The following is a 56,642-nucleotide window of genomic DNA, read 5'->3' as shown; positions in this document are numbered from 1 at the left end:
CATGGCGGGCAGTGACAGTCGGCCGGTGTTCAGGGTGGTCAGCGCGATCTTCAGGCCCGCACCCTCCGGGCCGATGCGGTTGGCGGCCGGGACCCGGACCCGGTGGAAGCGGGTGACGCCGTTCTCGAGGCCGCGCAGGCCCATGAAGGCGTTGCGGTTCTCGACGGTGACGCCCTCGGACGCCGCCTCGACGACGAACGCCGTGATACCGCCCTTGTGACCCTCGGACCTCGGCACGCGCGCCATGACGACGAGCAGGTCGGCGACCACGCCGTTGGTGGTCCACAGCTTCACCCCGTCGAGGACGTACTCGTCCCCCTCCGGTACGGCCGTCGTGGCCAGGCGGGCCGGGTCGGAGCCGACGTCCGGCTCGGTGAGCAGGAACGCCGAGATGTCGGTGCGGGCGCAGCGCGGCAGGAACGTGTCCTTCTGCTCCTGGGTGCCGAACAATTTCAGCGGCTGCGGTACGCCGATCGACTGATGCGCGGAGAGCAGCGCGCCGATCGCGGGGCTCGCGGTGCCCACCAGGGCGAGTGCCTTGTTGTAGTACACCTGGGTGAGGCCGAGACCGCCGTACTTCGTGTCGATCTTCATGCCGAGGGCGCCCAGTTCCTTGAGACCGTTGATCGTCTCGTCGGGGATCCGCGCCTCGCGCTCGATACGGGCGGCGTCTATCTGGGTCTCGCAGAAGTCGCGCAGCTTGGCGAGGAACTCCTCGCCGCGCTGGACGTGCTCCTCGGCGGGCAGCGGGTGGGGGTGGATCAGGTCCAGCCGGAGACGGCCGAGGAAGAGTTCCTTGGCGAAGCTGGGCTTGCGCCAGGCCTGCTCGCGCGCGGCCTCCGCGACCTGGCGGGCCTCACGCTCGGTGACGGTGGGCTTGGGAGTGGGGGCTGTTGGTGCGGACATGAGGCTCACCTCGCCGCGAATCGGGGCTTATGGGTCGTACGTCGACAGGAAGCCGCAGGGCGGCCAAGGAGGCCGTACGGCGATCTTGCGGGCGTACGTTACTGACCGGTGCTACTCGATCGTTGGTACCCCAATCCGGGAGCCCCCACCAGTCCTCGCGCAGCCGTACGCCCGGGAATATGCCTCAGCGAACGTCCGCCGCATGCGGCTCGATGTCAAGTCGACGGGCGTCTTCGGCACTCTCCGGCACGGGAAGGGCCCGGCGCCGGAAGGCATCGGCGCCGGGCCCTCTCCCTCCACCTTATCTGGAAATGATTGTCATTCGCCAGAGTTCCCCGCGGGGTCGGCGGCGGCCTGGTTGAGGGCCTTTCCCGGCCAACTCGGCGCGTGCCTGCCGTCCCGCGCAAACCACACGCACGCACCAGGTTCCGGGGCCGTCCGACAGCGGAATCTGCTCCGGCATCGGACCAGCGGTCACCGACCTCGCCTCGAGCCTGCCCGACGAGCAGAAGACGCCGGCCGTGGCACTTTCTTCCCAGATCCCGGAAGGAACGGGAGGCTCGGCATCCCACACCTCAACGGTGAGGGCGGCGACATGGGTGTGCTCCGCACTGGCGAAGTCCGGCCGCCCAGGACGCGCGGCAAGAAAGACACCTGCTCGAAACCCTCGGGAAACCGCAGCGGCACCTGACGGTCGTCCCAGTCCTGCAACGCGAATCCCCAGTGATCGACTTCCACCGGATACTCCTGACGGCCAACCAGCTCGGCCACGTCTCCTCCTCCGAGCTGTTGTCGCTGCTCAGCGCCCCTGGCAACGGAAACGGCCGGAGCCCCCGCACAGCGGGCTCCGGCCGTCGGCGTGCGGGGTGGCTCAGAGAGCCAGGCCCGTCAGGATCAGCACACGCTCGTAGGTGTAGTCGTCCATCGCGTACTTCACGCCCTCACGTCCGACACCGGACTGCTTGACGCCGCCGTACGGCATCTGGTCGGCGCGGTAGGAGGGCACGTCGCCGATGACGACACCGCCGACCTCGAGGGCCCGGTGGGCGCGGAAGGCGACCTGGAGGTCGTGTGTGAACACGCCCGCCTGGAGGCCGTACTTGGAGGCGTTGACGGCGGCGAACGCCTCGGCCTCGCCGTCCACCTTCTGCACGGTGAGGACGGGGCCGAAGACCTCCTCGCAGGAGAGGGTCACCTCGGCCGGTACGTCGGTCAGGACGGTCGGCGCGTAGGAGGCGCCGTCCCGCTTGCCGCCGGTCAGGAGCGTGGCCCCCGCGGTCACGGCCTCGTCGACCCAGGACTCCACGCGCTTGGCCGCGTCCTCGCTGACGAGCGGGCCGACGTCGGTGGCGTCGTCGGAGGGGTCGCCGGTGACCTGGGCCTCGACGGCGGCGACGATCCGCGGCAGCAGCCGGTCGTAGACCGAGGCGTCGGCGATCACGCGCTGCACGGAGATGCAGGACTGGCCACCCTGGTAGTTGGAGAAGGTGGCGATGCGGGTGGCGGCCCAGTCCAGGTCCGCGTCGCCGGCGTAGTCGCCGAGGACGACGGCCGCGCCGTTGCCGCCCAGTTCCAGGGTGAGGTGCTTGCGCGGCACCGAGTCCATGATCGCGTAGCCGACCTTGTCGGAGCCGGTGAAGGAGATGACCGGCAGACGCTCGTCCTGGACCAGGGCGGGCATACGGTCGTTGGTGACCGGGAGGATCGACCAGGAACCGGCGGGCAGCTCGGTCTCGGCGAGGAGGTCGCCGATGATCAGGCCGGACAGCGGGGTCGCGGGGGCCGGCTTGAGGATGATCGGGGCGCCGGCGGCGATCGCGGGGGCGACCTTGTGGGCGCACAGGTTCAGCGGGAAGTTGAACGGCGCGATACCGAGGACGACGCCCTTGGGGAAGCGGCGGGTCAGGGCGAGGCGGCCCTGGCCGCCCGCGTCGGTGTCCAGGCGCTGGCCCTCGCCGCCGTTGAAGCGGCGGGCCTCCTCGGCCGCGAAGCGGAAGACGGAGACGGCACGGCCGACCTCGCCACGGGCCCACTTGATGGGCTTGCCGTTCTCGGCGGAGATCAGCTGCGCGATCTCCTCGGTACGCTCGGCCAGCCGCTTGGAGACATGGTCGAGGGCGGCGGCGCGCACATGGGCCGGGGTGGCGGCGAACTCGTCCCGCACGGCGTACGCGGCGGCCACGGCCTCCTCGACCTGGGCCTCGGTCGGCACGCTGACCTTGGCGACCAGCCGGCCATCCCACGGGGAGGCGACGTCGAAGGTGGTCTCACCGGTGGCCTGGCGGCCGGCGAGCCAGAAGGCGTGGGTGGAGGTCATGGTCGAGTCCCGGCCCTTCGGAGATGGGTTGTGCTTGACGTTCGGGGTCCACGGTAGGGCCGGGGCGGCGAAGGGTCGCTTGTCCGGCAAGGAGCAGTGCGAGGGCGGGGTTCTACGGGATGTACAGCGGGAGGCGTCCGGGGTGGAGTCGGAGGAGCGCGCCGGTCGGGGTGCCCCTCCGCCGTCACTCCCCCGCCGTGGCCGTCGCCTTGAGCGCCAGCCACAGCTCCATCCGTACGTCCGGGTCGTCGAGCGAGCGTCCCAGGATCTCCTCGACGCGTCGCATCCGGTAGCGCAGTGTGTGGCGGTGCACGCCGAGGTCGGCCGCCGCCGCGTCCCACTGGCCGTGCCGTGACAGCCAGGCCCGCAGCGAGGCCACCAGATCCCCCCGGCCGGTCGCGTCATGCTCGCGCAGCGCCCGAAGCAGGCCGTCCGCGAAGGCGCGTACCGCGTCGTCCTGGAGCAGCGGCAGCACCGAGCCGGCCGCCAGCTCGTCGTGCTCGACCAGCGACCGGCCGCGCCGCCGGGCCACCGACAGGGCCTGTTCGGCCTGCTTGTACGCGGCCGCCGCGGCGATCGGACCGGCGGGCGCCGAGACCCCCACCACCAACTCGTCCTCGTCGGCGGCCGGCTGATCCCGCGTCGCGGCCCGGGCCGCCTGCACCGCCAGCGCGTACTCCTGGCAGGCCGCGACGGCCGCGCCGCCGTCCCCGGCGAGCACGACCAGTCGCTCCCCGTCGGGCACGACCAGCACGGACTCCCCGGAGCGCGCGGCGGCGGACTCCACGGTCTCCGCGAGCCCGTCCAGCGGGTCGCCGTCCGTCTCGGCCGCGGCGAGCGCCGCCGCGGTCGGTGGCGCGGGCGCCACGCGCGCGTGGCCGTCGGCGTGCGCCCGGGCCGCGGAGGCGGAGGCCGACTCGGCGAGGATCAGCCGGAACGGCGCGTCCAGCAGATCGCCGTACAGATCCCCGGCCACCGCCCGCGCATGGTCGGGCTCACCGGCGAGCAGCATGCGCAGCACGGCCGTGCCGATGCGCTGCTCGGCGGCGTGCAGGGACCGGGAGCGCTCGGTGGTCAGGGTCAGCAGGGCGATGGCGGAGTGGACCGCGTACCGCTCGGCGGTGCCCAGCGCGGCGGCCGTCCCCACGGCGAGCGCGGCCCGCGGGCGGCGTCCGGTGCCCAGGGAGTGCAGCTCGACCCGGTCCTCGCCGTTCGGCCCGCCGACCACGGAACTCGCGGGCGCGGGCCGCTCCCTCAGCCGTTCCACATCGGCGGTCAGCCGGGCGGCGCGCCGCCCGGCCCACTCGGGCGCGGCCGCGACGACGGCGCCGGAGGCGTCGTAGAGCGCGGCCCAGCCGTCGACCTGCTGGGCGAGCGCGGCGAGCAGCCCCTCGGGGCCGTCGCTGAGGGCCTGTCTGGTCAGCTCCCGCTGGGCGGCGAACCCCGCCGTCACGGCCCGGTACTGCTCGGCGGCGATGGCGGCGGAGACGGCCTTGCTGATGGCGAGGAAGGGCGTGCGCCGGGGCACCTCGAGGAGCGGCAGCCCCTCCTCGCGCGCCGCGTCCACGAGCGCCTTGGGGATCTCGTCGTAGTTGACGCCGACGGCGAACCCGAGGCCGACGACCCCGGCGCCCACCAGCCGCTTCACATAGCGCCGCATGGCCTCCGGGTCCTCGGCGTCCAGCTTCAGCGCCGTGATCAGCAGCAGCTCCCCGCCCTCCATATAGGGCACGGGGTCGGCGAGCTCGCTGACGTGGGCCCAGCGGACGGGGACGTCGAGACGGTCCTCACCCGCGCGCACGGTCAGCTTGAGCGCGGAGTGGTGGACGAGCGAGGCGAGCGTGGGGGGCATGGGGCCTTCGGTCTGCACGGACGGGAGTCCTCACGGGATCCGTGACGGAGTCCTTCACGGAATCCGCGAGGGGCACGGACGAGGTGAGCATGGTGATGCTTTGGCCGCCACGTATGAACGACCTCTGTCGATTCTGCCTCACCGTACGGTCCGGCCGTGCCCGTATATCCGGTCCTCCTGCCCGGGAGTTCCGGACACCCCGCGCAAAGGCCTCAGCCGCGCAGGTTCACCAGGAGCGGCGGGGCGTGCTCACCGTTCACGTTCGTCAGGGACAGCACCGCGTGCCCCGGCGGCACCGCGTGCGCCAGCTCCGACGCGGACCAGCGCTCGCGCTCCACCTGGCGGACGGTCACGGCGCGCGCGGTCGGCGCCCGGCCGGTGATCACGCGGCGCAGCATGTGCAGGGCCTTGCCCGCGGGGGTCTCCGCGATGATCTGCCGGTCGGTGACGTCCCGGGCCTCGATCCACTCCTTGCCCCACACCTCGGCGAAGTCCTGCCCGTCCCAGGGGGTGAGCCCGGACAGCGCCATCCGGCACCCGGTGGCGCCGAGCAGCGGCCCGCGCAGCGGCCGGGGCACATCGTCCAGAGTGCGCAGGGTGAGCACGGTGCCGGCGTTCGCGGAGCGCAGCCGCTGGATGCCCCGGACGGCCTCCGGGGTCACCACACCGGTCGCGTCGTCGAGCACCAGGCACGCGAACAGCGACCGGTCCTCGCGCACCGCGACGCTGGCCGTGAACTGGGCGAGCACCAGCCGCGCGAGGATCCGCGAGGCGTCGGCGTGGCCGCGCTCGGGCAGGTCGATACGGACCCGGACCGGGTGGTCCAGGGCGCGCAGCGAGAAGGGGCGGGACTGTCCGGAGGTGTCGAAGAACGAGGCGAAGGCAGGCCGGTCGAGCAGCGCGACCCGGTCGGCGAGGACGGCGCCCACATCGCCGGGGTGGCGCGCCTGGCGCTCGCGCGCGTCCAGCTCCCTCAGCAGCGAGTCCTGTCCGGATTCCGTCAGCGCCTTGCGCAGCGCCGCGAGCGGGCCGGGCGTGCCGTCGAGGAGCTGCCGCAGTTCGGGCACCGACGGGAAGCGGCCGTGGACGGCCAGATAGGGCCCTAGGAGCTGGGCGAGCACGGTGGCCGAGCGGCGGCTGTCCCCGCCGGGGTGGGGGTCGGCGAGATCCCCCACCAGGGCCTCGGCCAGCACGGCCGCCGCCTCGTCGGGGTCGGTGGTCCCGCCGTACAGGTCCAGGTCGTACACCGATTCGGGATGGCCGACGCGTACGACGACGTCGTAGGTGTCCGCCGGGCCGAGTCCGGCGCCCGCCGCGCCGACGACGACCACGGCGGCCCGTCCGGCGAGCGCGTGCAGGCACAGCGACTCGGCGAGCGGCCACACCACCGAGCCGGTCTTGCCGGAACCGGCGGGCCCGACGGCGACCAGGGAGGTGCCCAGCAGATCGGGGCCGAGGGCGAGTCCGGTGCCGCGGTAGCCGTAGGGGTTGCGCGGGTCGTCGACCGTGGTGCCGAGCCGTACCTGGCCGGTCATCAGGTCGTGCCGGGCCAGCCGGACGGGCAGGTCGCGCACCCCGGACGGGTGCGGACAGGCGGCGGCGCCGTCCTCGAGGACCGTGCCGGTGAAGGTGGCCAGGCTGTGCCGGCCGTTCAGCACGCCCTGCCAGGCGCGGGTGATCCGGGCGTGGTCGACGTCCCGCATCAGCCCGGCGCGCGCCTCGGCGGCGAGCCGGTCGGCGGCGTCATGGGCGCCCGCGGCGCGGAGCTGGTTCCACTGGGCGGGGTCGTCCTCGGGGGCGGGCGGGGGCGGCTCGTGCTCGCGGCGCCTCAGGTGGGGCGCCAGGAAGCGGCGCCACACCTCGCCCCAACGGCCCAGCCGGCCCACCGCCAGCATGATCCCGACCACGATGAGAAGGTCGTAGCCGTCCCAGAGGATCAGGTTGAAGACATCGCCGTGGTTGCCGCTCTGGCGCCAGGAGTCCGGAGTCAGCAGATACAGGGGCAGGATCCACCAGTCGCCGAGGTAGCCGTTGGACAGCAGCGACCACAGCAGCCAGCCGACCAGGAACGCGATCAGCGCGCCGCTCAGCAACTGCCGGGCCGGGATCTGCTCGGGCTCCTCATCCGGGCGGGGCCGGTGGCCGAAGCGCCAGACGCCCGGCGCGGCCTGGGGCCGTGGGGCCCGCACCCAGGCGAGGAAGGCGGTACCGTCGGGCAGAGGGGGCACCCCCGGCGCCTCGGTGGGCCTGGGAGGCACCCCGGAGCGTCCCGGGTGTTCCGGCGGCCCCGCCGGACGCGGCACGGGAGTGGCCCGTGTGCCCCGCGCGTCCTGCGTCCCCTCGCTGTCCATCGCCGTTGCCCCCTGACCAGCCGCTCCGTCCACCATCAGCGAGTCAATCTAACGCGCTTCGCGGGGAGTTCACCGCATACGGCGCCGGGCCTGCGGTGATGCGTCACGCTCCGCCGTCTCCCCCGCTATGTCCACGGCGGACAAGCAGCGGCGCACAAGGCGCCCACATGGAGCATGCCCACCCTCCGCAACCGCCTCTAGCCTGCGAGAAAAGAAGGCAAGCGTCCGAAAAACACCCCCGCCGGAGCCCACCTCCACCGGAACACCGGTGCACCGGAACCTCCGGTTCGGTTCGCACGATCATCAGGGAGCCCCCATGAGCGCACTTCCGCAGGAGCGCCGCGTCGTCACCGCCATCCCCGGCCCGAAGTCGCAGGAGCTGCAGGCCCGCCGTACCGCCGTGGTCGCGCAGGGCGTGGGCTCCGTGCTGCCGGTCTTCACCACGCGCGCCGGTGGCGGGATCATCGAGGACGTCGACGGCAACCGCCTGATCGACTTCGGCTCCGGCATCGCCGTGACCTCGGTCGGCGCCTCCGCCGAGGCCGTCGTCCGCCGCGCCTCGGCGCAGCTCCAGGACTTCACCCACACCTGTTTCATGGTCACGCCGTACGAGGGCTATGTGGCCGTCGCCGAGGCGCTGGCCGAGCTCACGCCGGGTGACCACGCCAAGAAGTCCGCGCTGTTCAACTCGGGCGCCGAGGCCGTCGAGAACGCCGTCAAGATCGCCCGCGCCTACACCAAGCGCCAGGCGGTCGTCGTCTTCGACCACGGCTACCACGGCCGGACGAACCTGACGATGGCGCTCACCGCCAAGAACATGCCGTACAAGCACGGCTTCGGTCCGTTCGCGCCCGAGGTCTACCGCATGCCGATGGCGTACGCCTACCGCTGGCCGACCGGTCCGGAGAACTGCGGCCCGGAGGCCGCCGCCCAGGCCATCGACCAGATCACCAAGCAGGTCGGCGCCGACAACGTGGCCGCGATCATCATCGAGCCGGTGCTCGGCGAGGGCGGCTTCATCGAGCCGGCGAAGGGCTTCCTGCCCGCGCTGCGCCAGTTCGCCACCGACAACGGCATCGTCTTCGTCGCCGACGAGATCCAGTCCGGCTTCTGCCGCACCGGCCAGTGGTTCGCGTGCGAGGACGAGGGCATCGTCCCGGACCTGATCACCACCGCCAAGGGCATCGCCGGCGGTCTGCCGCTGGCCGCCGTGACCGGCCGCGCCGAGATCATGGACGCCGCGCACGCGGGCGGCCTGGGCGGCACCTACGGCGGCAACCCGGTCGCCTGCGCGGGTGCGCTCGGTGCCATCGAGACGATGAAGGAGTTCGACCTCAACGCCCGGGCGAGGGAGATCGAGGAGACCATGAAGGCCCGCCTCACGGCGATGGCCGAGAAGTTCGACGTGATCGGCGACGTCCGCGGCCGCGGCGCGATGATCGCGATCGAGCTGGTCAAGGACCGCGCCACCAAGGAGCCGAACCCGCAGGCGGCCGCCGCGCTCGCCAAGGCCTGCCACCAGGAGGGCCTGCTGGTCCTGACCTGTGGCACCTACGGCAATGTGCTGCGCTTCCTGCCCCCGCTGGTGATCGGCCAGGACCTGCTGAACGAGGGCCTCGACATCATCGAGCAGGCCTTCGCGCGCATCTGAGCCAACCGGCACGCCTCCGCCGGGCGCGGCGAAAACCGCGGCCCGGCCACCGGCTGAGCACCCCATGCGCCTCATGCGCCCCGTCCGCCCCGCCCCCCGTTCCCCCGTCAGGATTCCGGGCCGGGGCGGCGGCGGTCAGAGCGTGTGAAGAAGGTGTGGGAGGTGGATGGCAAGACGCGGTTCCGGCTGTCGGAGCGGTTTTTCCTGCCGTAGGTTTCTCGGCAGATGAGAGATACACCCGTCCACAGGGGACTGTGGTCGGCACCGGGCCGGGCCTCCCCAGCTTCGACCTGGTCGTGCCCTCGCGCACACACCCGGGGCCTCCAGCTCCGGATCTCCTCACCGATCGGACGGCCGCACGCCCCAGACCCCCCGGGGCGGGCGGCACCCCGATCCGGCCGGCCGCCTCGGAACCACCCCCCTGTTCCGGGGCGGCCGACTTGCGTTTCTCGCTGAGAACCCCAGGTGTGTCCAGCGCAGGCCGCCCCTGCGAAGCTGTCCCGGTGCCCCCCTCCCCAGCGCGGTACCCCAGGCCCGCGCCTCCCCCGCCCCGCAGCCGGCCGCCCGTTCCGCTGTGGCCGGCCCTCGTCCTGGCCGCCGCGGGGCTGCTCTTCCTCCTGATCACCTGGCAGGTCGTCGCCCATGGGCCGCTCGCGCGGGCGGACCAGCGGATCGACCGGGACGTCGTCCGCCCGGACCAGGTGTCGGGGCTGCTCGCGGACCTGGGGAACATCGCGGTCACCGTCCCCGTCCTCGTCCTGGCCCTCTGCTGGGCGGCCTGGCGCGCCCGGCGGGCGGGGGCGTGCCGATGGTGGCTCCCACCCGTCGCGGCGGCCGGGCTGACGGCGGCCCTGCCCGCGCTGATCGTGCCGCTGAAGGAGCTGATCGCCCGGCCGGGCCCACCCGTCATGGGCCCGTCGACGGGCTTCTATCCCTCGGGGCACACCGCCACCGCGGCGATCGCCTACGGCGCGGCGGCGCTGGTGCTGTGGCCGTGGCTGACCACCGTGCGCGCCCGTCGCGGACTGCTCGCCCTCTGCGCGGCCCTCAACCTGGCCGTGGCTTTCGGCCTGGTCCGCCACGGCTACCACTGGCCCCTTGATGTGGTGGGCAGTTGGTGTCTGTGCGCGGTGCTGCTGTGCGCGCTGCGGCTCGTCCTCGGCCCTCTGCTCGGCCGAGGCGGCCGTCCTCGGTCCCGGCCGGCATAGCCGGCCGGGAGATCAACCGGTTGTCCAGACCTCCGGCGGGCGCGGCCGCCCGCCGGGGACGGTTCAGCTGTCGAAGCCCAGCCCGAGGCGGTCCATCGCCCTCAGCCAGAGGTTGCGCCGTCCGCCGTGGGCGTCGGCCCGGGCCAGCGACCACTTGGTGAGCGCGATGCCCGTCCAGGCGAAGGGCTCGGGCGGGAAGGGCAGCGGCTTCTTGCGGACCATCTCCAGCTCCGTCCGTTCCGTGCGCTCCCCCGCCAGGAGATCCAGCATCACGTCCGCGCCGAAGCGGGTGGCGCCCACACCGAGCCCCGTGTATCCGGCCGCGTACGCGACCTTGCCCTGGTAGGCCGTCCCGAAGAACGCCGAGAAGCGCGAGCAGGTGTCGATGGCGCCGCCCCACGCGTGGGTGAAGCGGACGCCCTCCAGCTGCGGGAAGCAGGTGAAGAAGTGCCCCGCGAGCTTGGCGTACGTCTCCGGGCGGTCGTCGTACTCGGCACGCACCCGCTTGCCGTACGGGTAGATCGCGTCGTAACCGCCCCACAGGATGCGGTTGTCGGCCGAGAGCCGGAAGTAGTGGAACTGGTTCGCCGAGTCCCCGAGTCCCTGGCGGTTCCTCCAGCCGATCGACGCCAGTTGCCCGTCGGTGAGCGGCTCGGTCATCAGCGCGTAGTCGTAGACCGGGATGGTGTACGAGCGCACCCGTCGCACCAGGCTGGGGAAGACGTTGGTGCCGAGCGCGACCCGGCGCGCGCGGACCTGTCCGTACGGGGTGCGTACGGCCATGCCGGCGCCGTACGGCCGCAGGGTGAGCGCGGGCGTGTGCTCGTGGATCCGGACGCCCAGGCGGAGGCAGGCGCGCTTGAGGCCCCAGGCCAGCTTGGCCGGATGGACCATGGCCACGCCCCGGCGGTCGTACAGCCCGGCGAGGAAGGTCGGCGAGTCGACCTGCTCCCGTACCGCCTCCGCGTCCAGGAACTCGGTGCCCTCGGCGAGGCCCTGGCGCCGCATCTCGTCGTACCGGTCCCGCAGCTCCCACGCCTGGTACGTCTCGGTCGCCACGTCGATCTCGCCGGTGCGCTCGAAGTCGCAGTCGAGGTCGTGGCGGGCGACGGCCTTCTCGATCTCGTCCAGGTTGCGGGCGCCCAGTTCCTCGAGCTTGTGGATGTCGTTCGGCCAGCGGGCCAGGCCGTTGGCGAGGCCGTGGGTGAGGGAGGCGGCGCAGAAGCCGCCGTTGCGGCCCGAGGCGGCCCAGCCCGCCTCGCGGCCCTCCACCAGCACCACGTCCCGCTGCGGGTCGCGCTCCTTGGCGATGAGCGCGGTCCACAGTCCGCTGTAGCCGCCGCCGACGACCAGCAGGTCGCAGGTCTCGGTGCCGGTGAGGGCGGGCTCGGGGTGGGGCTTGCCCGGGTCTTCCAGCCAGTACGGGACCGGCTGTGCTTCGGAAAGAGATTTCGTCCAACGGGTCATGGCGCTTGGGGCCATGATTTCAACTCCCTACCAGTGCATTACACGGAGCGGTTTACGCCTTCTGGCGGTTTCGGCGATTACTCAGGGCCATGGAGGCCAGGACCAACAGGACGGCGACGATGAACATGGCCGTACCGATGACATTGATCTGAACGGGCGTTCCGCGCTGTGCCGATCCCCAGACGAACATGGGGAAGGTGACGGTCGAACCCGCGTTGAAATTGGTGATGATGAAATCGTCGAAGGAGAGCGCGAAGGCGAGCAGCGCGCCCGCGGCGATTCCGGGGGACGCGATGGGTAGGGTGACGCGCAGGAAGGTCTGCACGGGCCCGGCGTAGAGATCCTGGGCCGCCTGCTCCAGGCGCGGGTCCATCGACATCACACGCGCCTTGACCGCGGTGACGACGAAGCTGAGACAGAACATGATGTGCGCGATGAGGATCGTCCAGAAGCCGAGCTGCGCGCCCATGTTGAGAAAGAGGGTGAGCAGCGAGGCCGCCATGACGACCTCGGGCATCGCCATCGGCAGGAAGATCAGCGAGTTGACGGCGCCACGGGCGCGGAAGCGGTAGCGCACCAGCGCGAAGGCGATCATCGTGCCGAGGACGGTTGCGCCGAGCGTCGCCCACACCGCGATCTGGAGGCTGACCGACAGCGAGCCGCACATGTCGGCGACACCGCACGGGTTCTTCCAGGCGTCCGTGGAGAACTGCTGCCACTCGTAGTTGAAGCGCCCCTTCGGTTTGTTGAAGGAGAACACCGTGACGATGACGTTCGGCAGCAGAAGATATCCGAGCGTCAGCAGCCCCGCGAGAACGACGAGATTGTGCCTGAGCCAGCGTACGAAGGCCATTTAAACCAGATCCTCCGTCCCGGACCTGCGAATGTAGACCGTGACCATGATGAGGATCGCGGCCATGAGGATGAAGGAGAGCGCCGCGGCCGTCGGATAGTCGAGGATCCGCAGGAACTGCGTCTGGATGACGTTTCCGACCATGCGGGTGTCCGTCGAGCCGAGCAGATCGGCGTTGACGTAGTCACCGGACGCCGGGATGAAGGTCAGCAGCGTGCCGGAGACCACACCCGGCATCGACAGCGGGAAGGTGACCTTCCGGAAGGTCGTCAAGGGCTTGGCGTACAGGTCGCCCGCCGCCTCGTGGAGGCGTCCGTCGATGCGCTCCAGCGAGGTGTACAGCGGCAGGATCATGAACGGCAGGAAGTTGTACGTCAGACCGCACACCACCGCCAGCGGAGTGGCGAGGACGCGGTCGCCGGCGGTCCAGCCGAGCCAGTTGGTGACGCCCAGGACATGCAGCGTCCCGAGGGCACCGACGACCGGGCCGTTGTCCGCGAGGATCGTCTTCCAGGCCAGGGTGCGGATCAGGAAGCTGGTGAAGAACGGGGCGATCACCAGGATCATGATCAGGTTGCGCCAGCGGCCCGCGCGGAAGGCGATGAGGTACGCCAGTGGGTAACCGAGCAGCAGACACAGCAGCGTCGCGGCGGCCGCGTAGAGGACCGAGCGGACGAACTGCGGCCAGTACTGGCTCAGCGCGTCCCAGTAGGTCGCGAAGTGCCAGGTGACCTTGTAGCCCTGCTCCAGCGAACCCGTCTGCACCGACGTGGACGCCTGGTAGATCATCGGCAGCGCGAAGAAGACGACCAGCCAGAGGATGCCGGGCAGCAGCAGCCAGTACGGCGTGAGACGGCCCCGCTTGCGCGGGGGCTTGGTCTCGGGGGCGGTGGGCGCGAGGGGTGGGGGCGCCTCGGTGACAGCGGTCATCAGGCGGCCACTCCCTCTTCCGGCTCTACGGTCTCCACGCCGGCGTCGATGTCCTGCGCCGCGTCCAGGCCGAAGGTGTGCGCCGGGTCCCAGTGCAGGACGACGTCGGCGCCGGGCACCAGGCGCCGGTCGCGGTCGATGTTCTGGGCGTAGACCTCGAACTCCGGGCAGACGGGGCTGTCGATGACGTACTGGGTGGAGACACCGATGAAGCTGGAGTCGGCGATCTTGCCCGTGATGCGGTTGCGGCCGTCGGGTATCTCCCCCGCGTCGTCGGCGTGAGTGAGGGAGATCTTCTCCGGGCGGACACCGACCAGCACCTTGCCGCCCGTCCTCGTCGGCGCGGAACATCGGGCCTCGGGCAGCGAGAGTTTGCCGCCGCCCGCCTTGAGGATGATCTCGTCGCCGCTCTTGGCATCCACCTCGGCCTCGATCAGGTTGGAGGTGCCGAGGAAGTTGGCGACGAAGGTGGTCTGGGGGTTCTCGTAGAGGTCGGTGGGCGAGCCGAGCTGCTCGACGCGGCCCGCGTTCATCACGGCGATCGTGTCGGCCATGGTCATGGCCTCCTCCTGATCGTGCGTGACATGGATGAAGGTGATGCCGACCTCGGTCTGGATGCGCTTGAGCTCCAGCTGCATCTGCCGGCGCAGCTTCAGGTCCAGGGCGCCGAGGGGCTCGTCGAGAAGGAGCACCTTGGGGTGGTTGATCAGCGCCCGGGCCACGGCGACGCGCTGCTGCTGGCCGCCGGAGAGCTGGTGCGGCTTCTTGCGCGCCTGCTCGCCGAGTTGCACCAGGTCGAGCATCTCCTCGACCTGCTTCTTCACCGACTTGATGCCGCGTCGGCGCAGACCGAAGGCGACGTTCTCGAAGATGTCGAGGTGCGGGAAGAGGGCGTAGGACTGGAAGACCGTGTTCACCGGCCGCTTGTACGGCGGCAGGTGCGTCACGTCCTGGTCGCCGAGGCGCACGGCGCCCGTGGTGGGCTCCTCCAGGCCGGCGATCATGCGCAGGGTGGTGGTCTTGCCGCAGCCGGAGGCGCCGAGCAGGGCGAAGAAGGAGCCCTGCGGCACGGTCAGGTCCAGCGGGTGAACGGCGGTGAAGGCGCCGTAGGTCTTGGAGATCCCAAAGAGGCGGACGTCGCCGCTGTTGTCTGGTGTCGTCATCGTCGTCACGCCCCTGTGAGCTTCGAGAACTTCTGCTGGTAGGCCGTCTCTTCCTTCTGCGTCAGGGCGCGGAAGGCATGGGACTTCGCCTGCATGGCCTTGTCGGGAAGGATCAGCGGATTGCTCGCCGCCGCCTTGTCGATCTTCGAAAGATAGGGCTGCACTCCCGCGACGGGGCTCACGTAGTTGACGTACGCGGCGAGCTCGGCGGCCGGCTCGGGCTCGTAGAAGAAGTCGATGAGCCGCTCGGCATTCGTCTTGTGACGCGCCTTGTTGGGGATCAGCATGTTGTCGGTAGACGTCATGTAGCCGCTGTCGGGGATGACATAGCCGACGTCGGGGTTGTCCGCCTGGAGCTGGACAATGTCGCCGCCCCACGCCACGCAGGCGGCGAAGTCGCCCTTGGTGAGGTCCGAGGTGTAGTCGTTGCCGGTGAAGCGGCGGATCTGGCCCTTGTCGACGGCCTTCTGGAGGCGGTCGATCACCGCGTCGTAGTCGTCGTCGGTGAACTTGGCCGGGTCCTTGCCCATGTCGAGCATGGTCATGCCGATGCTGTCGCGCATCTCGGTGAGGAAGCCGACGCGGCCCTTGAGCTTGGGGTTGTCGAGCAGGTCGGAGACCGACTTCACCTCGACGCCGTCGAGCGCCTTCTTGTTGTACGCGATGACGGTCGAGATGCCCTGCCAGGGGTAGGAGTACGCCCGGCCCGGGTCCCAGTCCGGGGCGCGGAACTGGTCCGACAGGTTGGCGAAGGCATGCGGCAGGTTGGACGGGTCCAGTTTCTGGACGTATCCGAGCCGGATCATCCGGGCGGCCAGCCAGTCGGTGAGGACGATCAGGTCGCGGCCGGTGTCCTGGCCGGCGGCGAGCTCCGGCTGGATCTTGCCGAAGAACTCGTCGTTGTCGTTGATGTCCTCGGTGTACTTGACCTGGATGCCGGTCCCCCTGGCGAACGCGTCGAGGGTGGGGTGCCGCTTGGTCTTGTCGTCCACGTCGATGTACTCGGGCCAGTTGGAGAAGTTGACGACCTTCTCCTTGGCCGAGTGGTCGTCGGCGGACGTGCCTCCCGGGTTCTTGTCGGCCGCGGGGATCCCGCAGGCGCTCAGCGCCCCGAGTCCGCCGACCGCGAGCGCGCCGCCCGCGGTGGCGCGCAGCAGCGAACGGCGGGTAAGGGAGGCCCCGCCGTTGCGGAAGCTGCGCCGCATGGCGGCCACTTGGGCCGGGGAGAGGCGGTCGGGCTCGTACTGCTCCATGCGCGTGGTGCCCTTTCGGGAAGGTGGGCCGTGGTCGGCGGCCGGGTCTGGTCTATCGGTCCCCGAAGATGGTGCGGTGCCAGTCCTTGCGGGCCACCGCCGTGTTGTCGAACATTACGTGCTTGATCTGCGTGTATTCCTCGAACGAATACGAGGACATGTCCTTGCCGAAGCCGGACGCCTTATATCCGCCGTGCGGCATCTCACTGATGATCGGAATGTGGTCGTTGACCCACACGCAGCCCGCCCTGATCTCGCGGGTGGCGCGGTTCGCCCGGTAGACGTCCCGGCTCCAGGCGGAGGCGGCGAGGCCGTAGGGAGTGTCGTTGGCGAGCCGGATGCCGTCGTCGTCGGAGTCGAAGGGCAGGACCACCAGGACCGGTCCGAAGATCTCGGACCGGACGACCTCGCTGTCCTGCGCGGCGTCGGCGATCAGGGTGGGCCGGAAGTAGGCACCCTTGGCGAGGTCGCCCCCGGGTGCCTCGCCGCCGGTGACCACGCGCGCGTAGGACCGCGCCCGGTCCACGAAGGCGGCCACCCGGTCGCGCTGGACGTGCGAGATCAGCGGGCCAAGGTCGGTCCCCGGCGCGAAGGGGTCGCCGAGCCGGACGCTCTCCATGAGGGCGGCCGTGCGGGAGACGAACTCCTCGTAGAGGGGCCGTTGCACATACGCGCGCGTGGCGGCCGTGCAGTCCTGCCCGGTGTTGATGAGCGCGCCCGCGACGGCGCCGTGGACGGCGGCCTCCAGGTCGGCGTCGTCGAAGACGACGAAGGGGGCCTTGCCGCCCAGTTCCAGGTGGAGCCGCTTGACGGTGGCGGTGGCGATCTCGGCCACCCGCCGGCCGACGGCGGTGGAGCCGGTGAACGAGGTCATGGCGACGTCCGGGTGGCCGACGAGATGCTCGCCCGCCTCCCTGCCGGCCCCGGTGACGATGTTGATCACACCGTCCGGGATGCCCGCCTCGGTGGCTGCCCGGGCGAACAGCAGCGAGGTCAGCGGGGTGAGCTCGGCGGGCTTCAGCACGATGGTGTTGCCCGCGGCGATCGCCGGCAGGATCTTCCAGGCGGCCATCTGGAGGGGGTAGTTCCAGGGCGCGATGGAGCCGACGACCCCGATGGCCTCCCGGCGTACGTAGGAGGTGTGGTCGCCGGAGTACTCGCCGGCCGACTGCCCCTGGAGATGCCGGGCGGCACCGGCGAAGAAGGCGGTGTTGTCGATCGTGCCCGGTACGTCGAACTCCCGGGTCAGCTTCAGGGGTTTGCCGCACTGGAGGGACTCGAGGCGGGCGAAGTCCTCGGCCTGGTCCGCGAGGACGGAGGCGAAGCGGTGCAGCGCGTCGGAGCGCTCGCCCGGGGTCGCGCCGGCCCACTCGGGGAAAGCGGCGCGGGCGGCGGCCACCGCGCGGTCGACGTCCTCGGCGCCGGCCAGCTCGTAGGTGTACACCTCGTCGCCCGTGGACGGGTCGACCACCGCGTGCGTGCGACCCGATGTGCCTCTGGCCGGCCGGCCCGCGATGTACTGCGCACCGGCCGCGAAACGTGTCCCTATGTCGTCCCGCGTCCTTCGGCGGGCGTCGGCACCGTCGGCGTTGCCCGGGTTGTGCATAGCGCTCTCCTCCGCCGCCGGCCCGCGTCCGCGCGGGGGCTGGCGTAGCTCCGGCTCGATTTGAGTGCCGATCCTGACAGAGCAAGTGGACTCCAACAAGTGATTCCGTTGTTGCCTTTTGGTTACGCGACGGAATCTGTCGACCAGGTGTCGAGTGCTCCCGAAAAAGGAGGGACGGAGTGTCAGTGGTGCCTGCCAGACTCGGGTGGCATGGAGAAGATCGATTCTCGGGAAGCCCTGGTCAGGGCGGTCCACGCGGGGGCGAGGGTCAGGTATCTGTATTTCTGGGGACACCGGCCGGGCAGGGACGGACAGATCGGGGCCGGCTGTCTGAGCCAGTGGTGGCCGTCGCCGTTCACCGTGGACGCAGTGGAGTACGCGACGGCGGAGCACTGGATGATGGCGTCCAAGGCACGCCTCTTCGGCGACGCGGACGCGGAGCGCAGGGCCCTCGACGCGCCGAACCCGGCGCTCGCCAAGCGGGCGGGCCGGCTGGTGCGCGGCTTCGACGAGGCGATATGGCAGCGGGAGCGGTTCGCGATCGTGGTCGAGGGCAGCGTCCACAAGTTCGCAGCGCACGCCGATCTGCGGACGTTACTGCTGGGCACGGGCGAGCGGGTGCTGGTCGAGGCGAGCCCGGTGGACCGTGTGTGGGGCATCGGTCTCGCCGCGGACGACGAGGCGGCGGCGACTCCGGAGCGCTGGCGGGGGCCGAATCTGCTGGGGTTCGCACTGATGGAGGCGCGGGAGCGGCTGCGGGCGCAGGCGTGATCGGGGGAACCGTGGATCTCGGGTACAGCCGTGGATGAGGAAGGGGCCGCCCCCGCGGGACGGCCCCTGCTACGCCCAGGCCCGGTTCAGAAGGTGCCGGCGCTGCCCAGGAAGCTCGCGAAGAGCGCGAAGCCCAGCAACGGGAGCACCACGGTCGCCACGATTCCGCAGACCAGCCCGGCGGTCGCCGCGCCCTTGTTGGTGGCCTCGCCCCGGTTGGCCTTCCCCCGGCCGATGGCGCCGAAGATGATCGCGAGGATGCCGAGGATGACGCCGAGGAACCACAGGAAGAAGGTCAGGCTGCACACCAGGCCGATGATGCCCAGCACCAGCCCCGTGGTGCCCATGCCGTTGCTCGGCTGGGCGGGCATGGCGTAGCCGGGCGCCATGGGGGGCGCGGCCGGGTAGGACGGGCCCGCCTGCGGGTATCCGTATCCGGGGCCGGACTGCGGGCCCGCCTGCGGGTATCCGTACCCCGGACCGGACTGCGGGCCGGGCTGCGGGTATCCGTAGCCGGGCGTCGGCTGCGGCGGTTGCTGTGGCGGTCCGAAGCCGCCGCCCCCCGGGCTGGCGTTGGACATGACTGGTCTCCCCTCCATTGATGCTCACAGCATCGTAGTGGCCCCTGTTCGCCGCGTTGGGCATCCGGCGAACGGAGGGGCAACCCGGGCCCGGCGGGGAATCAGCCGTGGAACTGCGCCGGTGCCGAGACCCTGAGGGCGTCCCCGGCGTAGGGGTCGTCGGAGGTCGGGCGATGGTTGATCGCCATCGTGATCCCGATGACCATCAGCACGATCACGGCCACCCCGAGGACGACCCCGACGATGCCGAGGATGAAGCCCGCGAGGGCCTGGCCGCGGTTGTCGGCCTCCCCCGCCTCCGCACGCTTGCGGCCCTTGATCCCGAAGATCACCGCGAGGATGCCGAGGACCAGGGAGACCACGCCGTACAGGCAGAAGAGGCACACCGAGAGGATGCCCAGGACCATGGCGGCGACCCCGAGCCCGTTGCGCGGAGGCGCGGGCACCCCGGGCCAGCCGTAGCCGGCGTAGCCCGGGGGCACGGGGTAGCCGTAGCCGGCCGGGGTGGCGTACGCGGAGGCGGCGGGGTCGGCCGGCGCGACCGGCGGCGGAGGCACGGGGAAGCCTCCGTCGCCCACACCCGGGGCACCGCCCGCCGCTCCGGAACCGGGCGGGGCGAACCCGCCCGCCGGCGGCATGCCGCCCATCGTCCGCTGGTCGTGGAAGGAGGACGCGGGCGCGTCCATCGGAGGCCGGCCCACCGGAGGCTCACCGGTCCGCGGCGGCACGGCGGGGGGCTTGTCCATCGACACCTTCCGCTCCGGCGGTGCCCACGGATCGTCCGCTCCCGCTGCGGCGTCCTGTCCCGGATGTGCTTCGCCGGCCATGGCCAACCCCCCTGGTTCCTCGGACCGTCATGCTACGGCCCGGCCTCCTCCGGTGCTCCGGGCACCCCCGCACCACCGCCGGCGCAGGGCCGCGCGCGGACGGCCGTGACGCCAGGCCGGACCGTATGCCTAGGATCGTCCCCGAGTCATCGATCAGCCGATCACCCGCGTCCCGCCCCCACCCGGCGCCGGGGCGCCGTTCCCGGGGAGGAACCTTGACCGACCACCGCGACACCGGTGCCGTGCGCGACCTGCACGCCTTCATCGCCGGACTGCCCAAGGCCGAACTGCACGTGCACCATGTCGGCTCCGCCTCCCCCCGTATCGTCGCGGAACTGGCCGCGCGCCACCCCGACTCCAAGGTGCCCACCGACCCCGAGGCCCTGGCCGACTACTTCACCTTCACGGACTTCGCGCACTTCATCGAGGTGTACCTGTCCGTCGTCGACCTCATCCGGACCCCCGAGGACGTGCGCCTGCTGACCTACGAGGTCGCTCGCGACATGGCCCGGCAGCAGGTCCGCTACGCCGAGCTGACCATCACCCCCTTCTCCTCCACCCGGCGCGGCATCGACGAGCGCGCGTTCATGGACGCGATCGAGGACGCCCGCAAGGCGGCCGAGGCCGAGTTCGGGACCGTGCTGCGCTGGTGCTTCGACATCCCCGGTGAGGCGGGCCTGGAGTCCGCCGAGGAGACGGCCCGGCTGGCCACGGACGACCGGCTGCGGCCTGAGGGGCTCATCTCGTTCGGGCTCGGCGGACCCGAGATCGGCGTGCCCCGGCCGCAGTTCAAGCCGTACTTCGACCAGGCCATCGCGGCCGGCCTACGGTCGGTGCCGCACGCGGGCGAGACGACCGGCCCGCAGACGGTCTGGGACGCCCTCGTCGAGCTGCGCGCCGAGCGCATCGGGCACGGCACCAGCTCCGCCCAGGACCCCAAGCTGCTCGCGCACCTCGCCGAGCACCGCATCGCGCTGGAGGTCTGCCCGACCTCCAACATCGCCACGCGCGCCGTCAGCACGCTCGACGAGCACCCCCTCAGGGAGTTCGTGCAGGCCGGTGTGCTCGTGACGATCAACTCGGACGACCCGCCGATGTTCGGCACGGACCTCAACAACGAGTACGCGGTCGCCGCACGGCTGCTGGACCTCGACGAGCGGGGTCTCGCCGATCTCGCCAGGAACGCGGTGGAGGCCTCCTTCCTCGACGACGCCGGCAAGAAGAAGCTGACGGCCGAGATCGACACCTACACCACGGCCTGGCTCGCGCCCTGATCACACCGACACAATGAGCCCCATGCGCACCGTGACTGCCGTGGCCCATCGCGGCGACCCCTACCGCCACCGCGAGAACACGATCGGCTCGCTGCGTTCCGCGCTCCGACGGGGCGCGGACGCGGTCGAGATCGACGTACGGCTCACCCGGGACGGCGTTCCCGTCCTGCTGCACGACGCGACCCTGAAGCGGCTGTGGGAGCGGGACCGGCCGCTCGCCGCGCTCTCCGCCGCCGAGGTGCAGGGGCTCACGGCGGGCGGAGTGCCGACCCTGGCGGAGGCCCTGGCCGCGACCGACGGAAGCCGGGTCATGATCGACCTGCCGGGTGCGCCCTCGGCCCGCGCCGTGCGCCGGATCGTGGACGTGGTCCGGGAGTGCGGCGCCGGGGAGCGGGTGTACTACTGCGCGGGGGCGCAGACCATGCTGGCGGTCCGGGCCGCCGACTCCGCGGCGGAGATCGCCCTGACCTGGACGACCCTGGCGCCGCCGCGGCCCGCCGTGCTGGACGCGGTGCGCCCGCGCTGGCTCAACTACCGCTTCTCGCTGGTGAGTGCGGAGCTGGCGGCCCGGGTGCACCGGGGCGGCCATCTGCTGTCCGTGTGGACCCCCGACACCCGCCGCTCGATGAGGCGCCTGCTCGGCCTGGGCGTGGACTCGATCACGACGAACCGCCTCGACGCCCTGCACGCGGTGCGCGGCCACCGAGGCCCGGGGGCCGGGCAGACGGACATGACCGCGCGCCAGGTGTTCACTCGCTGACGGCCACGGCGGAAGGGGCCCACGCGGCCGGCGCCGTCAGCCCCTCCAGCCTTTTGATCTTCTTCCGCACCACATAAAGCGGTATCACGCCGAAGGCCCCGAACGACATGTCGATCACCGACCACCAGAAGGGGATTCCGCGGATCGGTCCGCAGATCAGGGCGAGCGGGACGATGCCCACGCAGGCGATCATCCCGAACTCGACGACCCAGACGTTGCGGACGGGGTCGCGGTAGGGCCCGTAGAAGGCGACCGCGATCACGAGGTGGGCGAACGCCAGCCAGTCCGTGCCGTACAGCACGAAGGGGTACCGGGCGTCGGTGGCGTCGATCCCCTGGCGTACCCGCTCGATCCAGTCCATGAGGACGGGGAGGTGCCGGGGCACCGACAGGGACGTGAGCAGATCCTCGGTCCAGCGCAGTTCGTGCACCAGGGGGAAGGCCGTGGCACCGCTGAGCACGAGGCAGACGACGAAGAAGACCAACCAGGCGCGAATGCCCTTCACAAGGGCGGCTCTGTCGCTCATGCCGGAAGCGTACCCGTGAGTTGAACACGTTCAAAAGAGGGGCCGGGATCGGGGCCCCCTCCCCTGGCCGACTCCGCATCCGTTGCCGTGGCGGCCGTTGTCAGGGCGGCGCACTCCACCGCCCTCGCCCGAGGAGCCTCGTACGGAGCCGGCGGCAGGTATCGGGACGTCTCGTGGTCCTAGACGCCGTTCGTGTGCCGCCGGGGCGCGGGGACGGCCGACTCGGCGGCGCGCGCCGCCAGTTGGCCGACCAGGGTCCGGACGACCGTGACGGCGTCCGGATCGTCGACGTAGTAGACCTGGCGCCGGCCCTCGCGACGCGAGCCCACCAGACCCGCGAGCTTCAGCTTGGACAGATGCCGGCTGACCGCGGGCAGGGCTCCGCCCACCCGTTCCGCGAGGCGGGTGACATCGCTCTCGCCCTGGGCCAGGGCCCAGAGCAGATGCAGTCGTGACGCCGAGGCGAGCAGCCCGAAGGCGCGGGCCGCCTCCGCCAGGACCTCGGCGGACGGATCCTCGAAGCCACCGAGGTTCTCCGGCACTGTCCGCTCCCGTCCCGCCCTGATCACTGTCGACGCACGCGCGGTGCCCCAGTGTAGGGGCCCGGTCCGCGGCTCGTACCGTTCCGGACGGCCCGGCCGGCCGGAACGCGGGCTATGGCCGGGTGCCGCGCCCGGGCACGGGGAGGCCGCTGGTGGCGCTCGCCGACGGCTCGACCCGGGCCGAGGTCGGTGTCGCCGACGGCCTGCGAGTGGGCACAGCCGAACTGCTCGGGGCGCTGGTCGCGTCGGCCTGTGGCCTCCGGGTGGGCTTGGGGCTCGCGGGCTCGGGCGGCCTCGACTGCGAGGGGGACGCCGACGGGGCGGCGGACGCCGACGGGGCGGGCAGCGTACGACCGCTCGCGGGCGGTGGCGCGAGCGGGACCACGGGGGACGCGGGTGCCTCGGGTGTCGTCAGATGGAGCCCCAGCGCGACGAGGACGGCGGCGGCGCAGGTGACACCGGCCCCGGCCGCCGCGCGCAGCATCCGGCGGCGGACCGCGGCCCGGCGGATCGCCTGGTACCGGCCGGGGGGCGGGCCGAGGTGTTCGGAGGGCGGCCGGAGGATCACCGCGAGGGGGTCGTCGGGTTCGAACTCCGGGCCGTCGTCAAGGCGTGTGGTCAAGGCTTCTCCTCAGATGGACGCGGAGCAGTTCCCGGGCCGCGTGGAGATCGGCCTTGACGGTTCCCTCCTTGCGCCCGGTCAGCACGGACACCTCCCGGATCGGCATGTCAGCGTAGTAGTGCAGCAGGATCGGGACGCGCAGTCGTTCCGGCAGCGACTGCACGAGCAGGCGCACCGACGGGTCGGCCTGCTCGGTGTGAGGGCGGACGGCGACTTCCGAGGTGACCCGGTGCACGGCTCTGCGCTCGCGCTCCAGCTTGCGCCAGTGGTCCCGGACGAGGTTGGCCGCGGTGACGTAGAGGAAGCCGCGGGGCTCCTCCACTGACGTCCAGCGGGCCCAGAGCCGGGTGAACGCCTCCGAGGCGATCTCGTGCGCCGTCTCGTCGTCGTCGACGAGACGGCGGCACCAGCCGGCAAGGCGCGGGTAGAGGGCGGCGAACAGCTCGGACGCCGCCCTCTCACGGGACCGTTTCAACGCTCTCCAGGGTCGTCAGGGCACTCGTGGGGAAGGACCCCGGGCCGCCGGGGTACGTTCCGCCGGCCCGGGATCCATGACGTCGGGTCAGGGGTGGGGGGACGCCGGGGCGGCGCTCAGCGCGGCGAAGACGATCACGTTGTCGAGATAGCCGTCGCCGGTACGGGGGCCGCCGCAGGTGATGAGCCGCAGCTCCGGGCGGTCCACGTTCCCGTAGACCTCGTCGACAGGGAAGTCCGCCTTGGCGACCGTGCGCACGGCGCGGACGGCGAACACCGCCGTCGTGCCGTTCTCCAGGCGCGTCTCGATCCGGTCGCCCCGGCGCAGCCGCGCGAGGTGGCGGAAGACCCCGTCCCCGTAGGCGCCGACCGTGACATGGCCCAGGATGACCGACGGGCCGGCCTGGCCCGGTGTCGGCGAGTACCGGTACCAGCCCGCCCGGTCGTGGGCCGTCACCGGTGGCACCTGCACCGTGCCGTCCGCCGCCAGCCCCAGCCGGACGACCGGGGTGTCGACCCCGACGGCCGGGATCCGCAGCCGCACCGGGGCCGAACGCGCGGGCATCCGCGCCGACTTGACGGAGGCCGGCGAGGGCGGTGGCGCGCCGCCGGAGCCCGGGGCCGTGGACCGGTGCGCCTGGGGGCCGCCGCAGCCCACGAGAAGCGTGACCATCACCGCGGCGGCGAAGGCGCGCCTGAAGAGGGGGCTCATGCCCCGTTCGCCCGCCGGCGACGTACGACGAGGACCGCCGCGCCGCCCGCGGCCAGCACCGCGGCGGCGCCCCCGCCGATGAGCCCGCCCTCGGCCCCGGAGTTCGAGGACGAGGCCGTCACACCGGTGTTGGGCGCGCCCTTCGGCACGACGGAGACCTGACCCCGGGCCGACGGACGGGTGGGTGCGGCGCTCGGAGTCGCGGAGGCCCTGGTCGGCACGGGGCTCGGAGTCGCGGAGGCCCTGGTCGGCACCGCGGTGGGCGGGGCGCTGGGAGCCGGGGCGACGGTGGCGGTGGGGCGGCCCGTGGGTGCGGCGCTGGGGCTCGCCCCGTGGGCGGACGCGGGCACGGTGCCCGCCAGCACGGCGGTGCACGCGAGTGCGATGCCGCAAAGGACGGTTCGGCGCATGAAGTCGCTCTCTTTCGTCGGCCCGCTCGTTCCCGGCGGGCTGGCGTACGGATCGAGCGGAGAGACGAGGCAGCACGGAGGCGGGTTGTAAAGAGAAGGCAAAGCCGAGTGATCGGTGCCACCCAGTCGGTCTTGGACGGCCGAGGCGCCGCGGCGATGGAATCGCAGCATGACGGACGAACTGATTCCCGACCCCGCCGTGCAGGTCCTCCGCGTCGTCCTGGTACAGGCCCGCGCACCCCACTGCCGGTGCCCGCCGGCACCGAACGCCGCGGGCGGCGACGTCGGCTGGGGCGGGGCGTGCGGGCCCGTACCGCTACCGGCCGGTCAGCCGACGGACAGGGAGAAGGGCCCGGCCAGCACCGAGTAGCCGTCGTTGGCGAGGTAGTAGACGTCGTACGTGCCCGCTCCGTTGAGCTTGCCGGTGGAGAAGGTCAGCGCACCGCTGGCGTTGGGGGCGTAGGACCAGGTCAGCGAGGATTGCCGGCCGGGGGTCACCCCCGCCGGGTAGATGCCGATCCAGTTCTTCGCATTCACCTGCGCTGCGGACGGCACCGCGTACCGGAAGGTGACGTTGCCGCCGCTCGCGGCCGCGTTCAGGGTGCCGGTGAGCGTCGGCCTCGTGGCGGTGGACGGCGCGAAGGCAGCGTTCAGCGGCGTCGCGTAGGTGTCGTTGGCGGTCAGACCGGGCAGGCCGAGGGCCGCCTCGATGGTGCGGCCGATGCCGTAATGGTCGTAGTGGTCCGGGCTGCTGGTCCCGGCGGGGACGGTGCCTTGCGAGCCGACGGCCACGGTGGCCAGGTGGTTGTACCCCTCGCTGTCGCTCTCGTCCCAGGTCAGGAGGAGCAGCGAGCGCTGCTGGGTCCAGGCGGGAGAGGCCAGCACGGGGGCGAGGGTCTGCTTCAGCCAGCCGTCCTGAGTCTTCAGGCTGGTGGCGTTGCCGTTGCCGGAGGCCTCGCCGTCGTAGTAGTCGTCGGCGGCGATCCAGGAGAAGTTCGGGGTGGTCGCGGCCGACTTCAGGTCGGCGGTCAGCTGCGAGGTGTCGAACAGGTGGGCGGCGCAGCGGGACGGGTTGCCGCTGATGTCGGTGTAGTTGATGAACGGCGCGTCGTCGGGCTCGTAGTAACGGTCGTAGGCGGTGCTGGTGTTGCAGGGCGTGCCCATGCCCTGCTCGTAGGCCTTCCAGCTCTTGCCGGCCGCCTCCAGGGTGTCACCCAGGTTGCGCTGGGGGGAGTTGATGTCGGGCCAGTAGGTGGCGCCCTTGGCGTAGGTGTCGCCGCCGGCGATGGCGAGGTAGTTCTCGTCGCTCGGGTGGTAGACGCCGTGCGCGTCGGTCAGCGTCGCGCCCTGGGCCATCAGGCTGTGGATGTAGGGCGTGTCGGCCGGGTCGTTCATGATCTCGGAGTAGTCGGTGTTCTCCATCATGACCGTGAACACATGGTCGTAACCGGGCACCTTCGACACGGGCGGAGTGACCGGAGCGGGCGGCGCGACCGGGGTGTTCAGGGTGAGCGAGAGGTTGTCCAGGTAGCCGGTCTCGTTGGACGTCGACAGGAACTGCACCTCGACCTGGACGGACCGGGTCCCGGCGGGGACCGCGCCGGTGGCGCTGCGCGAGAGGAACTTGGTGGCCAGGCCCCGGTCGCTCGCGGAGACGGCCGGCAGTGTGGCGGTCGCGCCGAGCGGCCGGCCGTTCGCGTCGTGGAAGTGCAGACCGACCGCGACATAGCCGCTGTAGACGGTCCAGCCGCCGAGCCAGCCGGAGAGATTGTAGCTCACTCCCCCGCCGTCGATCGCCGCGGCCGCAGAGGAGACGTCGACGGTCTGCGTCATCGCGCCGTCGCCGAGGTTGCCGGGTCCGAAGAAGGCCCTGCCGGGTGTCTTGCCGTCACCGGGCAGCCCGAAGGAACCGACGGAGGAGCACATGACGTCCGGTCCGCCGGCCTCGGTGGTCCAGCCGGGCACGGTGGTGGCCGCGCCCCAGTCGCCGGTGCAGTAGCCGCCGGACTCGGCGTCCCCGTTGACGATCAGGTTGCCGCTGCCCCCCGCCGCCTGGGCGGGGGCGGGAGCGGCGACGATCAGTGCACCGAGGAGGGTGAGGAGCCCGCCGAGGGATCTCCATCGCTGTCTCATGTGTGTACCTCGTCCCGTAGATGAGGGTGCCGTAGGGGTGATGGTGTTTCGGTCTGACCAGGCGTTCACGAACGGGATATGGGTATCGGTCGCCCCTGTCGACCGGACGAACCACAGTGAAACTTGTTTAGACAAGTTGACGCCGGGACGAGGGTGGCCGGGGCGAGTGGGGACGGTGGCGGCGACAGTGACGTCGACGTCGCCGTAGTCCGCGTGTGCCCCCGTATCCGGCTCGGAGCCTTCCCGGGCGGACCGGGCCGGTGGAGTCGTCCGGCCCAGCGCCTTGATCCGATCGGGAGCGGTGTCAGTCCGAGCCGTAGTACAGCCGGAGGAACTCCTCCATCGCCGCGTCGACGCCGACGCGGTCACCGGTGGCGAGCAGGTCGAGCAACAGACCACGGACGGTGGCGAGTCCCAGCCTGGCACGGCTCCGGGCCGCGGCGGGGCTTGCCCCCGCGGCCGTCTCGGCGGCCACGAGCGGCTCCAGCCAGTCCGTCACCAGCCCTTCGAGGACCGAAACCGCCTCAGGGCGGCCCCGCAGCGCGTGCCCGCAGATCTCGAAGAAGAGCCGTTCCTGGCCCGCTAGTTGCGGGTCCGTCAGCTGCTGCCACAGCAACCGCGCGACATCGGTGGGCGCGAGACCGGGCTCCAGGCGGAGCCGGGACAGCAGATCGCGCTGGCGCCGCTCCGACGTCCGAACGATCTCGACGAGCAACTGTTCCTTGGAGCCGAAGTAGTGGATCAGCATGCGGTGGCTGACGCCGATCGCGGCGCCCAGGCGGCGCAGGCTCAGGTCCGTGATGCCGTGCGCCGCGACGTGGTCGACGGCAGCGTCCACCAGTTGTGCGCGCCTGTCCCCGTCCCTGCCGTGGGCGGCCTCGCCCTTGGTGTGCGAGTCGTCCGTATTCACCACAACGGGAGTGTACCCAGGGGCACATGAGCCATGTACCGTGTGGTACATGAAGTCTGTCACCGTGTCGATCGAGGTACCGCAGGCGCCCGAGCAGGTCTACGACTTCCTGGATGTCATGGCTCACCACGAGCGATTCACCAACCACTATCTGAGCGACTGGCGCTACGACGGTCCCGGCCGCGGCATCGGTTCGCGCGCCACTGTCACCGCCGCGCTGGGCGGCGTGAAGAGCGATGTCACCATCGACGTCGTCGAGGCCGATGCGCCGCGGCGCATCGTCGAACGCAACATCAGCGCGGGCGGCCGACGCCTGGCCCACGGCACCTACACCATCACAGCGCTGTCAACCGGTGGGAGCCGCATCTCGTTCACCTACGCCTGGACGCGCGCCCCTCTCGCCGAACGACTGTTTGCGCCCGCCGTCCGGGCCGCGATGCGGCGTGCCAACCGCACGGTCATGCAGCGCCTGGCCTTCGAGTTGGCTCGCCATGTGTCCGCCGCCGGCTCCTGACGGCGCTGGAACTCGGCCGCCGGACGGCGCACGGTCGCCGTGCTGCCGCCGGGCGGGCCGCCCGGCGCGCTCGTCGCCCTCGGCCTTCTGTCCCCGATGAGCGCCGAAGACGGAGCGGGACCGCCCTCACAGCCCCACGATCTTGTTCCAGCGCTTGGCGAACTCCACCCGCTCCGTCGAGGTGATCTCCCGGGCGATCGCCAGGCGGCGGCGCATCGTCGCGTCCGGGAAGATCAGCGGGTTCGCGGCGAGGGCGGCGGTGTCCTTGTCCTTCGACGCGGCCAGGACCTCCCGGGCGGCGGGGACCGGGCAGACGTAGTTCACCCAGGCGGCGAGCGACGCGGCGACCTCCGGCTGGTAGTAGTAGTCGACCAGCCGCTCTGCGTTCGCCTTGTGGCGGGCCCGATCGGGGATCATCAGGGAGTCCGACCACAGTTCGGCGCCCTCCTCGGGGACGACGAACCGGATGTCCGGGTTGTCCGCCTGGAGCTGGATCACATCGCCCGAGTACGCCTGGCAGGCCAGCACATCGCCGCTGACCAGGTCCTTGGTGTAGTCGTTCCCGGTGAACCGGCGGATCCGGCCGCCGCGGACATGCCGCTCGACCTGGTCGCAGACCCGGTGGAAGTCGTCGGCGGTCCACCGGGTGATGTCCACCCCGTTGCCCTGCATCAGCAGCGCGAACGCCTCGTCCAGACCGGAGAGCAGGGTGACCCGGCCCTTGAGGTCGGATGCCCACAGGTCCCGTACATGCCGGATCTCGACGCCGCGTCGAGCGCCCTGGTGGGAACCCGGCACCCTGTCGATCGGCAGGCGGTGACCGACGGGTGCCGCCGGGCCCACGGGAAGGCCCCGCACGGGACAACTCCCGTGCGGGGCCTCGCACCTGCGGCATCGGCGCCCGCGCCCGCGCTTCGGGCGCTCGCGTGCGGCTACGCGTCCTTGCGCGTGCCCCGCACGACTCCTCGCGCCCGCCCAGGCGCCCTTACGCGTCCAGCGACGTCATCACGTGCTTGATGCGGGTGTAGTCGTCGAAGCCGTAGGCCGACAGGTCCTTGCCGTAGCCGGACTTCTTGAAGCCACCGTGCGGCATCTCCGCGACCAGCGGGATGTGCGTGTTGATCCACACGCAGCCGAAGTCGAGCGCCTTGGACAGCCGCATCGCGCGCGCGTGGTCCTTCGTCCACACCGAGGACGCGAGGGCGTAGTCGACCCCGTTGGCCCACTCCACGGCCTGCGCCTCGTCCGTGAAGGACTGGACGGTGATGACCGGGCCGAAAACCTCGTTCTGGATGATCTCGTCGTCCTGCTTGAGGCCCGAGACGACGGTCGGCGCGTAGAAGTAGCCCGTGTCGCCGACCTGGTGGCCGCCGGTCTCGACCTTGGCGTGCGCGGGGAGGCGCTCGATGAAGCCGGAGACCTGCTTGAGCTGGTTCGGGTTGTTGAGGGGCCCGTAGAGCACCTCCTCGTCGTCCGGCCGGCCCGTCTTCGTCTCGGCGGCGGCCTTGGCGAGCGCGGCCACGAACTCGTCGTGGATGGACTCGTGGACGAGGACGCGGGTGGCGGCCGTGCAGTCCTGGCCGGCGTTGAAGAAGCCCGCCACCGAGATGTCCTCGACCGCCTTGGCGATGTCGGTGTCCTCGAAGACGACGACCGGTGCCTTGCCGCCCAGCTCCAGGTGGACGCGCTTGACGTCCTTGGCCGCGGACTCGGCGACCGACATGCCGGCGCGCACGGAGCCGGTGATGGAGGCCATCGCCGGGGTCGGGTGCTCGACCATCATGCGGCCGGTGTCGCGGTCGCCGCAGATGACGTTGAAGACGCCCTTGGGCAGGATCGAGCCGATGACGTCGGCGATCAGGACCGTGGACGCCGGGGTGGTGTCCGACGGCTTCAGCACGACCGTGTTGCCCGCCGCGATGGCCGGGGCGAACTTCCACACGGCCATCATCATCGGGTAGTTCCACGGCGCGACCTGCGCGCAGACGCCGACCGGCTCACGGCGGATGATCGAGGTCATCCCCTCCATGTACTCGCCGGCCGAGCGGCCCTCGAGCATCCGGGCCGCGCCCGCGAAGAAGCGGATCTGATCGACCATCGGCGGGATCTCCTCCGACCGGGTCAGCCCGATCGGCTTGCCGGTGTTCTCGACCTCGGCCGCGATCAGTTCCTCGGCGCGCTCCTCGAAGGCGTCAGCGATCTTGAGGAGTGCCTTCTGTCGCTCGGCGGGCGTGGTGTCGCGCCAGGCCGGGAAGGCCGCGGCGGCGGCCGCCATCGCGGCGTCGACGTCCGCCTGCCCGGACAGCGGGGCGGTCGCGTACGCCTCGCCGGTCGAGGGGTTGACCACCTCGGTGGTCCGTCCGTCGGCGGCGTCGCGGAATCCGCCGTCGATGTAGTTGCGCAGACGACGCAGCTCGGTGCTCACTGCGGGCCCTCCAAGGTTCGGGTGTCCAATCGCTGAGACGTCCACCCTAATCCGTGACCCCACGTTTTCAACAGCCCCGATCGTGCCAGCGCTGCGAAATCCGCAGGCTTCCATTACAGAAACAACGAATTTCATTGATTGAGCCTTGCGAAACTGTCGAGACGTCGTGCAGAGTGAGGTCGTGGCCAGTCGAAGCGCAGACCAGAGGGACTCCCGCGAGTCCAGGAACGGCACCCCCCAGCTGGACGCCGTCTCCCTCGCCATCATCGAGCAGCTCCAGGAGGACGGCCGCCGGCCGTACGCCGCGATCGGCAAGGCCGTCGGCCTGTCGGAGGCGGCCGTGCGCCAGCGCGTCCAGAAGCTGCTCGACCAGGGCGTGATGCAGATCGTCGCCGTCACCGACCCACTCACCGTGGGCTTCCGCCGGCAGGCGATGGTCGGGATCCACGTCGAGGGCGATGTCGAGTCCATCGCCGACGCGCTGGCCGCCATGCCCGAATGCGAGTACGTGGTGATGACCGCAGGCTCGTTCGACCTGATGGTGGAGATCGTCTGCGAGGACGACGACCACCTGCTGGACGTCATCAACAAACGCATCCGGGCCCTCCCCGGCGTGCGCTCCACCGAGAGCTTCGTCTACCTCAAGCTCAAGAAGCAGACCTACATGTGGGGAACCCGATAGCCGTGAGTACCAAGGACCTCAGCAAGACCGCGTACGACCACCTGTGGATGCACTTCACCCGCATGTCCTCGTACGAGAACGCGCCCGTGCCGACCATCGTGCGGGGCGAGGGCACCTACATCTACGACGACAAGGGCAAGCGCTACCTCGACGGTCTCGCCGGTCTGTTCGTGGTCCAGGCGGGCCACGGCCGCACCGAGCTGGCCGAGACGGCGTTCAAGCAGGCGCAGGAGCTGGCCTTCTTCCCGGTGTGGTCCTACGCCCACCCGAAGGCCGTGGAGCTGGCGGAGCGCCTGGCGCACCACGCGCCCGGCGACCTGAACAAGGTCTTCTTCACCACGGGCGGCGGTGAGGCGGTGGAGACGGCCTGGAAGCTGGCCAAGCAGTACTTCAAGCTGGTCGGCAAGCCCACCAAGTACAAGGTCATCTCGCGTGCGGTCGCCTACCACGGCACCCCGCAGGGCGCCCTGTCCATCACCGGCCTGCCGGGCCTGAAGGCCCCCTTCGAGCCGCTGGTGCCGGGGGCGCACAAGGTGCCGAACACCAACATCTACCGCGCCCCGCTCCACGGCGACGACCCGGAGGCCTTCGGCCGCTGGGCCGCCGACCAGATCGAGCAGCAGATCCTCTTCGAGGGCCCGGAGACGGTGGCCGCGGTCTTCCTGGAGCCGGTGCAGAACGCCGGCGGCTGCTTCCCGCCGCCGCCCGGCTACTTCCAGCGGGTCCGCGAGATCTGCGACCAGTACGACGTGCTGCTCGTGTCGGACGAGGTCATCTGCGCCTTCGGCCGCCTGGGCACGATGTTCGCGTGCGACAAGTTCGACTACGTCCCGGACATGATCACCTGCGCCAAGGGCATGACCTCCGGGTACTCCCCGATCGGCGCCTGCATCGTCTCCGACCGCCTGGCCGAGCCCTTCTACAAGGGTGACAACACCTTCCTGCACGGCTACACCTTCGGCGGTCACCCGGTGTCGGCCGCGGTGGGCCTCGCCAACCTCGACCTGTTCGAGCGCGAGAACCTCAACCAGCACGTGCTCGACAACGAGGGCGCGTTCCTGTCCACGCTGCAGAAGCTGCACGACCTGCCGATCGTCGGCGACGTCCGCGGCAACGGCTTCTTCTACGGCATCGAGCTGGTCAAGGACAAGAACACCAAGGAGTCCTTCAACGACGAGGAGACCGAGCGCGTCCTGTACGGCTTCCTCTCCAAGGCTCTGTTCGACAACGGCCTGTACTGCCGTGCCGACGACCGCGGCGACCCGGTCGTCCAGCTCGCCCCGCCGCTGATCTCCAACCAGGAGACGTTCGACGAGATCGAGCAGATCCTGCGCGCGACGCTGACGGAGGCATGGACCAAGCTCTGAGCCCCCCGAGGTTCCGATCGCCCAGCCGGATGATTCATCCTTCTGGATGATCAACCAACGGCCCCGTGCCGCCCGTTCGAGTGAGAAACGGCGGTGCGGGGCCGTTGCTGTTCCTGGCTCCCGGTGCCGTCTGCCTAGCGTGCGAAGTGACCGATCGGTCCCGCCTTCGTTCCCCCGAACGGGTTCCCCGGAGGGGGATCGGCACGGGAAAACGGATCTGAACCGAGGTGTACGCGATGGTGGCCCCGCCGGACAACGACGTGCTCTGGGCACACGCCCTGCACTTCCAGCACAATGGCTCGCCCGCGCTCTGCGGTGTCTCCGTGGGGGTGCGGGAGGGCGAGATCCTGGCCGTCACCGGCCCACGCGGGAGCGGCAAGACGACCCTCCTGCAGTGCCTGGCGGGGCTGCTGCCCGCCCAGCGGGGCGAGGTCTGGTTCAACAGCACGCCGGTGCACACCATGGGCTCGTTCAGCCGTGAACGGCTGCGCCGCGACCGCTTCGGCTGGATCGACCCGGTGCCGCTGCTCGTGCCCGAACTGAACGTCTGGGAGAACGCCGCGCTGCCGCTGATGCTGCGCGGCACCAGCCGCCGCCGGGCCAGGACCGCCGCCCTGGAGTGGCTGGAGCGGCTCGACATCGGCGGCTGCGCCCGCAGGCGCCCGGACGAGCTGGCCGGGGCCGAGCGGCAGCGGCTCGCCGTGGCGCGGGCGCTCGCCGCGTGCCCGACCGTGCTCTTCGCGGACGAGCCGACCGCCACCCTGCACCGCTCCGAGGGCGCCCAGGTGCTGCGCACGCTCACCGCGGCGGCCCGCTCGCACGGCATCACGGTCGTCCTGGCCACGCTGCACCCGGACGTCGCCGCCCTCGCCGACCGCACGGTGCCGCTGCTGGACGGGCGGCGCGTGACCACGGTCCAGTTGCCGCCGGTCCCGGAGGCGGAGTCGGAAGGGCGGGCGGCGTGCTCGCTCTCCGTCTAGCCCGCGGGGCCCAGCCCCTGGTCCAGGTCTGCCGGCTGCTGGTCGCAGCGGCCTCGGCGGGCACGGGCCTGCTGCTGCTGTGCACGCTGGGATACGCCCTGGCGCACCCGGACGCGCCGGCCGGTTCGGTGCTGCGGCTGGTATGGTGCCTGGTCCCCCTGGCCGCCACGGTGTATCTCGCGGTGTCCGTCGCCCGCACGGACCCGGCCACCCGCCCCCGGTCCGGTCTCGCCACCATCGGCCTCGGCCCCGCCCGGCTGATGGTCCTGTCGGCGCTGACCACGGCCCTGCCGACGGCGCTCGGTTCGCTGCTGGCGCTGCTGGCCTTCCTGCATCTGCGCGGTGATCTGCCCGGGACTCCGTTCGACGGCGCGGCGGCCGGCTTTCTCGCCGCGGACGTGCCGCTGCCGCTGCCCGCGGCGCTCACCCTGCTCACGCTGGTGCCGCTCGCGGCATCCGTGGCGAGCGCGGTGGCCCTGCGGCCCCGAGAGGCGGCGCAGCGCCCCGCCGGACCTCGCGGCGGGGCACCGGCCGACTCCGTGACCGGCGGCGCCTCCGAGGAACGGGCCGCCGCTCTGCCGGACGAGGACCCGGTGTCCGGCCTGTCCCCCGGGGCCGGGCCCGCCCCGGGCGGACTGCCGTGGGGCCTGGCCGCGATCGCCGCGGGGCTCGCCGTGGAGGCGCACGCCAGCGGCTCGGGCGGGGCCCCGCGCTTCCGGCTGCCCGGTGGGCTCGCGGGCGGGCCCGCCGGGGTTCTGGCGGGCTGGGCGCTGACCGCGCTGGGGCTGGCCCTGGTCGGCCCGGCCCTCGCGTATCTGTGCGGCCGGCTGCTGGAGGCCGCGCGCCCGGGGGCCGTACGGCTGCTCGCGGGGCGCGGTCTTCAGCAGGAGGCGGGGCGGATCGGGCGGCCGCTCGGTGTGGTGTGCGCGGTGGCCTCGGGGGCGTACGCCATGACGGCGCCGTACGCCGGCGCGCGTCTCTCCTTCGGGCCGCTCACCACCCTGGGTGCGCTGCTCGTGGCGGGGTGCGCGCTGGCGACGCTGGTGACGGCGGCGATCGAGGCGCGGCAGGCGCGCGCCGGCACGGTGGCGGCGCTGGTGCGGCTCGGCGCGCCGGCCACACTGCTGCGCGGCGCGGCACTGCTCCGGGCGGGCGCCGTGGTCACGGTGTTCGTGCCGCTGACCTGGGCGGTCGCGGAACTGGCCGCCATGCCGCTGAGGGGCTGACCCCTCCCGGAGGAACTCCTTGAAGAAAAAGGGCCGCGCGCCGATGAGTTTCGCCGCGGCCCGCGGTCTCTTCCTCCATACGGGCCACCGCACGGACCACGACCCCGTACACACCTCACATCACCAGGAGAGACCGCTCATGTACCAGCAGATGATCTTCGTGAACCTGCCCGTCGTCGACGTCGAGGCGTCGAAGAAGTTCTTCACCGAGCTGGGCTACACGATCAACCCGCAGTTCACCACGGACGACTGCGCCTGTGTCGTCATCAGCGACACGATCATCGCGATGCTGCTCGGCAAGCAGCGCTACGCCGACTTCACCAAGAAGGAGATCGCGGACGCGACGCGCACCAGCGAGGTGCTGCTGTGTCTCAGCGCCGAAAGCCGGGATAAGGTCGACGAGTTGGTCGACCGGGCGCTCGCGGCGGGCGGCTCGGTCGGCGGGGAGACGCAGGACCACGGCTTCATGTACGGCCGCTCCTTCGACGACCTCGACGGCCACACCTGGGAGGTCATGTGGATGGACCCCGCGGCCGTCCAGGGCTGAGCCCACGCAGGTGAACGGGGTATCACCGCGGGGGAAGTCAAGGTGGTCCGGCGACTGTTCAAACGTCACGGCTGTTAACGACACGGCAAAGACGGGTGCCATGCCGGACATCGGCGTTGACAGCACTTAGCCGCCGCTTATAAACCTGTGAGCCTGGTGGGGACGCTGTTGTTGGGGCAACGTCCCTGAAACCCCCCGCAGTTGCGCATCACGCGAAGGGCAATCGTGTCCATATCCTCCCGTACCGCACGATCAGTGCGCATCCTCGGCGTCGCCTCTGCCACCGCCGCGCTCGCACTCGGCGTCGCCGGCAACGCGCTCGCCTGCAACATCCGTGACTTCTCCGCCGTCGCGTCCTGCGACACCAACGGCAAGGGCGTCATCACGGTCACGGACACGGACGCTTCCGGCAAGGAAGCGACCGTCTCGGTCTACCTCGAGTTGAACGGCGCCGACGCGAAGAAGGTCGGCGAGCAGACGGTCAAGGGCACCAAGGAGGGTGCGACCGTCAGCTTCTCCGAGGACTGGGCGCCGAAGGCCCAGTATCGCGTCCATGTCACGGTCAGCGGCATCGTCGACGACAACATCTCGCCGAACCCCCTGACCACGCCGGACAAGGCCTGCACCACCTCGGAGACCACCCCTCCGGCCAGCACTCCCCCGGCCTCGGAGACCCCGAAGCCGTCGGCCACCCCGTCCTCCTCGGAGTCCACCCCGGCACAGTCGGCGAGCTCGCCCGCCGCTCCCGCCGGTGACAACTCCCCCTCGCCCGCGGCCGGCACCTCCAACCTCGCCGAGACCGGTGCCAGCTCCAGCACGCCGATGATCGCCGGTATCGCCGCCGGTCTCGTCATCGTCGGTGGCGGCGCGGTCTACTTCGGCATGCGCCGTCGCGGCGCGTCGAAGAGCAACTGACGCACGCGGCAGCCTGTACGCACGCAACGGCCCGCCCCTCCCGGGGGGCGGGCCGTTGCGCGTGTCCGCACCGGGCGGCCGGTGCCCGGCTACGCGGCGGAAGCGTCCCCGAGGACGACGACCTCGGCCGCGTCGAACACCACCCCGGTCTCGTCGCCGGGCTCCGGTGCGGCACGTAGCGGACATGCGGCCTCCAGCGCGGGGGCCTGTTCGGGCTGCAGTCTGACGGCGACATGGGTGCCGCGGAAGGTGCGCGCGGTCACGGTGCAGCGCAGTCCCTCGGAGACGGGCACGAGCCGTACGCCGGCGGGCCGTACGAGCAGGGTGCGTGCTCCACGCGGGGAACCTCCGGGCACGGGGACCCTGCCCCACGGCGTGTCCGCGGCCTCCCCGGAGACCGTCGCCTCCACCACGTTGTCGAAGCCGAGGAAGCGTGCCACGAACGCGTCCGCGGGCCGCTGCCAGACCTCAAGCGGCGTACCGGACTGGGCGATCCGCCCCTCGCGCATCACCACGACCCGGTCCGCGAGCGCGAAGGCCTCGCCCTGGTCGTGGGTGACCGCGAGCACGGTCGTGCCCAACCGGCCGAACAGCTCCCGCAGTTCGACGACCAGGCGCTCGCGCAGCGACCGGTCGAGCTGGCCCAGGGGCTCGTCCAGCATCAGCAGCCGGGGCCGTGGAGCGAGCGCACGGGCGAGCGCGACCCGCTGCTGCTCACCACCGGAGAGCGCGGCGACGGCCCGTCCGGCGGACCCCGGCAGCCCGACGAGGTCCAGCAACTCCCTGACGCGCCCGTCCCGTTCGCCGCGCGGGGCACCCCGCATCCGCAGCCCGAAGGCGACGTTTCCGCCCACGTCCCGCTGCGGGAACAGCTGGTGGTCCTGGAACATCAGCCCCACGCCGCGCCGGTGCGCGGGCACCCCGCTCAGATCGCGGCCGTCGAGGAACACCCGCCCGGAGTCGAGCGGTTGCAGCCCGGCGACGGTCCGCAGCAGCGTCGACTTTCCGCCGCCGCTGGGCCCGAGCACACACACCACCTGGTGCTCGGCGACCTGGAGGTCGACTCCGTCGAGCGCGGTGGTGCCGCCATAGCGTACGGTCGCCCGCTCAAGCCTGAGCATCGTCAGAACTCCCCCGTCCGATCGGTTCGCAGCCTCTCCAGGACCAGCAGCGCCACCGCGCACACCACCATCAGGATCGTCGAAAGGGCCATCGCCTGGCCGTAGTTGAGGTCGCCGGGCCGTGCGAGCAGCCGCGCCACCGCGACGGGCAGCGTGGGGTTGTCGGGCCGGGCGATGAACACGGTCGCCCCGAACTCGCCCAGGGAGACGGCGAACGCGAACCCGGCCGCGATCAGCAGCGCCCGCCGCACGATCGGCAGGTCGACCTCCCGCCACACCCGCCAGGGCGAGGCCCCGAGCACGGTCGCCGCCTCCCGCAGCCGCTCGTCCACGGCGCGCAGCACGGGCAGCATGGTGCGTACGACGAAGGGGGCGCCCACCAGCGCCTGCGCGAGCGGCACCAGGATCCAGGAACCGCGCAGATCCAGCGGCGGCTTGTCCAGCGAGATCAGGAACCCGAAGCCGACGGTCACGGCGGACACGCCCAGCGGCAGCATCAGCAGCGCGTCGAGGCCCCTCACCAGGCGGCCGGCGTCCCGGCGGGCGAGGGCCGCGGCGGCGAGGGAGCCGATCAGCACGGCGATGACGGTGGCGGCGACGGCGTAGGCGAGCGAGTTGCCGATCGCGTTGATCGGCGCGACGAGGAAGGTCCCGTCGTCCGAGTGCGTCAGGGCCTCGTAGTACGCGAACCCGGGTGCGTCCAGCGACCGGCCGACGAGCACGGCGAGCGGCAGGACGAGCAGCACGGCGACGGTGGCGAGGACCGAGCCGAGCAGCGCCCACTGGCCCGCCCCGCGCGGCCTGCGCGCCGTGCGGGACGCATCCACCAGCCGTAGCGCGCTCTCCCGGCGGCGCACGCTCCAGGCGTGCACCCCGAGGATCGCGCCCACCGCCACGAACTGCACGATCGTCAGCACGGCGGCCGTGGACAGGTCGAAGATCTCCGAGGTCTGCCGGTAGATCTCCACCTCCAAAGTGGAGAAGGTGGGGCCGCCCAGGATCTGCACCACACCGAACGAGGTGAAGGTGAACAGGAAGACCATGAGGGCGGCGGCGGCCACGGCCGGACCGAGGGCGGGCAGCGTCACCGTCCGCCAGGCCGCGGCGCGGGAGGCGCCGAGCACCCGTGCGGCCTCCTCCTGGCGCGGGTCGAGCTGCGCCCACAGACCGCCGACCGTGCGAACGACGACCGCGTAGTTGAAGAAGACATGCGCGAGCAGGATCGCCCACACGGTCGTGTCGAGGCGGACGCCCCACAGGTCGTCGAGAAGCCCGCCGCGGCCGACGAGCGCCAGGAAGGCCGTGCCGACGACCACCGTGGGCAGTACGAACGGGACGGTGACGACCGCGCGGAGTACCTGCTTGCCGGGGAAGTCCAGACGGGCGAGGACATAGGCCCCGGGCATCGCCACCAGCAGTGTGAGAGCGGTGGAGGCGAGAGCCTGCCAGGTCGTGAACCACAGCACATGCCGGATGTCGGCCTGGGCGAGCACCTCCGTCAGGCGCCCGAGGCGCCACACCCCGTCGACGCGCAGACCGCGGGCGACGATCGCGGCGACGGGGTAGGCGAAGAAGACCCCGAAGAACACGACGGGCAGGGCCATCAGCCCGAAGCGCGCGGCCCCGCCCCGGTTCGCCCGGTTCCTCGGGGCTACTTCAGTACGAGCGACGTCCACGACCTGACCCACTGGTCACGGTTGGCGGCTATCTTCGCCGGGGCCATGGTCTCGGGGTCCTTGGCCGCGGGCCCGTACGCGGTGAACTCGGCGGGCACCCGCGCACCCTGCACGACCGGGTAGACGTACATGTTGAGCGGCATGTCCTCCTGGAACCTCCGGCTGATCAGGAAGTCGAGGAACGCCTTGGCGCCCTTGGGGTTGTGAGCGTTGCTCAGCAGACCCGCGAACTCGATCTGGCGGAAGCAGGTGCCCGTCGTGACGCCGGTCGGCGCGGTCGTGGGCCGCGGCTTGGCGTAGACGACCTCTGCGGGCGGGGAGGAGGCGTAGGAGACGACCAGCGGCCGGTCGCCTCCCGCCTTGCGGCCCGCGGCCGAACCGGAGAACTCCTGCTCGTATGCCTGCTCCCAGCCGTCGACCACCTTCACACCGTTGTCCTTGAGCCTCTTCCAGTAGTCCTGCCAGCGGTTGTCGCCGTACCGGGCGGCGGTGCCGAGCAGGAAGCCGAGGCCCGGGGAGGACGTGGCGGCGTTCTCGGTGACGAGGAGGTCTTTGTAGGCGGGCTTGGTGAGGTCGTCGAGGGAGGCAGGCGGGGCGAGCTTGTGGTCGGCGAAGTACTTCTTGTCGTAGTTGACGCAGATGTCGCCGTAGTCGATCGGGGTGACCCGGTGCCTGTCCTTGTCGAGTTGGTACTGCGCGCCGACCCGGTCGAGGCCCTTGGCCGCGTACGGCTGGAACAGGCCGTTGTCGAGCGCCCGGGACAGCAGGGTGTTGTCGACGCCGAAGAGCACGTCGCCCTGGGGGTTGTCCTTGGTGAGGATCGCCTTGTTGACGGCCTGGCCCGCGTCGCCGTCGGTGAGGACCTTGACGTGGTAGCCGGACTCCTTCTCGAACGCCGCGATGACGCTCTTGGAGGCGGCCCACGACTCGTGGCTGACGAGGGTCACGGTCCTGGGATCGCCGCCGCTCCCGCCGGCGGGGCCGGACGATCCGCACGCGGACAGCGTGACCAGGCCCAGCCCGACGGCGACGGCCGCGAACTGCCTGCCGGTGATGCTCACTGAATTCCTCCTGGAGGTGACCAGGAAGAGACGCGGCCCCGCCCGGGAGCCCCGAAGGGTCCCGGGCAGGGCGCAACAGCTCGAGTGAAGACCGAACTCCCTACCCAGAATGACCTGGGCGAGGTTCAGAGGGTCTGCGGGCTCTCCCGCACTCTCAGCGCTGTGGCGCTCCCCTGTCGGAATATGAAGATATGGACGGCCTTCAGACTACCGCTCGGTGGCGGCCAGCTGACCACACGCTCCGTCGATCTCCTGGCCCCGGGTATCCCGGATGGTCACCGGCACCCCATGGGCGGCGATCGCCTCGACGAACGCCTTCTCGTCCTCGGGACGTGACGCGGTCCACCGGGAACCCGGCGTCGGGTTGAGCGGGATCAGATTGACGTGCACGGGCCTGCCCTTGAGCAGCCGGCCGAGCCGGTCACCGCGCCACGCCTGGTCGTTGATGTCCCGGATCAGGGCGTACTCGATGGACAGCCGGCGCCCGGACTTCTCGACGTACTCGAACCCGGCGTCGAGGACCTCCCGCACCTTCCACCGCGTGTTGACGGGCACGAGGGTGTCGCGCAACTCGTCGTCCGGCGCGTGCAGGGAGATGGCGAGGCGGCACTTGAAGCCCTCGTCGGCGAAGCGGTGGATGGCCGGCACCAGCCCGACGGTCGACACGGTGATCCCGCGCTGCGAGAGCCCGAGGCCGTCCGGAGCGGGGTCGGTCAGGGCGCGGATGGCGCCGACGACGCGCTTGTAGTTGGCGAGGGGCTCGCCCATGCCCATGAAGACGATGTTGGACAGCCGCGCCGGTCCGCCGGGGATCTCGCCGTCGCGCAGCGCCCGCATGCCGTCCACGATCTGGTGCACGATCTCCGCGGTGGACAGGTTGCGGTCGAGGCCGGCCTGACCGGTGGCACAGAAGGGGCAGTTCATACCGCAGCCCGCCTGGGAGCTGATGCACATCGTGACCCGGTCCGGGTAGCGCATGAGCACGGACTCCACCAGCGTCCCGTCGAAGAGCCGCCACAACGTCTTGCGGGTGGTGTCCTGGTCGGTCGACAGATGCCGTACGACCGTCATCAGCTCCGGGAGCAGCACCTCCTGGAGCCGGGCGCGCGAGGAGGCGGGGATGTCGGTCCACTGCTCCGGGTCGTGCGAGAACCGCGCGAAGTAGTGCTGCGAGAGCTGCTTGGCGCGGAACGGCTTCTCACCGACCGCGGCGACCGCCTCCTTGCGCTCGGCGGGCGTGAGATCGGCAAGATGCCGCGGCGGGGTCTTGGCTCCGCGCGGCGCGACGAAAGTGAGTTCTCCGGGCTTGGGCATGGTCCTACCAGTGTCGCAGATCCATTCGTGTGGCCCGGGGGCCAAGCCCGGCGGGGAGGGGGCCGGCCGGGCAACGGTTAACGGCCGCGTGGGGGCCGAACGCCGAGGGGCCCGCCGTCCTGTGGACGACGGCCCCTCGGCGAGCGGACCGCTCGGCAGCGGCACGGGAAACGATCCCTCAGCCGCTCCCGACGAAAAGCACGAGCAGCAGCCAGACCACCGGAGCGGTCGGCAGCAGTGAGTCGAGCCGGTCCATGATGCCGCCGTGGCCCGGAAGCAGCGTGCCCATGTCCTTGATGCCCAGGTCACGCTTGATCATGGACTCGCCCAGGTCGCCCAGCGTGGCGCTGGCGGCGACCGCGAGACCCAGCAGCAGGCCCTGCCACCACGAGCCGTCGTGGATCAGATACTGCATGCACAGCGCGCCCGCGCCCATGGCGAAGGTCACCGCACCGACGAGGCCCTCGCGGGTCTTCCCGGGGCTGATGCGCGGAGCGAGCTTGTGGCTGCCGAACCGCCAGCCGACCGCGTAGGCGCCGGTGTCGCTGACGACCGTCAGCAGCAGGAAGGTCAGCACGCGCTGCGGGCCGTCGTCGGCCGTCAGCATCATGGCGACGAACGTCGCCAGAAACGGAACGTAGAACGCCGCGAAGACACCCGCCGTGACGTCCTTGAGATAGCCGTCCGGGGGTTCCGTCATACGCCAGAGCAGGACCGCGAGCGCGGTGAGTGCCATCGCCACCCAGGCGCCCTCAGTGCCCCGCACATACCCGGCCACGACCATCGCCGCACCGCCGACCGCGAGCGGCACGAGGGGCGCCTTGATGCCCTTGCGCTCCTCCAGCCGCTTCGTCAGCTCCCACAGGCCCACCACGACGGCGACCGCGACGACACCGACGAACACGGCCTTCACGATGAACAACGACACGACGATCACCACGCCGAGCCCGACGCCGACCCCTATGGCCGCGCCCAGGTCACGGCCCGCGCTCTTCTTCTGCGGTGCGGGCGCCGGCTGCTGGGCGTCGGGCATGGGCTCCGGATTCTGCGAGGCCGCCCAGTGGGACGGCGCCTGCGGCTGGTCGTCGCGGAACAAGGGGCCGCTCAGCCGAGCGGCCCCCCGGTCGTCATCCTGGTCTCCGCCTTGGGCGGGCACCTCGGGCACGATGGGCACAGGGCGAGTCTGCTGGGCGTCATGCGCATCGTACGCGGGACCCGCCGGACCGGTCCGCTGGGCCGATCCGGCGTCGCTGGGCCCCCGGTACCCGGCCTGTGGCGGCGCCCCCCAGGAAGAGTCGTTCATCAGACCTCGAGGAGCTCCGCTTCCTTGTGCTTGAGCAGCTCGTCCACCTGCGCGACGTACTTCGCGGTGGTGTCGTCGAGCTCCTTCTCCGCACGGCGGCCCTCGTCCTCGCCGACCTCGCCGTCCTTGACGAGCTTGTCGATGGCGTCCTTGGCCTTGCGGCGCACGGAGCGGATCGCGACCTTGGCGTCCTCGCCCTTGCCCTTGGCGACCTTGATGTACTCGCGGCGCCGCTCCTCGGTGAGCTCGGGGAACACCACGCGGATGATGTTGCCGTCATTGCTCGGGTTGACGCCCAGGTCGGAGTCGCGGATCGCCTGCTCGATGTTGCGCAGCGCGCTCTTGTCGAACGGCGTCACCACGGCCATGCGCGGCTCCGGCACCGAGAACGAGGCCAGCTGGTTGATCGGCGTCGGTGCGCCGTAGTAGTCGGCCACGATCTTGTTGAACATCGCCGGGTGCGCACGACCGGTGCGGATCGCGGCGAAGTCCTCCTTGGCGACCACGACGGCCTTCTCCATCTTCTCCTCGGCCTCGAGGAGGGTCTCTTCGATCACCACTTGCTCCTGCGTGTCTTGAGTAGGCCCGGCAGCTGTCACTCGTCGGTCCGCGGCCGGCTGCGTCGCGTCTTCTTCCTGCACGGTTCCGGACCGGCAGGTCATTGTCCATCCCCCGGTCAGGGCCCGCCGCCCGGACGGAACCCCCGACCGGTCGGCGTCCGGTCAGCCCCGGCTGCCTTGCTCCCCCACGAGTGTGCCGATCTTCTCACCCTTCACGGCCCGTGCGATATTGCCCTCCGCCAGCAGCTCGAAGACAAGGATGGGCAGCTTGTTGTCCCGGCACAGCGTGATGGCGGTCATGTCGGCGACCTTGAGGTCACGGGTGATGACCTCGCCGTAGCTGAGCGAGTCGAACTTGACGGCCTCGGGGTTGGTCTTCGGGTCGGAGTCGTAGACCCCGTCCACGCCGTTCTTGCCCATGAGCAGGGCCTCGGCGTCGATCTCCAGGGCGCGCTGGGCGGCGGTCGTGTCGGTCGAGAAGTACGGCATGCCCATTCCGGCGCCGAAGATGACCACGCGGCCCTTCTCCAGATGGCGCACGGCACGCAGCGGGATGTACGGCTCGGCGACCTGGCCCATGGTGATCGCGGTCTGCACGCGCGAGTCGATGCCCTCCTTCTCCAGGAAGTCCTGGAGAGCCAGGCAGTTCATGACCGTGCCGAGCATGCCCATGTAGTCGGAGCGGGCCCGGTCCATGCCCCGCTGCTGGAGTTCGGCGCCGCGGAAGAAGTTGCCGCCGCCGATGACGACGGCGATCTGGGATCCGTCGCGCACCACAGCCGCGATCTCACGGGCGATGGCGTGCACCACGTCCGGGTCGACGCCGAGTCCGGTGCCGCCGGAGAACGCCTCTCCGGACAGTTTCAGCAGAAACCGGCCGCGTACTTTGCCGTCGTCGCTCTTCTCGGCCTTGGTGGTCATTGAGATCCCGCCTCTTTCACGTGTTGCACATACGAAGAAGGCCATTGCCGATGGGGTGTGTTTCGCATCCCATAAGCGGCAATGGCCTCCTCGTCATATCTGCGTCCGTCACGCGCGCGTGCGGGACGGCACACGCGCATGACGCGGACGACTGCTTTCGACCTTCGACCCTATCCGGGTCTCCTGTCGATCGCGGTACGGACTCAGATGCCGACCTTGATGCGCGTGAAGCGCTTCAGGGTGACACCCGCCTCCTCCAAAACCTTCTGGACGGACTTCTTGTTGTCCAGCGCGTACGGCTGGCCGAGCAGCGTGGCGTCCTTGAAGAAGCCGTTCAGACGACCCTCGACGATCTTGGCGATCGCGGCCTCGGGCTTGCCCTCGGCGCGGGTGGTCTCCTCGGCGATGCGGCGCTCGGACTCGACGACCTCGGCCGGGATGTCCTCCTGGGAGAGGTACTTCGGCGCGAAGGCGGCGATGTGCTGGGCGACGCCCTTGGCGACCTCGGCGTTCGGCTTGTCCAGCTCGACGAGCACACCGATCTGCGGCGGCAGGTCGGGCATCGTGCGGTGCATGTACGCCGTGACGAAACCGTCGGAGAACTGCGCGAAGCGGTCCAGGACGATCTTCTCGCCGAGGTTGGCGTTGGCCTCGTCCACGAACGCCTGGACGGTCTTGCCGGGCTCGATCTCGGAGCCGAGCAACGCCTCGAGGTCGGCCGGGGAGGTCTTGGCGACGTGCTCGGCGATCGCCTGGGCGACGGCCTGGAACTTCTCGCCCTTGGCGACGAAGTCCGTCTCGCACTTCAGCTCGACAAGGACACCGGAGGAGTTGTCGTCGGCGATGATGGAGACCACGGCGCCGTTCTCGGCGGAGCGGCCCTCGCGCTTGGCGACGCCCTTCTGGCCCTTGATGCGGAGCGCTTCGACGGCCTTCTCGACGTTGCCCTCGGCCTCGTCCAGCGCCTTCTTGCAGTCCATCATGCCGGCGCCGGTCAGCTCACGGAGCTTCTTGACGTCGGCGGCGGTGTAGTTCGCCATGATCTGTGAATCTCTTCTCGGAGTTCGAAGTCTCGAAGTCGGTGGCCGCCACGACTCGTGCGGGCGGCCACCAAAGATCTACGGGCTACGAAGATCTAAGGGCTGCGGGTGAACGGCGGATGGCGCGATCGGCGCCACCCGCCCTCACATCAGCCGAACGGCCCTGAGGTCAGGCCTGCTCGCCCTCGGCGGCCGGCGCCTCAGCGGCCGGCGCCTCAGCGGCCGGCGCCTCGGCGGCAGCAGCCTCGGCCTCGGCCGGGGCAGCCTCCTCGGTCTCCGCCTTCTTCTCACCCTCGAGCAGGTCACGCTCCCACTCGGCGAGCGGCTCGCCCGCGGCCTTCTCGCCCTTGCCCTCGGCGGCGACGCCGGAACGGGCGATGAGGCCCTCGGCGACGGCGTCGGCGATCACACGGGTGAGCAGGGTGACGGAGCGGATCGCGTCGTCGTTGCCCGGGATCTTGTAGTCGACCTCGTCGGGGTCGCAGTTGGTGTCGAGGATGGCGACGACCGGGATGTTGAGCTTGCGGGCCTCGCCGACCGCGATGTGCTCCTTCTTGGTGTCCACGATCCAGACGGCGCTCGGCACCTTCTGCATCTCGCGGATACCGCCGAGGGTCTTCTCCAGCTTGGCCTTCTCACGGGAGAGGACCAGGAGCTCCTTCTTGGTCAGACCGGAGGAGGCGACGTCCTCGAAGTCGATCTGCTCGAGCTCCTTCAGGCGCTGCAGACGCTTGTAGACGGTCGAGAAGTTGGTGAGCATGCCACCCAGCCAGCGCTGGTTCACGTACGGCATGCCGACGCGGGTGGCCTGCTCGGCGATGGCCTCCTGCGCCTGCTTCTTCGTGCCGACGAACATGACGGTGCCGCCGTGGGCGACGGTCTCCTTGACGAACTCGTAGGCGCGGTCGATGTACGACAGCGACTGGAGCAGGTCGATGATGTAGATGCCGTTGCGCTCGGTGAAGATGAAGCGCTTCATCTTCGGGTTCCAGCGACGGGTCTGGTGACCGAAGTGGACGCCGCTCTCCAGCAGCTCCCGCATCGTGACGACGGCCATGGCCGTTCTCCTTGAGTTTTCTCGGTTGTGCCGCGGGTGCCGGATGGCACTCGCGCCTGACGCCCGCGATGCGCCGTGCCGCGAAGGACCGAGGAGCGCTGACACCGGCCGGTGATGGCCTGGTGTCGGGGCGTGCGAAGTCGACCCGGTGACCCGGATCGCCACAAGAAGTGTACGGGACCGGCGGAGCCGCGGGTGACGCCGCTGTCCACAACCGCCCGGTTGTCCACAGATCCCGCCGTGATCGCCCGTTCTGCGGGACGGTACTCCCATGCGAGTTGAACGAGCTGTACGGCGGTGGTCCGCGGCCCTGCTGGCGGGGGCGGTGGGCGTGGCGGTCCCTGTCTCGCGGGTGGGGGTAGAGGCCTCCGCCGCGGGGGCGGGATTACAGGCCTCCGCCGCAGGGGCGGGGTTACAGGCCTCCGCGGCGCGGGCGGGGAGACAGACCCCCGTGGCGCGGGCGGGCCCAGGGACCTCTGTGGCGTGGGCGGGCGCATGGCGCCGTTCGGATCCGGCCATGGGGGATGCGCCCGGCCCCGACCGGGCGGTGCCGGCCGTCGCCCGTCTGTGGCCGGTGGGGGTCCACCCGCTGGTCCTACGGGCCTGGGAGCCGCCCGCGACGCCCTACGGGCCCGGACACCGGGGCGTGGACCTGGCGGCGGCTCCGGGCGACCCGGTGCGGGCGGTGGCCGCCGGGCGGGTCGCCTTCGCAGGACGGGTGGCGGGCCGGGGCGTCCTCTCCGTGGACCTGGCGGGAACGGGCACGCCACCGCTGCGGACGACCTACGAGCCGGTAAGGGCATCGGTGCGCACGGGCGACACGGTCCGGCCGGGGCAGGTGCTGGGCGTGCTGGAACCGTCGGCCGCCCACTGCGCGGGATCGTGCCTGCACTGGGGGCTGCGCAGAGGGGAGACGTATCTGGATCCGCTCTCTGTGCTGCCGCCCTGGCTGCTGCGCGTGGGGCCGTCCCGGCTGCTGCCGGTGGAGGGGGTGCCTTTGCCGTAGGTGGGGGTTGGGGGGCTTGGGTGGGAGGGGTGGGGGAGGGAGGGGGGCTGCCCCCGGGGGCAGGAATCAGCCCCGGACGCCCCGCAGGGCCATGGCGACCGCCGCCTCGGTGATGGCGGCCGGGTCCTCCGCGGCGCCCAACTCGATGCGCCGTACCGCCGCGTCGACCACGCCCTGGAGCAGCATCGCCGTGAGCCGGGGCTCGTCGTGCCCCATCGCGCCGAGCGTGTCGGCGATCATCGTCACGAGCCCGCCGTGCGCCGCGCGGATCTTCTCGCGTGCCCCGGCGTCGAGTTCGCTCGCCGAGATGGCGACCACGGCGCGGTGGCGCCGGTCCCCCACCAGCGCCAGTTGCTGCCGTACATACGCCTCGATCTTCGCCTCGGGACCGTCCGCCGCGAGCATGGCCGCCTCGACCTCCGCCGCCCAGACGGGGAAGTCGACCGCGCACAGCTCTTCGACGACGGCGGCGCGGGAGCGGAAGTACTCGTACACGGAGGACCGCGCGAGGCCCGTTCGCTCGGCGAGCGCCGGGAACGTCAGCGCCTCCGTACCGCCTTCGGACAGGAGGAATCGCGCCGCATCCAGCAAGGCGGCTCGCTGCATCGACCGGTGCTCGGCCACGGAGGCCGCTCGAATCCTTGGCACGTCAACCACTGTACGGACGCAGTGCCGCCCGCGGGAGTCACTCACCGGTGCGCGCCGCTCGCCTGGACCGCTCGTCCCCCGTGCGCCGGTCCCGGGCTGCGCGTGCCCGGCGCACACCACCGGCCCGAACCGCCGCGCCACCGTGCCCGCACGCCCGGCCCGCGCCACCGCGCCCACCGGCGGTCGCCCGGTCGCCGGCGGTCGGCGGCTGCCGCGCCGGGTCACCGCCCCGCGTCAGCGCCCGAAGCCGGCCAGCTTGGCCCGTAGCTGGAGGACGGACTTCGTGTGGATCTGGCTGACCCGGCTCTCGGTCACCCCGAGCACATTGCCGATCTCGGCGAGCGTGAGTCCCTCGTAGTAGTAGAGCGTCACCACGGTCTTCTCCCGTTCGGGCAGCGTGTTGATCGCCCGCGCGAGGAACCGCCGCAGCTCCCGGTCCTCGGCCACCTCCACCGGGTTGTCCGCGGCGGTGTCCTCCAGGGTGTCCATCAGGCTGAGCCGGTCGCCGCCCTCGCCGCCGACGTGCAGCAGTTCCTCCAGGGCCACCACGTTGGCCAGCGACAGCTGGCTGAAGACGGCGTGCAGGTCCTCGACGCCGATGCCCATCTCGGCGGCCACCTCCCCCTCGGAGGGGGTTCGGCGCAGGCGCGCCTCCAGGGTGGCGTAGGCCCGCTCGACGCTGCGCGCCTTCTGCCGGACCGAGCGGGGGATCCAGTCCAGCGCGCGCAGCTCGTCGATCATCGCGCCGCGGATCCGTGTGATCGCGTATGTCTCGAACTTGATCTCCCGGTCGATGTCGAACTTCTCGATCGCGTCGATCAGCCCGAAGACCCCGGAGGACACGAAGTCCGCCTGCTCCACGTTGGCCGGCAGGCCCACGCTCACCCGTCCCGCGACGTACTTCACCAACGGCGAGTAGTGCAGGATCAGCTGCTCCCGCAGCCGCTCGTCCCCCGTCTCCTTGTACGACCGCCACAGCTCGTCGAGCGTCGAGGGAGCGGGCGGGCGCACGCTGCCGCCGTCACGGGCGGCTGGGGGGTGCGCCGCCCGGTCTGACCCGGAGGTGTGCTGGGGCATTCGTCGCCTTGTGCCGTTCTGCCGTGGACTGGGGATACCTGGGTGAGCTGTCGGTCTGATGTCGAGATGCCTTCTGAGTCGGGATCCTCGTGAGCGTAGCGTGACTGTGGTGTCGCAGTGTGCGAAGGGCAAGGCATCACCCGTGTGCGAACGGGTGTGGTGGGACCCCTGCCGCGGCCACGGTCGTCGCCCTGAGTGATCGCCGGAAAGGGTCAACTGGTGGAATTGCCAAGGGCATCGGGGGGTCGCCCGGACGGCCGAACACCCTCGGTCAACACTGACCGTGATCTTGTCGGACCGACGTGACCGCCTGGCGTGTCAACTTCCAGCCATCGCCGTGTCGTTCGACGAATCCAAGTGATCGGAGTTCGTACAGTCTCCCGACCGCGTCGTCCTCGGTGGTCTGCGCGCCGCACGCGACCTCGCCCGCCGAGGCCGTTCCGTGCCCGGGGAGCGCTGCCAGAACCCGCCGGGCGGCCGGTTCCAGCAGGTCGCGGGGAAGCACCGGGCCGCGCCGGTCCGGTGCCAGCTCTCCGATGCCGCCCACGAGGTCGATGACGTCGGCGGCGTCCGTGACCAGCACTGCCTCACCGCGCAGTAGCTCGTGGACTCCGGCGGACAGTCCGCTGGTGGCCGGTCCCGGCACCCCCATGGTGAAGCGGCCCAGCCGCTGCGCCGCCCGCGCGGTGACGAGTGAGCCGCTGCGATGGGCGGCCTCGACGACCACGGTGCCGCGGGTGAGGGCGGCGATGACCCGGTTGCGTACGAGGAATCTGCTGGGGGTGGGATGGTCCCCGGGCGGCAGTTCCCCGATGACGAGGCCCTGCTCGGCGATTCTGGTGATCAGGCCGGTGTGGCCGCGTGGATAGGGCCGGTCGACGCCGCAGGCGAGCACGGCGACGGTGGCGCCCGAGGCGCCGAGCGCTCCGCGGTGCGCGGCCCCGTCGATGCCGTAGGCGCCGCCCGACACCACGACCCAGCCGCGCTCCGCGAGGCCGGCGGAGAGGGTGGCCGCCATATGGGCGCCGTACTCGGTGCAGGCACGGGCGCCGATGACCGCGACGGACCGCAGGGCCCACAGCCGCAGACCGGGCTGCCCGCGCACCCACAGCCCGATGGGCCGGGCGTCCCCGAGGTCGTCGAGCTGGGCCGGCCACTCGGCGCCGCCGGGGCACAGGAACCGCACTCCGGCCGCTTCGGCGGCCGCCCGGTCGCGCTCCGGGTCGGCCCGCCGTGCCCGCGCCAGCAGCCCCGCCCACCGCTTCTCGGACACCCCGGGCAGCCGCGCCCCCGTGTCGCGCAGGCGCCGGGCCACCTCCTCGACTCCGAATTCCCGCAGCCACCGTCCGGCCACCTCGTCACCGGGCTCGACGACGCGGGTGAGGAAGATTCGGGCGAGGTGTTCCCCGTCCGGGGCGCCGTGCGCGCTCATGTCGGCGTCCCCAGGGCCATGGGCACGCCCCGCGGCACTCCGGTGCGCAGTTGCAGCGCCAGTGCGACGTCCGCGGCGTCCGGCCGGGTGTGGCCCACGAGGTCGGCGATGGTCCAGGCGACCCGCAGCACGCGGTCCAGTCCCCGGGCGGTGAGCATGCCGCGCTCCATGCTGCGCTCGGCCTCGTCCATGGCGCCGCTCGCGGCCTGCCAGCGGGTGCGCAGTTCCCGGCCCGGCACTTCGCTGTTGGTGCGCCAGGGGGTGCCCGCGAGCCGTGCCGCCGTCCTCTCCCGGGCCTCGCGTACCCGGTCGGCCACGGTGGCGGTGGATGCGCCGCCGGCGCCGCGCCCGGTGAGTTGGGCGCGGTTGACCGGGTCCACCTCGACTCGGAGGTCGACCCGGTCCAGGAGCGGGCCGGAGAGCCGGGCCTGGTAGCGGCGGATCGCCGAGGGCGGGCATTCGCACTGGTTGTCGCGGGGCGAGAAGCGGCCGCAGGGGCAGGGGTTGGCGGCGAGGATCATCTGGAATCTGGCCGGGAACCGTACGACGCCCGCGCTGCGGGCGATCACGACGTGTCCCGCCTCCAGCGGCTGGCGCAGCGCGTCGAGGGCGTGGCTGCTGAATTCCGGCGCCTCGTCCAGGAAGAGGATTCCTCGGTGGGAGAGCGACACGGCGCCCGGGCGGGCGATGCCGGGACCGCCGCCGACGAGTGCCTGCATGGTGGCCGAGTGGTGGGGGGCGCAGTAAGGGGCGATGTCGATCAGGGGTTTGTCCGCGGGGAGCAGTCCGGCCACCGAGTGCACCGCGGTGACCTCCAGTGACTCCTGTCTGGTGAGTTTCGGCAGGATGGCGGGGAGCCGCTCCGCCAGCATCGTCTTCCCGGCGCCGGGTGGCCCTTCGAGGAAGAGATGGTGTCCGCCCGCCGCGGCCACCTCCACCGCTGTGCGCGCGGAGATCTGGCCCACGACGTCGGCGAGGTCGGGGCCTTGGTCGTGGTGCGTGGCGCCCACGCTGTGCATGCCTGTGGCCGCGCCGGTGCCGGGCACGCGCAGGCCGGCGAGGAGGGGATCCGGGCGGCCGTGTTCGTCGGGTTCCTCCTCGGGCACGGGTTCGTCGGTGAGGACGGCGATCAGCTGGCGCAGGGTGCGGACGCCGAGTACGGAGACGCCGGGGACGAGCGAGGCCTCGGCGGCCGCGCACTCGGGTACGACCACCTGCTCGTATCCCGCGTCCGCGGCGGCGAGTACGGCCGGCAGGATGCCGCGTACGGGCCGGACGCGTCCGTCGAGGCCCAGTTCGCCGATCATCACGATGTCGGCGAGCACGCGGGGGTCGATGCGTTCCTCGGCGCCGAGGACGGCGCAGGCGACGGCGAGGTCGAAGCCGCTGCCGGCTTTCGGCACGGAGGCCGGGCTCAGTCCCACGGTGAGTTTCTTGGACGGCCAGGACGCGCCGGAGTTCACCACGGCCGCCCGCACCCGGTCCCGGCTCTCGGTGAGGCTCTTGTCCGGGAGGCCGACCAGGGTGAACGCGGCCACGCCGGGTTCGAGGTCCGCCTGGACCTCGACGACCACGCCCTCGACGCCGACCAGTGCCACGGCGCAGGTACGCGCGAAGCCCATCACGCCACCCCCCGTGCGTGTTCGACCACGGGTGCGCCGCGCTCGGGCAGCAGGACTCCGACGATGTCGACGCGCACCCCGCCCGGGGGTGCTCCGCCGTGGCCCTGGATCCAGCGTTCGGCGAGATCGCGCAGCCGGCCCGCCTTCGTCGCGGTGACGGCTGCCATGGGGTGCTGGAAGGAGCCGCCCCGGCGGGTCTTCACCTCGCAGACCACGAGCACGTCGCCGTCCCTGGCGACGATGTCGATCTCACCGCTCCGGCCGCAGCGCCAGTTGCGCTCCAGGACCGTCATCCCGGCCGCGGACAGCCGTCGGGCGGCCAGTTCCTCTCCGTACCTGCCCAGGGCACTGCGTGCCTGATGTGTGTTCATGTCGGCACCACCTCCGGCGCCAACCGTCACGTATCAGGCTTCTCGCTGTGGATCTTGGTGGACAGAGCGGTGGTTGTGGACAACTCCGTCCCCCGGGCGGGTGACGGAGTGCTGTCGGTCACCCGCCGGGCAGCTCCAGATCGGTCTTGTTCAGCTCCTCGATGTTCACGTCCTTGAACGTGAGGACGCGTACCTGCTTGACGAAGCGTGCGGGCCGGTACATGTCCCAGACCCAGGCGTCCGCCATGGACACCTCGAAGAACACCTCGCCCTGGACCGAGTGCACCTGCATCTCGTAGTCGTTGGTGAGGTAGAAGCGCCGCTCGGTCTCGATCACGAATTTGAACAGACCGACGACATCGCGGTACTCCCGGTAGAGCTTCAGCTCCATCTCGGTCTCGTACTTCTCGAGGTCCTCGGCGCTCATGGCATGTTCCCCTTCAGCCGTGCGGTCCCACCATTGTGCGCCAGTCCCGTGAGCCCCTAGACGATTTCGGTGTCGAGGACTTCGGGATTGGCCGGGGGACCTTCGTCGAGCAGCCTTCGGAGCAGCTCGGCGAGTCTCGTGGGATACACCGTCTCATGCGACTCGGCCAGTTCCCCGCACGTCCACCACCGTGCTCCGGCGACACTGCGTTTTTCCAGCTCCGTCAGGGCCTGCGCGTCCGTAACGGTCTGGGCCGTACGGGCCAGGTAGTACCACTCGTCCTGGTTCCAGCGGCGGCCCGCGAACGGGAAGGAGCACATGCGCCGCCACAGCACCGGGCCCAGCTCGACGTCCGTGATGCCGGTCTCCTCGGCCAGCTCCCGCAGTGCCGCCTGCTCACGGGTCTCGTCGCCCTCCACGCCGCCTCCGGGCGTGAACCACCAGTCGTCGGCCGGATCGTCCGGCTCGTGCCCGTGCAGCAGCAGAATGCGCTCCCTGGGGTCGAGGAGCACCACCCGGGCCACCTTCCGCAGGTCGCCCTCCTCCCACTCCCCCGGCGCGCTCTCGTCGGCGTACGGCTCGCAGGGCTCGTCCGGGGCGGGGAGGGGCGGCGGCGCCTCAGCGGACACCGGCCGGCTCCCTCCGTACGGCGCTGCCGCGCCTGCGGGCCGCGCGCTGGGCGATCGGCCCGTACGCCCCGCCCACCATCACCAGCACCGCGCCCGCCACGATCACGCCGAGGATCGGCCGCAGCGGTCCCGGCGAGGAGATCGGGCCCAGTACCTGGAAGCCCGTCGGGCGGGCCAGCATGCCGTTCATCGGCCACACCACGGCGTCCACCCGGGCGTCCACGGCGCCGCGCGCCACGGTGCCGCTGAAGGCCTCCGTCAGATGGGCCGTGGAGTCCAGTGAGCCGCTGCGCTCGTCGCCGAGCAGGAACAGCCGGTCCTTGGGGACCGTGATGGTGGGGATCTGCTTGAGTTCGGCCACCTGGCCGGGGGGCAGGTATGTCTCGTCGATCTTCTTGCCGTCGACGGTGAGCTTGCCGTCGGTGCAGCAGGCGACGGTGTCGCCGCCGATGGCCACGACCCGCTTGACGATGGGCATGTTGCCCCAGGTCTTCTGCCGGAAGACGACGACGTCGCCGCGCTCGATGTGCGCGCCGTCCACGCGCTGGGCGAGGACCCGGTCACCGGCGGCGATGGTGGGCGACATGGAGTCGGTCGGCACGGTGTAGGGCTTGTAGACGATCGCGCCCCAGGCGAACCCGCCGACGAAGAGCACACAGCCGAGGGCCACGGCCAGCCCCGACAGCATGCTGCCGAGCCGTCCGCGGCCCTCTTTCGTACGACCAGTCCCGCTCATCCCAGTGCTCCCCAGGTCGGAGAATCGACCCTCGCGGCCACCCGGGGCCGCGGAAGATCGGCGATCTGGGACGGCACCCTACCCGGCGGTACCGCCGCCGGGAACCCGAGGGTTTCCGGCGGTAAGCCGCGCGGTGAGGCGGCGCCGGCGCCACAGGACCAGCGGGAGCGCGCCCGTCAGTCCGAGGGCCGCGGGAGCCGTCACGCCGAGGCCCTGGTCGAAGGTGTCCGGGATCGGCAGCGTGTTCCAGCGGGTGGGCGGCCAGGCGACCACGATCGCGCGGCCCACGACGTTCCCCACCGGCACGAAGCCCTGGTACTTGTCCTGCTGGTGGTAGCGGGAGTCCAGCGAGTTCTGGCGGTGGTCGCCCATGACCCAGATTTTGCCCGGGGGCACGGTGACCTTGAACTGCCCGCCCTGGTCGTCGACGCTGCACGGGGTGTTGCCCGGGTACACATAGGGCTCGTTGAGCGCCTTGCCGTTGACCAGCAGGGGGCCGGTGTTCCGGCACTCGATGGTGTCGCCGGCGACGCCGATCACCCGCTTGATGAGGTCCTTCTCCTCCGCGGACGGCATCAGGCCGATCCAGCTCAGGGCCGTCTGGAGGGCGTTCGGGGTCGAGGTGGGCTCGCCCGCCAGCCAGTTGTCCGGGTCGTGGAAGACGACGACCTCGCCGCGCGAGGGCTGGGAGCCGAACCACGGGGTCAGCTTGTCCACGAGAACGCGGTCGCCCTGCTGGAGGGTGTTCTGCATCGAGTCCGAGGGAATCGAGAACGCCTGCACCAGGAACGTCTTGATCAGCAGCGCGAGGACCAGCGCGATGCCGATGAGGAGCGGCAGTTCCTTCCAGAAGGAGCGCTGTTTCGGCGCCCGGGGACTCTGGCCGCCGCTGCCGTGTCCCCCGCCGCCGCTCGACGAGGGGTCACTGCCGGAGCCGGGGGGGTCGTCCGCGGCCGGGACAGCCGAGTCGTCGGGGCGCTGCGGCCTCTCTTCGGGACCCTCGTGTCCGGACCGTGCGCCGACCGCCAAATCCCCCACATCCACTCCTCACTCCGTACCGCCGCCGGCGCCTCAGTCGGCGCAGGCCCACCACTCCCATAACGAGCGGGAGTTCCGCAGGGCTCGGGAGGGGGATCAATCCGTATCGATCCGCGGAGGCCACCCTATGCGACGGACCGAGTGCCGTGGTCGACCCGCTCGGCACGGACGCGTAAGTGTCTGGCTCCCTCAGACGCGTCCAGTGCCCGACGGGCCAGGCGATGACCATGGCGCGGCCGACGACGGACTTCTCTGAAACGGTACCGCTGTACGCCTCTGTGCGGTGATAGCGCGAGTCGGCCGAGTTGGCCCGGTGATCTCCCATGACCCATAGCCGGCCCGGGGGCACGGTCACCGAGAAGGAGAAGTCCGAAGGTTTGTTTCCCGGGTGAATGTACGGCTCGTTCAGGGGCATGCCGTTGACCGTGACGCGGCCCTGGGTGTCACAGCACTTGACGGTGTCTCCGCCGACGGCGACGACCCGCTTGATGAGGTCCTTGTCGTTGTCGGAGGGCAGCAGACCGATCCAGGTGAGCCCTTCCTTGATCTGCTTGACGACGACGGGGTCGTTCTTCTTGGTCGTCTTCTCGCCCGCGAGCCAGTCGCCGGGGTCCTGGAAGACGACGACGTCGCCGCGCTGCGGCTTGGAGCCGAACCACGGGGTCAGCTTGTCCACGAGGACGCGGTCGCCGACCTGGATCGTGTTCTCCATGGAACCGGAGGGGATCACGAAGGCCTGCACCAGGAAGGTCTTCAGGACCAGCGCTATGAGGACGGCGACGCCGACGAGGAGCGGTATCTCCTTGACCGCGGAACGCCTGCGCTTGCGCTTGACCTTGCGCTGCAGC

52 protein-coding genes, 2 pseudogenes and 1 riboswitch (2 of these 55 cut by a window edge) are annotated in these 56,642 nt (G+C 71.2%); of the genes and pseudogenes, 13 read left to right on the top strand and 41 right to left on the bottom strand.

The window, feature by feature from the left end; translation table 11 throughout:
• The 4 genes from ACIP94_RS32705 to ACIP94_RS32690 all read right to left on the bottom strand — a co-directional run.
• A protein-coding gene (locus ACIP94_RS32705) for an acyl-CoA dehydrogenase family protein (RefSeq protein WP_402433835.1) crosses the window boundary here: on the bottom strand, positions 1-906 show its start. 1,041 nt of this gene lie to the left of the window's left edge; 906 of the gene's 1,947 nt are visible here — the first part of the coding sequence; it begins with the start codon at positions 904-906; the stop codon falls past the left edge of the window.
• A gap of 871 nt (positions 907-1,777) precedes the next feature.
• A complete protein-coding gene (locus ACIP94_RS32700) occupies positions 1,778-3,223 on the bottom strand; it encodes an aldehyde dehydrogenase family protein (RefSeq protein ID WP_402433833.1) in 1,446 nt (481 codons plus the stop codon).
• Positions 3,224-3,407: 184 nt separating this feature from the next.
• The gene (locus tag ACIP94_RS32695; protein ID WP_402433858.1) at positions 3,408-5,075 is read right to left on the bottom strand and encodes a PucR family transcriptional regulator; all 1,668 of its coding nucleotides are present in this window, start codon (positions 5,073-5,075) and stop codon (positions 3,408-3,410) included.
• 212 nt (positions 5,076-5,287) lie between these two features.
• Positions 5,288-7,426 (bottom strand): ATP-binding protein, encoded by a 2,139-nt coding sequence (locus tag ACIP94_RS32690; protein WP_402433830.1) that lies wholly within the window; start codon positions 7,424-7,426, stop codon positions 5,288-5,290.
• A 316-nt stretch (positions 7,427-7,742) separates the two neighbouring features.
• Between ACIP94_RS32690 and gabT the strand changes: the two genes are divergently transcribed.
• Positions 7,743-9,077 carry a 4-aminobutyrate--2-oxoglutarate transaminase gene (gabT, locus tag ACIP94_RS32685; protein WP_402433827.1) on the top strand — a complete coding sequence of 445 codons (1,335 nt, stop codon included), beginning with the start codon at positions 7,743-7,745 and terminating at the stop codon, positions 9,075-9,077.
• Positions 9,078-9,580: 503 nt separating this feature from the next.
• Positions 9,581-10,285, top strand: a complete 705-nt coding sequence (locus tag ACIP94_RS32680) for a phosphatase PAP2 family protein (RefSeq protein WP_402433824.1) — start codon at positions 9,581-9,583, stop codon at positions 10,283-10,285.
• Positions 10,286-10,348: 63 nt separating this feature from the next.
• On the opposite strand, the gene ACIP94_RS32675 is transcribed toward ACIP94_RS32680, so the two are convergent.
• From ACIP94_RS32675 to ACIP94_RS32650, 6 genes are read right to left on the bottom strand one after another with little or no spacing between them, the layout of a single operon-like run.
• On the bottom strand, positions 10,349-11,767 hold the full coding sequence (locus ACIP94_RS32675; protein ID WP_402433821.1) for an NAD(P)/FAD-dependent oxidoreductase: 1,419 nt from the start codon (positions 11,765-11,767) through the stop codon (positions 10,349-10,351).
• A 37-nt stretch (positions 11,768-11,804) separates the two neighbouring features.
• Positions 11,805-12,605, bottom strand: coding sequence for an ABC transporter permease (locus ACIP94_RS32670; RefSeq protein ID WP_402433818.1), 801 nt, complete (start codon positions 12,603-12,605; stop codon positions 11,805-11,807).
• Positions 12,606-13,535 (bottom strand): ABC transporter permease, encoded by a 930-nt coding sequence (locus ACIP94_RS32665; protein WP_402433815.1) that lies wholly within the window; start codon positions 13,533-13,535, stop codon positions 12,606-12,608.
• The gene (locus tag ACIP94_RS32660) at positions 13,535-14,707 is read right to left on the bottom strand and encodes an ABC transporter ATP-binding protein (protein ID WP_402433812.1); all 1,173 of its coding nucleotides are present in this window, start codon (positions 14,705-14,707) and stop codon (positions 13,535-13,537) included. Before ACIP94_RS32660 ends, ACIP94_RS32665 begins: the two co-directional genes overlap by 1 nt.
• The gene (locus tag ACIP94_RS32655) at positions 14,704-15,951 is read right to left on the bottom strand and encodes a PotD/PotF family extracellular solute-binding protein (protein ID WP_402433809.1); all 1,248 of its coding nucleotides are present in this window, start codon (positions 15,949-15,951) and stop codon (positions 14,704-14,706) included. The genes ACIP94_RS32660 and ACIP94_RS32655 overlap by 4 nt, the downstream gene beginning before the upstream one ends.
• A gap of 52 nt (positions 15,952-16,003) precedes the next feature.
• Complete coding sequence (locus tag ACIP94_RS32650; RefSeq protein ID WP_402433806.1) at positions 16,004-17,557, bottom strand: gamma-aminobutyraldehyde dehydrogenase; 1,554 nt, start codon at positions 17,555-17,557, stop codon at positions 16,004-16,006.
• Positions 17,558-17,767: 210 nt separating this feature from the next.
• On the opposite strand from ACIP94_RS32650, the gene ACIP94_RS32645 reads away from it, so the two are divergent.
• Positions 17,768-18,328 (top strand): NADAR family protein, encoded by a 561-nt coding sequence (locus tag ACIP94_RS32645; RefSeq protein WP_402433803.1) that lies wholly within the window; start codon positions 17,768-17,770, stop codon positions 18,326-18,328.
• An 86-nt stretch (positions 18,329-18,414) separates the two neighbouring features.
• Here ACIP94_RS32645 and ACIP94_RS32640 read toward each other — a convergent pair whose 3' ends face one another.
• Positions 18,415-18,909 (bottom strand): DUF4190 domain-containing protein, encoded by a 495-nt coding sequence (locus tag ACIP94_RS32640; protein WP_402433800.1) that lies wholly within the window; start codon positions 18,907-18,909, stop codon positions 18,415-18,417.
• Between the two features lie 101 nt (positions 18,910-19,010).
• Complete coding sequence (locus ACIP94_RS32635) at positions 19,011-19,736, bottom strand: DUF4190 domain-containing protein (protein WP_402433797.1); 726 nt, start codon at positions 19,734-19,736, stop codon at positions 19,011-19,013.
• Positions 19,737-19,884: 148 nt separating this feature from the next.
• On the opposite strand from ACIP94_RS32635, the pseudogene ACIP94_RS32630 reads away from it, so the two are divergent.
• Together ACIP94_RS32630 and ACIP94_RS32625 are read left to right on the top strand one after the other, a co-directional pair.
• Positions 19,885-21,010 (top strand): annotated as a pseudogene (locus tag ACIP94_RS32630) (adenosine deaminase).
• A 22-nt stretch (positions 21,011-21,032) separates the two neighbouring features.
• Positions 21,033-21,770, top strand: coding sequence for a glycerophosphodiester phosphodiesterase (locus ACIP94_RS32625; RefSeq protein ID WP_402433794.1), 738 nt, complete (start codon positions 21,033-21,035; stop codon positions 21,768-21,770).
• Here ACIP94_RS32625 and ACIP94_RS32620 read toward each other — a convergent pair.
• From ACIP94_RS32620 to ACIP94_RS32585, 8 genes are all read right to left on the bottom strand, one after another.
• Positions 21,760-22,296, bottom strand: coding sequence for a hypothetical protein (locus ACIP94_RS32620; RefSeq protein WP_402433791.1), 537 nt, complete (start codon positions 22,294-22,296; stop codon positions 21,760-21,762). The two genes, ACIP94_RS32625 and ACIP94_RS32620, sit on opposite strands and share 11 nt — an antisense overlap.
• A gap of 179 nt (positions 22,297-22,475) precedes the next feature.
• Positions 22,476-22,838 (bottom strand): ArsR/SmtB family transcription factor, encoded by a 363-nt coding sequence (locus tag ACIP94_RS32615; protein ID WP_402433788.1) that lies wholly within the window; start codon positions 22,836-22,838, stop codon positions 22,476-22,478.
• 112 nt (positions 22,839-22,950) lie between these two features.
• Positions 22,951-23,460, bottom strand: coding sequence for a hypothetical protein (locus ACIP94_RS32610; protein WP_402433785.1), 510 nt, complete (start codon positions 23,458-23,460; stop codon positions 22,951-22,953).
• Complete coding sequence (locus tag ACIP94_RS32605; RefSeq protein WP_402433782.1) at positions 23,444-23,935, bottom strand: RNA polymerase sigma factor; 492 nt, start codon at positions 23,933-23,935, stop codon at positions 23,444-23,446. Before ACIP94_RS32605 ends, ACIP94_RS32610 begins: the two co-directional genes overlap by 17 nt.
• Positions 23,936-24,022: 87 nt before the next feature.
• On the bottom strand, positions 24,023-24,646 hold the full coding sequence (locus ACIP94_RS32600; protein ID WP_402433779.1) for a class F sortase: 624 nt from the start codon (positions 24,644-24,646) through the stop codon (positions 24,023-24,025).
• Complete coding sequence (locus ACIP94_RS32595) at positions 24,643-25,056, bottom strand: sortase-dependent protein (protein WP_402433776.1); 414 nt, start codon at positions 25,054-25,056, stop codon at positions 24,643-24,645. The genes ACIP94_RS32600 and ACIP94_RS32595 overlap by 4 nt, the downstream gene beginning before the upstream one ends.
• 327 nt (positions 25,057-25,383) lie before the next feature.
• Complete coding sequence (locus tag ACIP94_RS32590; protein ID WP_402433773.1) at positions 25,384-27,189, bottom strand: alkaline phosphatase family protein; 1,806 nt, start codon at positions 27,187-27,189, stop codon at positions 25,384-25,386.
• A 304-nt stretch (positions 27,190-27,493) separates the two neighbouring features.
• Positions 27,494-28,102 (bottom strand): TetR/AcrR family transcriptional regulator, encoded by a 609-nt coding sequence (locus ACIP94_RS32585; RefSeq protein ID WP_402433770.1) that lies wholly within the window; start codon positions 28,100-28,102, stop codon positions 27,494-27,496.
• A 46-nt stretch (positions 28,103-28,148) separates the two neighbouring features.
• On the opposite strand from ACIP94_RS32585, the gene ACIP94_RS32580 reads away from it, so the two are divergent.
• Positions 28,149-28,613 (top strand): SRPBCC family protein, encoded by a 465-nt coding sequence (locus tag ACIP94_RS32580; RefSeq protein WP_402433767.1) that lies wholly within the window; start codon positions 28,149-28,151, stop codon positions 28,611-28,613.
• 126 nt (positions 28,614-28,739) lie between these two features.
• Here the strand turns inward: ACIP94_RS32580 and ACIP94_RS32575 are convergent.
• Together ACIP94_RS32575 and ACIP94_RS32570 are read right to left on the bottom strand one after the other, a co-directional pair.
• Positions 28,740-29,387 (bottom strand): annotated as a pseudogene (locus ACIP94_RS32575) (PotD/PotF family extracellular solute-binding protein); the annotation flags it as partial.
• Positions 29,388-29,598: 211 nt separating this feature from the next.
• Positions 29,599-31,038, bottom strand: a complete 1,440-nt coding sequence (locus ACIP94_RS32570; RefSeq protein ID WP_402433764.1) for a gamma-aminobutyraldehyde dehydrogenase — start codon at positions 31,036-31,038, stop codon at positions 29,599-29,601.
• Positions 31,039-31,204: 166 nt separating this feature from the next.
• On the opposite strand from ACIP94_RS32570, the gene ACIP94_RS32565 reads away from it, so the two are divergent.
• From ACIP94_RS32565 to ACIP94_RS32540, 6 genes are all read left to right on the top strand, one after another.
• Entirely contained in the window at positions 31,205-31,720 is a 516-nt protein-coding gene (locus tag ACIP94_RS32565; RefSeq protein WP_402433761.1) for an Lrp/AsnC family transcriptional regulator, read from the top strand.
• A 2-nt stretch (positions 31,721-31,722) separates the two neighbouring features.
• Positions 31,723-33,087, top strand: coding sequence for an aspartate aminotransferase family protein (locus ACIP94_RS32560; protein ID WP_402433758.1), 1,365 nt, complete (start codon positions 31,723-31,725; stop codon positions 33,085-33,087).
• A 236-nt stretch (positions 33,088-33,323) separates the two neighbouring features.
• Complete coding sequence (locus ACIP94_RS32555; RefSeq protein WP_402433755.1) at positions 33,324-34,067, top strand: ABC transporter ATP-binding protein; 744 nt, start codon at positions 33,324-33,326, stop codon at positions 34,065-34,067.
• Positions 34,049-35,293, top strand: coding sequence for a hypothetical protein (locus ACIP94_RS32550; protein WP_402433753.1), 1,245 nt, complete (start codon positions 34,049-34,051; stop codon positions 35,291-35,293). Before ACIP94_RS32555 ends, ACIP94_RS32550 begins: the two co-directional genes overlap by 19 nt.
• A gap of 139 nt (positions 35,294-35,432) precedes the next feature.
• Positions 35,433-35,840 (top strand): VOC family protein, encoded by a 408-nt coding sequence (locus ACIP94_RS32545; RefSeq protein ID WP_402433750.1) that lies wholly within the window; start codon positions 35,433-35,435, stop codon positions 35,838-35,840.
• A 255-nt stretch (positions 35,841-36,095) separates the two neighbouring features.
• Positions 36,096-36,755, top strand: a complete 660-nt coding sequence (locus tag ACIP94_RS32540; RefSeq protein ID WP_402433747.1) for an LAETG motif-containing sortase-dependent surface protein — start codon at positions 36,096-36,098, stop codon at positions 36,753-36,755.
• 89 nt (positions 36,756-36,844) lie between these two features.
• Here ACIP94_RS32540 and ACIP94_RS32535 read toward each other — a convergent pair whose 3' ends face one another.
• The 9 genes from ACIP94_RS32535 to rpsB all read right to left on the bottom strand — a co-directional run bounded on the left by ACIP94_RS32535 (position 36,845) and on the right by rpsB (position 46,808).
• Positions 36,845-37,876, bottom strand: coding sequence for an ABC transporter ATP-binding protein (locus tag ACIP94_RS32535; protein ID WP_402433745.1), 1,032 nt, complete (start codon positions 37,874-37,876; stop codon positions 36,845-36,847).
• Positions 37,877-37,878: 2 nt separating this feature from the next.
• Entirely contained in the window at positions 37,879-39,552 is a 1,674-nt protein-coding gene (locus tag ACIP94_RS32530) for an ABC transporter permease (RefSeq protein ID WP_402433742.1), read from the bottom strand.
• Entirely contained in the window at positions 39,528-40,607 is a 1,080-nt protein-coding gene (locus tag ACIP94_RS32525; RefSeq protein ID WP_402433855.1) for a thiamine ABC transporter substrate binding subunit, read from the bottom strand. Before ACIP94_RS32525 ends, ACIP94_RS32530 begins: the two co-directional genes overlap by 25 nt.
• 85 nt (positions 40,608-40,692) lie before the next feature.
• Positions 40,693-40,798: riboswitch (TPP riboswitch) on the bottom strand.
• Between the two features lie 22 nt (positions 40,799-40,820).
• Entirely contained in the window at positions 40,821-41,927 is a 1,107-nt protein-coding gene (gene rlmN / locus ACIP94_RS32520; RefSeq protein WP_402433739.1) for a 23S rRNA (adenine(2503)-C(2))-methyltransferase RlmN, read from the bottom strand.
• Between the two features lie 178 nt (positions 41,928-42,105).
• Positions 42,106-43,230 carry a phosphatidate cytidylyltransferase gene (locus ACIP94_RS32515; protein ID WP_402433736.1) on the bottom strand — a complete coding sequence of 375 codons (1,125 nt, stop codon included), beginning with the start codon at positions 43,228-43,230 and terminating at the stop codon, positions 42,106-42,108.
• Positions 43,230-43,787, bottom strand: a complete 558-nt coding sequence (gene frr, locus ACIP94_RS32510; RefSeq protein WP_059129097.1) for a ribosome recycling factor — start codon at positions 43,785-43,787, stop codon at positions 43,230-43,232. The genes ACIP94_RS32515 and frr overlap by 1 nt, the downstream gene beginning before the upstream one ends.
• Before the next feature lie 165 nt (positions 43,788-43,952).
• Positions 43,953-44,711, bottom strand: coding sequence for a UMP kinase (gene pyrH, locus ACIP94_RS32505; RefSeq protein WP_402433733.1), 759 nt, complete (start codon positions 44,709-44,711; stop codon positions 43,953-43,955).
• A gap of 203 nt (positions 44,712-44,914) precedes the next feature.
• On the bottom strand, positions 44,915-45,751 hold the full coding sequence (tsf, locus tag ACIP94_RS32500) for a translation elongation factor Ts (RefSeq protein ID WP_402433730.1): 837 nt from the start codon (positions 45,749-45,751) through the stop codon (positions 44,915-44,917).
• A gap of 169 nt (positions 45,752-45,920) precedes the next feature.
• Positions 45,921-46,808, bottom strand: coding sequence for a 30S ribosomal protein S2 (rpsB, locus tag ACIP94_RS32495; protein ID WP_402433727.1), 888 nt, complete (start codon positions 46,806-46,808; stop codon positions 45,921-45,923).
• 517 nt (positions 46,809-47,325) lie between these two features.
• Here rpsB and ACIP94_RS32490 point away from each other — a divergent pair.
• On the top strand, positions 47,326-47,814 hold the full coding sequence (locus tag ACIP94_RS32490; RefSeq protein ID WP_402433724.1) for a murein hydrolase activator EnvC family protein: 489 nt from the start codon (positions 47,326-47,328) through the stop codon (positions 47,812-47,814).
• 66 nt (positions 47,815-47,880) lie between these two features.
• On the opposite strand, the gene ACIP94_RS32485 is transcribed toward ACIP94_RS32490, so the two are convergent.
• From ACIP94_RS32485 to lepB (ACIP94_RS32440), 10 genes are all read right to left on the bottom strand, one after another.
• Positions 47,881-48,438, bottom strand: a complete 558-nt coding sequence (locus ACIP94_RS32485) for a TetR/AcrR family transcriptional regulator (RefSeq protein WP_402433852.1) — start codon at positions 48,436-48,438, stop codon at positions 47,881-47,883.
• A gap of 258 nt (positions 48,439-48,696) precedes the next feature.
• Positions 48,697-49,539 (bottom strand): RNA polymerase sigma factor WhiG, encoded by an 843-nt coding sequence (gene whiG / locus ACIP94_RS32480; protein WP_402433722.1) that lies wholly within the window; start codon positions 49,537-49,539, stop codon positions 48,697-48,699.
• Between the two features lie 271 nt (positions 49,540-49,810).
• A complete protein-coding gene (gene dprA, locus ACIP94_RS32475; RefSeq protein ID WP_402433719.1) occupies positions 49,811-50,971 on the bottom strand; it encodes a DNA-processing protein DprA in 1,161 nt (386 codons plus the stop codon).
• Positions 50,968-52,593 carry a YifB family Mg chelatase-like AAA ATPase gene (locus ACIP94_RS32470; RefSeq protein ID WP_402433716.1) on the bottom strand — a complete coding sequence of 542 codons (1,626 nt, stop codon included), beginning with the start codon at positions 52,591-52,593 and terminating at the stop codon, positions 50,968-50,970. The genes dprA and ACIP94_RS32470 overlap by 4 nt, the downstream gene beginning before the upstream one ends.
• Positions 52,593-52,964: a YraN family protein gene (locus ACIP94_RS32465; protein WP_402433713.1), complete on the bottom strand. Its 372-nt coding sequence runs from the start codon at positions 52,962-52,964 to the stop codon at positions 52,593-52,595. Before ACIP94_RS32465 ends, ACIP94_RS32470 begins: the two co-directional genes overlap by 1 nt.
• A 118-nt stretch (positions 52,965-53,082) precedes the next feature.
• Entirely contained in the window at positions 53,083-53,391 is a 309-nt protein-coding gene (locus ACIP94_RS32460) for a DUF2469 domain-containing protein (RefSeq protein ID WP_390744759.1), read from the bottom strand.
• Positions 53,392-53,447: 56 nt separating this feature from the next.
• The gene (locus ACIP94_RS32455; RefSeq protein WP_402433849.1) at positions 53,448-53,924 is read right to left on the bottom strand and encodes an NUDIX hydrolase; all 477 of its coding nucleotides are present in this window, start codon (positions 53,922-53,924) and stop codon (positions 53,448-53,450) included.
• Positions 53,925-54,009: 85 nt separating this feature from the next.
• The gene (lepB, locus tag ACIP94_RS32450; RefSeq protein WP_402433710.1) at positions 54,010-54,756 is read right to left on the bottom strand and encodes a signal peptidase I; all 747 of its coding nucleotides are present in this window, start codon (positions 54,754-54,756) and stop codon (positions 54,010-54,012) included.
• 78 nt (positions 54,757-54,834) lie between these two features.
• Positions 54,835-55,794, bottom strand: coding sequence for a signal peptidase I (gene lepB / locus ACIP94_RS32445; protein WP_402433707.1), 960 nt, complete (start codon positions 55,792-55,794; stop codon positions 54,835-54,837).
• Positions 55,679-56,642: the 3' portion of a signal peptidase I gene (gene lepB / locus ACIP94_RS32440; protein ID WP_402433704.1), read on the bottom strand. It continues 125 nt past the right edge of the window; the window shows 964 of its 1,089 coding nt (coding positions 126-1,089); its start codon lies off the right edge, out of view; its stop codon occupies positions 55,679-55,681. The genes lepB (ACIP94_RS32445) and lepB (ACIP94_RS32440) overlap by 116 nt, the downstream gene beginning before the upstream one ends.

The organism is Streptomyces sp. NPDC093261 (assembly GCF_044753645.1).
Classification (GTDB): Bacteria; Actinomycetota; Actinomycetes; order Streptomycetales; family Streptomycetaceae; genus Streptomyces.
This window is presented reverse-complemented; position numbering and strand designations above follow the sequence as displayed.

Bases quoted from the DNA above. Each gene is read 5' to 3' on its own strand.
- ACIP94_RS32700 (WP_402433833.1), bottom strand. From the start codon at position 3,223: ATGACCTCCACCCACGCCTTCTGGCTCGCCGGCCGCCAGGCCACCGGT.
- ACIP94_RS32695 (WP_402433858.1), bottom strand. From the start codon at position 5,075: ATGCCCCCCACGCTCGCCTCGCTCGTCCACCACTCCGCGCTCAAGCTG.
- ACIP94_RS32690 (WP_402433830.1), bottom strand. From the start codon at position 7,426: ATGGACAGCGAGGGGACGCAGGACGCGCGGGGCACACGGGCCACTCCC.
- gabT (WP_402433827.1), top strand. From the start codon at position 7,743: ATGAGCGCACTTCCGCAGGAGCGCCGCGTCGTCACCGCCATCCCCGGC.
- ACIP94_RS32675 (WP_402433821.1), bottom strand. From the start codon at position 11,767: ATGGCCCCAAGCGCCATGACCCGTTGGACGAAATCTCTTTCCGAAGCA.
- ACIP94_RS32670 (WP_402433818.1), bottom strand. From the start codon at position 12,605: ATGGCCTTCGTACGCTGGCTCAGGCACAATCTCGTCGTTCTCGCGGGG.
- ACIP94_RS32665 (WP_402433815.1), bottom strand. From the start codon at position 13,535: ATGACCGCTGTCACCGAGGCGCCCCCACCCCTCGCGCCCACCGCCCCC.
- ACIP94_RS32655 (WP_402433809.1), bottom strand. From the start codon at position 15,951: ATGGAGCAGTACGAGCCCGACCGCCTCTCCCCGGCCCAAGTGGCCGCC.
- ACIP94_RS32650 (WP_402433806.1), bottom strand. From the start codon at position 17,557: ATGCACAACCCGGGCAACGCCGACGGTGCCGACGCCCGCCGAAGGACG.
- ACIP94_RS32645 (WP_402433803.1), top strand. From the start codon at position 17,768: ATGGAGAAGATCGATTCTCGGGAAGCCCTGGTCAGGGCGGTCCACGCG.
- ACIP94_RS32640 (WP_402433800.1), bottom strand. From the start codon at position 18,909: ATGTCCAACGCCAGCCCGGGGGGCGGCGGCTTCGGACCGCCACAGCAA.
- ACIP94_RS32635 (WP_402433797.1), bottom strand. From the start codon at position 19,736: ATGGCCGGCGAAGCACATCCGGGACAGGACGCCGCAGCGGGAGCGGAC.
- ACIP94_RS32625 (WP_402433794.1), top strand. From the start codon at position 21,033: ATGCGCACCGTGACTGCCGTGGCCCATCGCGGCGACCCCTACCGCCAC.
- ACIP94_RS32620 (WP_402433791.1), bottom strand. From the start codon at position 22,296: ATGAGCGACAGAGCCGCCCTTGTGAAGGGCATTCGCGCCTGGTTGGTC.
- ACIP94_RS32600 (WP_402433779.1), bottom strand. From the start codon at position 24,646: ATGAGCCCCCTCTTCAGGCGCGCCTTCGCCGCCGCGGTGATGGTCACG.
- ACIP94_RS32595 (WP_402433776.1), bottom strand. From the start codon at position 25,056: ATGCGCCGAACCGTCCTTTGCGGCATCGCACTCGCGTGCACCGCCGTG.
- ACIP94_RS32590 (WP_402433773.1), bottom strand. From the start codon at position 27,189: ATGAGACAGCGATGGAGATCCCTCGGCGGGCTCCTCACCCTCCTCGGT.
- ACIP94_RS32580 (WP_402433767.1), top strand. From the start codon at position 28,149: ATGAAGTCTGTCACCGTGTCGATCGAGGTACCGCAGGCGCCCGAGCAG.
- ACIP94_RS32555 (WP_402433755.1), top strand. From the start codon at position 33,324: ATGGTGGCCCCGCCGGACAACGACGTGCTCTGGGCACACGCCCTGCAC.
- ACIP94_RS32545 (WP_402433750.1), top strand. From the start codon at position 35,433: ATGTACCAGCAGATGATCTTCGTGAACCTGCCCGTCGTCGACGTCGAG.
- ACIP94_RS32535 (WP_402433745.1), bottom strand. From the start codon at position 37,876: ATGCTCAGGCTTGAGCGGGCGACCGTACGCTATGGCGGCACCACCGCG.
- rlmN (WP_402433739.1), bottom strand. From the start codon at position 41,927: ATGCCCAAGCCCGGAGAACTCACTTTCGTCGCGCCGCGCGGAGCCAAG.
- ACIP94_RS32515 (WP_402433736.1), bottom strand. From the start codon at position 43,230: ATGAACGACTCTTCCTGGGGGGCGCCGCCACAGGCCGGGTACCGGGGG.
- pyrH (WP_402433733.1), bottom strand. From the start codon at position 44,711: ATGACCACCAAGGCCGAGAAGAGCGACGACGGCAAAGTACGCGGCCGG.
- tsf (WP_402433730.1), bottom strand. From the start codon at position 45,751: ATGGCGAACTACACCGCCGCCGACGTCAAGAAGCTCCGTGAGCTGACC.
- rpsB (WP_402433727.1), bottom strand. From the start codon at position 46,808: ATGGCCGTCGTCACGATGCGGGAGCTGCTGGAGAGCGGCGTCCACTTC.
- ACIP94_RS32490 (WP_402433724.1), top strand. From the start codon at position 47,326: ATGGGGGATGCGCCCGGCCCCGACCGGGCGGTGCCGGCCGTCGCCCGT.
- whiG (WP_402433722.1), bottom strand. From the start codon at position 49,539: ATGCCCCAGCACACCTCCGGGTCAGACCGGGCGGCGCACCCCCCAGCC.
- dprA (WP_402433719.1), bottom strand. From the start codon at position 50,971: ATGAGCGCGCACGGCGCCCCGGACGGGGAACACCTCGCCCGAATCTTC.
- ACIP94_RS32470 (WP_402433716.1), bottom strand. From the start codon at position 52,593: ATGGGCTTCGCGCGTACCTGCGCCGTGGCACTGGTCGGCGTCGAGGGC.
- ACIP94_RS32465 (WP_402433713.1), bottom strand. From the start codon at position 52,964: ATGAACACACATCAGGCACGCAGTGCCCTGGGCAGGTACGGAGAGGAA.
- ACIP94_RS32460 (WP_390744759.1), bottom strand. From the start codon at position 53,391: ATGAGCGCCGAGGACCTCGAGAAGTACGAGACCGAGATGGAGCTGAAG.
- lepB (WP_402433710.1), bottom strand. From the start codon at position 54,756: ATGAGCGGGACTGGTCGTACGAAAGAGGGCCGCGGACGGCTCGGCAGC.